The organism is Aureimonas sp. D3, assembly GCF_001463805.1.
Classification (GTDB): domain Bacteria; phylum Pseudomonadota; class Alphaproteobacteria; order Rhizobiales; family Rhizobiaceae; genus Aureimonas; species Aureimonas ureilytica_A.
Map to the genome: position 1 here is coordinate 1 of NZ_BBWM01000024.1, position 57,671 is coordinate 57,671.

Consider the following 57,671-nt stretch of genomic DNA (forward strand, 5'->3'; position numbering starts at 1 on the left):
GGCCCCGCCTCTCCGCGCCTTTACACCCAGTCCGGCGACAAGGTGACGTTGAACCTCGTGGACGTGCCGATCCGCACGGCCGCCAATGCCATCTTCGTGGAAATCCTTGGCGGGACCTTCGCCATGGGCGACAATGTGTCGGGCACGGTGACGCTGCAAACCGCGCGGCCCGTTTCGAAACAGGCGCTGGTCGACAGTTTCCAGTCCGTGCTCGCCGCCAAGGGCCTCGCGATCGCCAAGCAGGGCGACACCTATTCCATCACGTCGGACACCGACGCCATTCACACCGGCAGCGTCGGCATGTCCCGGCCGGGCGATCTTCAGGTCGGCACGGGCGCGCGCATCGTGCCGCTCAAATTCGTCTCCGCGCTCGAAATGGAGCGCATCCTGAAGCCCATTTCGCCCAATGGCGTGATGCGCGCGGACGCGACCCGCAACATCCTGATCCTGAACGGCACCAACGACCAGATCCGCTCCATGCAGGACGCGATCGAACTGTTCGACGTGGACTGGATGCGCAATCAATCCGCCGCGATCTTTCCGCTGTCCGGCGGCGGCGATCCGAACGCCATCGCCAAGCAGCTCGACGCCGTCTACGGCGGCGCGGAAGGACCGGCCCAGGGCACCGTGCGCTTCGTGCCGAGCCGCGAGTTGAACTCGATCCTGGTGATCGCAGCCAACCGGCGGCTTCTCGACCGGGCGCGCGATTACGTCACCAAGTTCGACTACGTGGCCTCGGCCAACGGGCAGCAGACCTTCGTCTACAAGGTCGAGAACCGACCGGCCAAGGAACTCGCGACCATCGTTCAGGGCATGTTGTCGGGCATCGAGTCCTCCGGCGTCGCCAGCGGCATGACGGCGCTGCGCTCCAGCGTCGGGCTTCGCGATTCCGACACCGGCAGCGACGGGGCGGCGGCCGGCGCCATCAGCGGAATCGCGGCAGCCGAAACGCCCGCCTTCGGCGCGGCCAAGATGGCGGTGGTGGCCGACGAGCCCAACAACGCGCTGATCGTGGTGGCCACCAAGGCGCAATACGACCGGCTCCTGCCGATCCTGACCTCGTCCGACCGCATGGCCAATCAGGTGCTGATCGAAGCCGTGATCGCGGAAGTGACGCTGAACGACCAGCTGAAATTCGGCCTGCGCTGGTTCTTCGAGCATGGGGGCGGCGGCAAGGTGAAGCTGTCGGACGCGGCCAGCGGCGCGGTCGCGGCCATCGCGCCGGGCTTCTCCTACATGCTGGCTCAGGCCAATTTCCAGGTCGTGATCAACGCGCTCGCCGCCGTCACGAACGTCAAGGTCATCTCCTCGCCGACGCTGACCGTTCTCGACAACCGCACCGCGCGCCTCCAGATCGGCGATCAGGTGCCGATCGTCACGCAGACGGCGACGGCGACCTCCGCTTCCATCGACGCGCCGATCGTCAACCGCGTCGAGATGAAGGACACGGGCGTGATCCTGTCGGTGACGCCGCGCATCAATTCCAATGGCCATGTGCTGCTCAATATCGAGCAGGAGGTGAGCGACGTCGTGCGCACGACCTCCTCTGGCATCGACTCGCCCACGATCCGCCAGCGCAAGGTCTCGACCACGGTCGCGGTGGACGATGGGCAGAGCATCGCGCTCGGCGGTCTCGTGCAGGACTCGCGCGAAAAGGGCGACGACAAGGTGCCCGTGCTCGGCGACGTGCCGGTGATCGGCGCGGCCTTCCGCAACCGCAGCGACGTGAAGAAGCGCACCGAACTCGTGATCTTCATCCGCCCCCGCGTCATGCGCAATGGCAGCGAGGCCGAGGCCGTGACCCGCGAGTTCCGCGACAATCTCGCCCGGCTCGGGCTGGAGGAAGGCCGGACCAGCACGGTCCAGCGCATCACGCGCTAGAGGCGGCCGTGATCTCGCGGCGTTCCCCGCGCTCCCCCGATACGCCGGGTCGCTCGGTGGCGGGGCGCTCGAGGTTTGTCGGTCTCCTCATGGCCTGCCTTTCGCCGCGGCCCGGAACCTGGACGGACGACGCCGAGGCCAGCGATGGTGAAGCCGGATTCGTTCTTCTGTCGGTGCTTCTGGCGGCGCTCCTGTTCGTCGCGGTTGCGGCGAGCTTCGCCTTGCGCGCCCGCATCCTGACCCTGCAAACCGGCAATCTCAGCGAAATGGCGCGCGCACAGGCCGAGATCGATGGCGTCGCGCTCTATGCGGCCGATGCCTTGCGCCCGCCCAAGGTGGCTGCGCCGAGCGAGGCCGATCTTTTGGCCGCCGCGCTCTCGGGCGGGAAGGTGAAAGCCGCGCCCCTCCCCGCGCTGCCGCTGCCCGTCGATGGCACTTCCCTCACCTGCGTTCGTCCGCAGGGCGGCACGCTTACCGTGCGGGCGGTGGATCAGGGCGCGCTGATCGATCTCAACGGCGCACCCGTGCCCATGCTGCGCGAGTTTCTTCAGGCCGCCGGACTGGATAGCGAAACGGCGCGCCGGCTGGCCGACGAGATCGGCGACTTTCGCGACCCCGACGACGCGCCGCAGGAGAACGGGATCGGCGAGCGCGCGCAATATCGGCAGGCGGGCCTCGCCTGGGGGCCCGCCAACCGGCCCTTCGTGGATGTGGAGGAGATCGCGCGCCTTCCCTCGGCGACGCCGGCCTTGGTGGCACGCCTGCGCCCCCTCTTCACCGTCGCCAATCCGCGCGCCGGGCTGGATCTGTCGCAGACACCGGGCGCAACCGCCGGGCTGCTGACGGCGGACGTGCTGAAACAGCCGGCGCTCGCGCGCTGGCAGGTGGCAAGCCCGCGCACCGACTTCATGGTGGAAGCGGCGCTGCAACGCGCCGATGGCAGCGTGGCGGCCGCGCGCCGCGCCTTCCTGCGCTTCGAAGGGCCGGATGGCGGCGCGTTGCGGATCGTCAGATGGCTGCGCCCGCCCTATGGGGACGGCGCGCCGGGGCGGGCTGAGCCATCGGACGATGCCTTCTGCGCCGGGCTGGCAACGGCCCTTCCGGCCGCGGTCGCCGTCAAGCGATAAGCCGGTCGATCAGAAGCACGAGGCCGAGCGCCCCGGCGAGATGCGGGCCGAAGCGGAGGCGCATTCCGCCAGAAACCTGACGTCCCGCGAGCTTCAGCACCGCCACCATGCCCAGCGCCGAAAGGCAGGCGAGAAGGAGCACGAGCGGCAAGGCGCCGAGCCCCGTCCAGAGCGTCGCGGCCGCCAGAAACTTGACGTCACCCAGCCCCAGCCCGACGCGCCCGCGCCAAAGCCGGTAGGCGGCCCGCAGAAGGAGAAGAACGAGGCCCACCACAACGGCGTCGACAAGGCGTTCGGTGGCCAGGCTCGTGCCGATCTCCAGCGCGGCGAAGAGGCCGAGCGCGGCGATCGCGGCGTTGCAGGCGTTCGGAATGCGGCCCGTGCGCGCGTCCACCCAGGCGACGGTGCCGAGCAGCGGCACAAGAAGCAGCCAGAACCAACCATCCGCCACGTGTCATCCCCCGATCCCCGCTTCGAAGGCGATGCGGCGCGACTGGCTTCTGGCCGCTCGCGCGCGCCGATGCAAGGCGATCCGCGCGCTTCACCAGAGGCGGCCAGGCCAGCGCGGCTCGCGTGACAAAGCGTCGAAGACCGTGTCGGCCGATACGAGCGCCAAACCGGATTGGAGCGCGCTCGCGCCGATCAGCCGATCGAACGGATCGCGATGATCCCACGCGAGGGTGGAGGCGAGGAGCGAGGCCTCGGCCGAGAGCGCCAGAAGCTGCGCGCCCTGCTCGCCGGCCAGATCGATCAGCCGGGGCAAGAAGGGGGCCATCTCCGGCCATTTCCCGAGGCGCACCTTCTGGCCGATCTCGTAAAGGCTGATCGCGCTGACGAAGACGGCCTCCGCCTCCGTCAGGGCCTGCGTGGCCGCATCGCTCAAGCGCGCGTCGCCCGTCAGCGACCAGGCCCAGACGTGGGTGTCCAAGAGGACCGATCTCACGCCTCTCCTTCCCAGAGCGCCAGTTCCTCGGGCGTCATAGGTTCGAAGAAGTCCGGCCCCGAGCCCGCCACCTGCCCGCGAAGCAAGCCGATCGTGAAGGGGCGCTGCGGGATCGGCACGATGCGCGCCACGGGCCGCCGCCCACGCGCGATCACCACGTCCTCGCCGTTCAGCGCGGCTTCGATCAGCTTGGACAAATGGGTCTTGGCCGCATGAACGGTCACTTGCATGGCGCGCTTCCTAGTCAACTTAGCTAAGTATAGCGAGGAGGCCGTGTGATTTCCATGGCGGGCGCGCGTCAGCGCACGGGGCGGGTGGAATCGCGGATCACGAATTCCGGCTCCAGCCTGACGCGCGGCTCGTCCAGCGCGCGGCGGTTGAGACGGGCGAAGAGCATCTCGGTCGCAATCATGCCCTGGCGCACGCCGTCCGTGCGGATCGTGGTGAGCGAGGGCGTCAGCCAGCGCGCGAAGGGCAGATCGTCGAAGCCGACGATCGAGAGATCGCCGGGCACATCGCGGTTCAGCTCGCGCGCGGCGCTGAGCAGGCCGATGGCGATCGTGTCGTTGCCCGCGAAGATCGCGGTGAGGTCGGGGCGGCGGCGCAAGAGCGCCAGCCCGGCCAGATAGCCGCTCTCGGGGCTGAACGCGCCATCCTCGATCGCGTCCTCCTCCAGCGCGAGTCCGTGCTTTCGCAAGCCGGCATCAAGCGCCCGCAGCCGCGCGTCGGCCGCCACGAAGCCGCGCGGGGCGAAGGTGATGGCGCCGATGCGGCGGTGGCCGAGGCCGACCACGTGATCCACCGCCTCACCCAACACGCCGCGCGTCCCGAAGGTCACGGAGACTTCGGCGGGGTGGCGCACCGAGCCGATCAGGACGAGAGGAAAATCGGTTTCGATCAGTGCGATCAAGGCTTCGTCGCCAGCGCGGGGATTGACCACGATCAGCCCGTCGATGCGCCGCGACTCCACGAGATTGTCATAGGTTCCGCCTCGGCCGCCGCTTTCCAGCCCTTCCACCAGAACATGGAAGCCGAGTTCGCGATTGGCCTTCTCGATCCCGTAGAGAACGCGGGTGACGAACTGATCCACCAAAAGAATCGACGGGTCGGAAACCACGAGGCCGATCGTCTCGCTTTGGCCGCTGACCAGCATCCGCGCCGCCGAATTGGGCTTGTAGCCAAGCTCGGCCGCCGCCCTCAAGACGCGCTCGCGCGTCTCGGCGGCGATGGTGACGCTGTCGGAGCGGTTCAGCACGAGCGAAACGGTGGCGCGCGAGACCCCGGCACGGCGAGCGACATCATGGCTGGTCAGGCGTTTCGAAGCCATGCGGCGCTCCCTTTCGGCGATGCGGGGCGGTGTGACGGGAGCGCGCCGAGCAGCCTTCCCCCGCCCGAGTTATAGAGGCTCTTCGAGCGGCTTGACAAGGAAAGCGCAGCGCGGCTATCCATTGCTAACACGTGTTAGCAGTGATGTATCGCCAAGCTAACACGTGTGAATGTCAGGCTGTGCTGGGAGGCGAGCGTGGTGTACGCGTTGGGAGGCATGTCGCGGGCGCGGCGTCGACGCAAGGAAACCCTGACGGGCGTCCTGTTCGTCGCCCCGGCCTTCTTGGGCTTTCTTCTGTTCTATCTCCTGCCGACCATTCGCGCCGTTCAGATCAGCCTGACCGACTGGAACATGATGCGGGCGCCGAAATTCATCGGCCTCGGCAATTACGCCAAGCTTCTGAGCGACGGAAATTTCTGGCATTCGGCGGGCGTCACGCTGGCCTATGTCCTCACCAACATCCCGATCCAGACCACGCTCGGGCTGCTTCTGGCCGTCCTGTCGGATCGCCTCGCGCGCGCCGTCTGGCTGCGCGCCGTGATCATCGCGCCCTATCTCATCTCCAATGTCGTCGCCGCGCTAATCTGGCTCCTGATGCTGGATCCGATCCTCGGCCTCGTGAACGCTTTCCTGGATGTGGTCGGCATCGGACGGCAGGGCTTTCTCGCCTCGCCCGATCAGGCGATGGTCTCGATCGCGGGCATCTCGACCTGGCGGCACACGGGCCTCACCGCGCTTCTCTTCTATGCCGGGCTCCAGGCGATCCCGCGCCATCTCTACGAGGCGGCCAAGCTCGAAGGGGCGGGCGAGTGGACGATGTTCCGTCGCATCACCCTGCCGCTGCTGCGCCCCGTGCTGGCCTTCGTGCTGGTGACGAGCCTCATCGGATCGTTTCAGGTCTTCGACGTGGTGGCCGTCACCACGGCGGGCGGCCCGTCCAACTCGACCCGCGTCCTCCTCTGGTACATCTACGAGAACGCCTTCCGCTTCAACAGGATGGGCTACGCCTCGGCGATCTCGGTCGTGCTCTTCGCGGTGCTGATCCTCGTCACGCTTCTTCAGATGCGCGTTCTGCGCGCCGACCGCTCGGACCTGGACTGAGGAAGGGCCCCATGAAGAAGCTCACACCCCAGGCCGCGCTCGGCTATTTCGTTCTCGCGCTCTTCGTCTTCATCTCTCTGCTGCCGCTCTGGATGGCGCTGAAACTGGCGCTGACCAACCCGGCCGATGTCTATACCAGCGCCGACAGTCTCCTGCCGGGCCGTTTTACCTTCGGCAACTTCCTGCGCGTGATGGGCCTGCCCTCGGATATCGAGCTGGCCGCGTTCCGCGCCTCGCCGATCGATTTCACGCTCGCGCTGCGCAACAGCCTGATCTACACGGCGCTCACCGTGTCGGGGCAGATCTTCTTTTCGGCCATGGCGGGCTATGCCTTCGCGCGGATGAGGTTTCCCGGCCGCGACGCGCTGTTCTTCGCCTTTCTGGCCGCGACCATGATCCCGAGCATGGTGCTCTTCATCCCGAATTTCATTCTGGTGAAGCAGCTCGGCCTATTGAATACATTCGCCGGGCTCGCAGCGCCGACCATCCTGATGACGCCCTTCGCGGTCTTCTTCCTGCGCCAGTTCTTCCTGTCGGCGCCCAAGGAACTGGACGAGGCGGCGCGGCTGGAAGGGGCCTCGCAGTTCCAGATCTTCTGGCGCATCGCCCTGCCGATCCAGAAAGGGCCGATCGCGACGCTCGCGATCCTGCTCTCTGTCAATTCCTGGAACGAGTTCTTCTGGCCGTTCCTGGTCGGGCGCGATCCGAGCGTTCGTGTCATGGCCGTCGCCCTGTCGGATTTCACGAGCCAGACGGGCCAGGGCAATCCGGACTGGAGCGGGCTGATGGCCGCCATCGCGCTCTCGATCCTGCCGATCATCGCGCTTCTCGTCGTCTTCGGACGCCAGATCGTGGAGTCGCTCCAGACGAGTGGCATGAAGTAACCGCGCCGCTCGAGGCGCGGAACGGACAGCTAAAAGGGGAGGATACACGCATGAACCGCTTCTGGACCGGCGCACTCGCCGCCACCACCGCACTGACCCTGATCGGAGCGCCCAACGCACGTGCCGCCGAGGTCACCCTGACCTACGCCATGTGGGACGCCAACCAGGCCCCGGTCTACGGAAAATGCGCGGCGAAGTTCGAGGCCGCCCATCCCGGCATCAAGATCGATATTCAGCAGGACAGCTGGAACAATTACTGGACGACGCTCTCCACCGGCTTCGTGTCAGGCACCGCGCCGGATGTCTTCGTCAACCATGTCAGCCGCTTTCCCGAATTCCTGTCGAACGGCGTCATGATGGACCTGACCGACCGCATCGCGGCCGACAAGCTGGACATGAAGGCCTATATGCCCGGCCTCGCCGAGACCTGGAACAAGGACGGCCAGCAATGGGGCCTGCCCAAGGACTGGGACACGATCGCTCTCGTCTACAACAAGAAAATGCTGGCCGATGCCGGCCTGAAGCCCGAAGACCTTCAGAAACTCGACTGGAACCCCAAGGACGGTGGCTCGCTCCAGAAGGTCATCGCGCATCTGGCGATCGATCAGGCCGGCAAGCGTGGCGACGAGGCGGGCTTCGACAAGTCCAAGGTCGCGACCTATGGCTGGGCCACGACCACAGCGGACGGCTACGGCCAGAACCAGTGGAGCTTCCTTGCGGCCTCCGACGGCTTCCGGCCGATCGACCAGTCCTGGGGCACCCATTACAATTACGACAGCCCGGCGCTCGCCCAGACTCTCACCTGGCTGCGCGATCTCGCCTTGCAGAAAGGCGTCAGCCTCAGCCAGGAGCAGACCGGCAAACTGAACGCCACCGCCATTTTCGCCGCCAACAAGGCCGCGATCGTGCCCGATGGTTCCTGGAACATCGCCGCCTATCGCGACGCCAAGGGCACCGATGTCGGCTTCGCGCCTCTGCCCAAGGGACCGGACGGGCGCAAGTCCATGTTCAATGGCTTGGCCGACAGCATCTATGCCGGCACCAAGCACCCGGACGAAGCCTGGGAATGGGTGAAATATCTCGGCGGCTCGGAATGCCAGACGATCGTGGGCGAGGCCGGCGTCGTCTTCCCCGCACGCCCGGAAGGCACCAAGGCGGCCGAGGCCGCGCATAAGGCCAAGGGGCTCGACGTCTCGGCCTTCGTCGAGGTCGCAACGCCCCAGACGACCTTCCCCTTCCCGATCTCCGAACACGGCTCGGAAATCTTCGCCATCCTGACGGCTGCGGTCGAGAACGTGCTGCTCGGCCGTGGCGATCCGGCGACCGTCCTGAAGGACGCCAATGCGCAGGTGAACGGCCTGTTCTGACGGACGGAGCCGGGGCGCTGCCCCAGCGCCTGTTGCCTTCCGGCCCGGCGACAAAGCGGGCCGGCTGATCTCCCGTTTTGGGCCGGCGCTCCCACCGGCCCGGAGCCGGGCGGGACACGCTCCCGCGCCCGCTCGGCTCCCTTCCCCTTTCCTCCTCCGCGACCCAAGAATTTCAAGGACACGCCATGCGACGCCCCAAGATCACGTTCATCGGAGCCGGCTCCACGGTCTTCATGAAGAACATCATCGGCGATGTCTTGCACCGCCCGGCCTTCAAGGACGCGATCATCGCGCTGATGGACGTCAATGCCGAACGTCTGGCCGAGAGCGAGATCGTCGCGGGCAAGCTGGTGAGGGCGCTCGGCGCGAGCGCCACGATCGAAACCCATAGCGACCGCCGCCGGTCGCTGGAGAAGGCCGATTTCGTGGTGGTCGCCTTCCAGATCGGCGGCTACGAGCCCTGCACGGTCACCGACTTCGAAATCCCCAAAGAGTTCGGGCTGCGACAGACCATCGCCGACACGCTCGGCGTCGGCGGCATCATGCGGGGCCTGCGCACCGTGCCCCATCTCTGGGCCATCTGCGCCGATATGATGGAGGTCTGCCCCGAGGCGATCCTTCTGCAATATGTCAACCCGATGGCGATCAACACCTGGGCCATCGCGGAGAAATTCCCCGCCATCCGGCAGGTCGGGCTTTGCCATTCCGTGCAGCATACGGCGGCCGAGCTGGCGCGCGATCTCGACATTCCCGTTTCCGAGCTGCGCTATCGCGCCGCCGGCATCAACCACATGGCCTTCTATCTGAAGTTCGAGCGCAAGCTGCCGGACGGCTCGTTCCGCGATCTCTATCCCGATCTGCTGGAGGGCTACCGCGCGGGCCGAATCCCGAAGCCCTCCAGCTGGAACGCGCGCTGCCCCAACAAGGTGCGCTACGACATGTTCACGCGGCTGGGCTACTTCGTCACCGAAAGCTCCGAGCATTTCGCCGAGTACACGCCCTGGTTCATCAAGGAGGGGCGCGAGGACCTGATCCGGAAATACGAGATTCCGCTGGACGAATACCCCAAGCGCTGCGTCGAGCAGATCGCCCGATGGAAGGGCGAATCGGCCGCTCTCACCGGCTCCGACACGATTGAGGTGAAGGAGAGCCATGAATATGCCTCCTCCATCATGAACTCGGTCTGGACCGGCGAACCGTCGGTGATCTACGGGAACCTGCGCAACAATGGCTGCATCACCTCGCTGCCTGACAATTGCGCCGCCGAAGTGCCCTGCCTCGTGGACGCCAACGGCATCCAGCCGACCTATATCGGCGAATTGCCGGTGCAGCTCACCGCCCTCATGCGCACCAATATCAACGTGCAGGAGCTGACGGTGAAGGCGCTGATGACGGAGAACCGTCAGCACATCTACCACGCGGCCATGATGGACCCGCACACGGGCGCCGAACTCGACCTCGACCAGATCTGGAGCCTCGTGGACAAGCTGACATCGGCCCATGGCGAGTGGCTGCCCGAATGGGCGCGCGCCTGACACGAGCGGTATGAGCGACCCGGCGGCCCCGCGGCGGCCACCGGGCGGTGACGAAAGCGGCCCCTGCCAGCGAGGCGATAGACCCCATGTCCTTTCTCAAGATCGAACAGGTCCGCAAGCGCTTCGGCGCGGTGGAAACCATCAAGGGCGTGTCCTTCGAGGCGGCGAAGGGCGAGTTCGTGGTGTTCGTCGGCCCGTCCGGCTGCGGCAAGTCCACGCTCCTGCGGATGATCTCGGGACTGGAGGAAACGAGCGACGGGCGCATCCTCATCGACGGCGAAGACCTGACCCATGCCGACCCGGCCGAGCGGCATGTCGCCATGGTGTTCCAGTCCTACGCGCTGTTTCCGCATATGTCGGTCTACGACAACATCGCGTTCGGTATGCAGATCAACAAGGTGCCCAAGGCCGAAATCCAGGCGCGCGTCATGGAGGCCGCGCGTATCCTCCAGATCGAGCCGCTTCTCGCCCGCCGTCCCAAGCAGCTGTCGGGCGGCCAGCGCCAGCGCGTCGCCATCGGCCGCGCCATCGTGAGGAAGCCCAAGCTCTTCCTGTTCGACGAGCCGCTTTCCAATCTCGACGCCGAGCTTCGCACGCAGATGCGCGTCGAGATCGCCAAGCTTCACCGCGAGATCGGCGCGACCATGATCTATGTCACGCATGATCAGGTCGAGGCCATGACGCTCGCCGACCGTATCGTGGTGCTGCGCAATGGCGAGGTCGAGCAGGTCGGCTCGCCCACCGAGCTTTACGACAACCCCGCCAATCTCTTCGTCGCCGGTTTCATCGGCAATCCGCGCATGAGCTTTCTGGATGGGGTCGTGGAATCCGTCTCAGGTGGCGCGGCGCGCATCGCCTCCCCTGCCTTTGCAGCGCCGCAGACGATCTCCGGTCCCTTCGCCCGCGCGCTGGTGGCGGGAGAGAGCGTCACGCTCGGCCTTCGCCCCGAGGCCTTGCGTATCGACGCCCGCGCGTCGGTGCTGACGGCCAAGGTCGAGATCACCGAAAATCTCGGCGGCTCGACCCTGATCCATGCGCGCACGGGCGATGGGCGCGCGCTGACCCTGGCGACGCCTGACCGCGCGGCCGCTCGCGAAGGCAGCCTCCTCCCCCTCGCCTTCGCCGCCGCACCTCATCTGTTCGGTGCGGACGGCAAACGCCTGTCGGCCCCTATCGGCTGACGATCGAGCGACGAGTTCTATGCGTCAGGCGGCAGCGCCGATCGTCCGGCTGTGGTGACGCCAGTCGCGCGGGGTGCAGCCGTAGATGCGGCGGAAGGCGCGGTTGAAATTGCAGACCTGATCGAAGCCGACCGACAGGGCGATTTCGCTGATCAGCCTGACGTCGCCGGGATCGGCGAGGGCAGCGGTCGCCATTTGCAGGCGCACGCGCGTGACATAGGCCGAGATGCCCTCGCCATCCGAAAAGGCGCGGTAGAGCGTGGCGCGGGAGACCTTCGACATGGCCGCAATGCGCGCGACGTCGAGATCGGCCTCGCGGAAACGCTGCTGGATGATCCAGCGGACCTCGGTGCGCAAACGCGAAAGATGGGCTTCCTCGCTGAGCGAAACCGTGCCCGTCGAGTTCAGAAGCGACAGGAAAGCGCCCCTCAGCCCGTCCCCCAGATGGGCGCCGATTTCGTCACCGGCATCGGGAAGCTGCTGGAGAAGCGAGGTGACCTGCCGCACGACGGGCGCGGCGTCCTTGCCCGCCATGACAAGCCCGTGCAGGCCGTCGATATGGGGGACGAGGCGCTGAATGTCCTTCCGGTTGAACACCAGCGTGACGTAATGGGCATTGGTCGAGTTATGCGTGTAGGGGGCGCTGAGATCGCCGAACAGAACAGAGTTGGGGCCGGCCTTGTAGGAGCCGACCGCCGTCTCGCCGTGGACCCGACCCGCCAAGCTGCCCCCCCAAGCTGATGCCATCCATCCCATCCGATCGGATCAGTTGCGACGTCCGCGTGTAGGTCTGGCCCGTCATCCGTGCCTCTTGCAGAACCATGCTGCCGAGTTGGTAGGACCGGATATGGGAATAGAACTCGCCTGATGGCTTGTCGGTCTGCATCATCTTGGCCATGGACGGCCAGGCCCGCTCGCGCCACGCCTCGTAACGCTCCTTGAGCGCCACACGCTGGGTGGTGAACGTCTGGAACCGCATGGAGTCTCTGGCACCGCACTGTCGCGCCCTCGAAAAGGCAAAGCTCTTTCACCTGCCACCGCTCGGCGCGACACTCAAGCCTCGGGGTATCACAAGCGCGCCGTTTCGGCGCGCATCCTTGACGGATGCCATGCGCCGAACCTGCATCCGGCTGACCGATATCGCGGGGTCGCTTGAAACGGCGTGCTTGTTGGCCGGGAACAGGTTGGGGTTGATGCGTGTTGGACTGGCATCATCGATGTTAAGGAGGTCCTGAAATGGCCTATATCGAAGCCAAGGACGGCACACAGCTTCACGTGAAGGACATGGGCCAGGGTCGCCCGGTCGTGCTGATCCACGGCTGGCCGCTGACCGGCGACATGTTCGAGTATCAGACCGTCGCGCTTCTGGAAGCGGGCTTTCGCGTCATCACCTACGACCGGCGCGGCTTCGGCCAGTCGGGCCATCCCGCCACGGGCTATACCTACGACGTCTTCGCCGACGATCTTGCCGCTGTTCTGGACGGGCTCGATCTAAAGGATGTCTCACTGGTCGGCTTCTCCATGGGCGGCGGCGAAATCGCGCGCTATCTCAGCCGCCACGGCGCGTCGCGCATTTCCAAGGCGGTTCTGGTCGCCTCGGTCGCCGGCTATCTCCTGAAGGATGAGAGCAATCCGGACGGCGTGGACGCCAGCGTCTTCGAGGACATGAAGGCCCAGATCCGAAAGGATCGCTTCGCCTTCCTCCAGAGCTTCTCCAAGAGCTTCTACGGCGTCGGGCTTCTGTCCCACCCCGTCAGCCAGGGCATTCTCGACTGGTCCTTCGTGCTCGGCGTGATGGCGAGCCCCAAGGCCACAATCGACTGCGTGGACGCTTTCGGCAAGACCGACTTCCGCCCCGACTTCAAGGCCTTCACCATTCCGACGCTGGTGATCCACGGCACGGGTGACAACACGGTGCCGATCGACCCGACGGGCCGGGCCGCCGCCAAGGCCATTTCGGGCGCGCGTCTGGTGGAGTACGAGGGCGAGCCGCACGGGCTCTTCGCCACCGTGCCGGATCGGCTGAACAAGGATCTGCTGGACTTCCTGCGCTAAGCGCAGATCCCAGGTCGGATCGAGGCGGGTCGCTCGCGGCCCGCCTCTTTGCGTTTGCGCTTCGACCTCACGCCCCGACCATACCTCGCGCCCCAACCACATGGCGCTGAAACGAAAAACGCCCTTGCCGGGGGAGGACCGGCAAGGGCGTCAGGGGTAAGCCGAAAGGTGGGAGGAACCGTTCGGCTTGAACGCCGGGGCCGGGGGAGGACCGGCCAGGGCGAAGCTGAAAAAGTCTTAGCGGGCCGTGCGCCGCTTACTCGACGGAAGGTCGGAGCGCGAAAGGCCGATCTCCGACAGCTCGCGAGCGATGAAGCCGTTCCGTTCGCGGGCCGTGAGGCGGAACTGGGGGCGATCTTCGAAGAGGCGAGCGAGTGTCACGGTCTGGTCCTTGTCTGCCCGGCCTCGTCTGGTTGGCGGCCGGCTCGACGATGTTGTTTGTTGCTCCCTATCTAACCCAGCCGAGCCATGACGAGGAGCGCAAAGCTGGAAAGGGAGAAATGCGTTTGCGCGATAGCGAAGACTTGCAGATCAGTCATGCATTCAGCGCATGGCGAAAGAGCGATGCCCCTCGTTAGAGCCGGGGCGGACCGAGGCCCGCCCCGACTGTCTCAAGCATAATATCCGAGCACGGATTTCGTCTCGAGATATTCTTCCATGCCCTCACGCCCATACTCGCGGCCGTTGCCGGAGCGCTTGTAGCCGCCGAAGGGCGCGTTCGGATCCCAGACCGGCGCGTTCAGATGGACCTGACCGGCGCGGATCTGCCCCGCCACGTCGCGGACCTGATCCATGTTGGTGCCGTGCACATGCGCGCCGAGCCCGTAGATCGTGTCGTTGGCGATCTCGATTGCCTCCTCCACGCTGTCATAGGGCAGGATGGCGAGAACCGGCCCGAAGATTTCCTCGCGCGCGATGGCCATGTCGCTGCGAACCTCGGAGAAGATCGTCGGGCGCGCGAACAAGCCGGCATCGATCCCGTCGGGCCGTCCCGCCCCGCCGGTGACGAGCTTGGCGCCCTCCGCGACGCCGGTCTCGATCATCGTCTGGATGCGCTCGTACTGCGCCCGGTTGGCGATCGGACCATGGGTCGTCGCCTCGCCCAAGGGATCGCCCACCACAAATTCCGCCGCCGTCCTGGCCGCCAGCGCTTCCACCTCGGCCAGCCGCGCGCGCGGCACGATCATGCGCGTCGGCGCGCTGCAGGATTGCCCGAGATTGCGCATGGCGGAGGCGACGCCCAGCGGAACGCAACGCTCCAGATCGGCGTCGGGCAGCACGATATTGGGCGACTTGCCGCCGAGTTCCTGCGCCACGCGCTTGACGGTGGGCGCGGCGGCCTGCGCCACCAGAACGCCGGCACGGGTCGAGCCGGTGATCGACACCATATCGACCTCCGGGTGCGAGGCCATGGCTTCGCCCACCACAGGCCCGCTGCCGTTGACGAGGTTGAACACGCCCGCCGGGCAGCCGGCGTCGTGCATGATCTCGGCAAACAGAAGCGCGCTCAAGGGCGACAGCTCGCTCGGCTTCAACACCACCGTGCAGCCGGCGGCGAGCGCCGGGCCGACCTTGGCGGTGATCTGGTAGAGCGGCCAGTTCCAGGGCGTGATCAGCGCGCAGACGCCGATCGCCTCCTTCAGGATCGCAGTCGTGCCGCGCGGCGCGACGAAAGGGAAACTCGCCAGATTGTCCCGGGCCACCCGGAGATGCTCTGCGGCGAGCGGCACCTGCGCCGCGCGGGCGTAGTTGATCGCCGCGCCCATTTCGGTGCGAAGCGCCTGCGCGATCAGCTCGGCCCGTTCCAGAACGAGCGCATGGACGCGCGAGAGAAGCGCGGCGCGCTCGGCCGGACTCGTACGGGACCACGGGCGAAAGGCGCGGCGCGCGGCGAGGGTCGCGCGCTCGACATCCGCCTCGTTGCCCATCGCGATCTCGGCTACCACCGCTTCGCTCGCCGGGTTCACGACGGCGAAGCGCTCGCGCCCCTCCGGCTCGCGCCACGCGCCGTCGATGTAGAAGCGAAGAAGATGACCGGCCTCGCTGAGATGGCGAACGGGGTCGATCATTGGAAGCGGTCCTTCATGCGATAATAGGCGCCGACGATCGGCAGGAACCAGGGCTTGCCGAAATGGCCGGGAATAGCCGGCCAGTCGAAATCCTTCCAAGGGTTCAGATGGGCCTGCCCGTCCATGACATCGGCCATGACCGTGCCCATCAGCGTCGACATCTGCGTGCCGTGGCCGCTGTATCCCATCGAATAATAGACGCCCTCGCGCTCGCCCGCGCGGGGCAGCCGGTCACGCGTCATGTCCACCATGCCGCCCCAGCAATAGTCGATGCGCGTGTCGCTGAGTTCGGGGAAGACGTCGTTCAGCGCCGCGCGCAGGATCGCGCCGCTCTTCTCGTCGGACGCCGGGTTCGACACGGCAAAGCGCGCGCGCCCGCCGAAGAGCAGCCGGTTGTCGGGGGTCGGGCGGAAATAGTTGACGAGGTTCTTGGTATCGACCGCGTTGCGACGGCGCGGCGTCAGCTTGCGCAGGAGGTCCTGCGGCAGCGGCTCGGTCGCGATCAGGAACGCGCCCACCGGCACCACGCGCCGGCGCACCCAGCCGATGGGGCCAACCTGCGAGATGCCGCTGGCGAGGAGCACCTGTTTGGCCGTGAACTTTCCCTTGGGCGTTTCAACAGCGTGGCCGCCGCTCACGCGCTTCAGACCCATCATCGGCGTGCGCTCATAGATGGCGACGCCGCGCCGCGCGGCGGCTTCCGCCAGGCCCCTGATATAGCGACCCATATGCATGGCCGCGCTCTTGCCGTAGACGAGGCCGCCGTAATAGCGCTCGGTTCCGACCTCGGAGGCGAGGTCGGCGGGGCTCACCATGTGGGTTTCGGGATCGACATGGGCGGCCAGCAGGGCCTGTGCGCGGGCCAGCTTGTCGTAATGCTCGGGCTTGGCGGCGAGCTTCAGCTTGCCGACGCGCGCGAACTGGCAGTCGATGCCCTCTTCGGTGACGAGCCGCTCGACCGTATCGACGCCCGCATCGAAGGCCTTATAGAGTTGATCGGCTTTTTCACGGCCGAGCTTCTCCGACATGGTGGCGTAGTCCTGCGCAAAGCCGTTGTTGCACATGCCGCCATTGCGACCCGACGCGCCATGGCCGATCGTCTCGGCTTCGAGCAGGATGACACGCGCGCCCTTCTTGGCGAGCGTCAGCGCCGCCGTCAGGCCGGTGAAGCCGCCGCCGATCACGGCGACATCGTAGCTGCCCTCGATCGGACCCTGGGCGCCGCCGGTGAAGGGCGGGGCCGTGTCCAGCCAATAGGATGTGAGCTTCATCTCGGCTCCGTGTTCTCGCAAAAGCGCGGGGTTCGCGCAAAAAGGCGGGCGGCGAAGGCGCTCCGGCTCTCAGTTGATGGATTGGTTGGACAGGGCGAAAAGCCGCGCCGGACCGCTCGGCGAAAGCTCGCCGCGCACCATGACGAGCGCGTCGCTCACCTGCGGCAGGCCGATCTCGGCCAGCCACGGGGCCAAACCCGATTTCACCGACGTGTCCATGCGCACGAAGGCCCCTTCGAGGCGCGACAGGGCCGCCGTGGTCAGGAGGCGCGCGTCATCCACATCGGCGGCGATCACCGGGCCGATCACATGGCCGCGCCCGAACAGGCGCGAGACCGCGTATCCGGCGGGCTCGCCGCCGCGCAGGAGCACGAAGACATCGCCGACTTCGGCCAGCCGGCGCAGCAGCGGCCCGCGCTGGAAGCCGGTGGCCTCCTCGTCGAGCCGCACCAGCGCGTCCATATCCTCGGCCCGCATGGGCCGCACGAGGTCTTCGGACGGGGCGTCGTGGCGGCCGGGAAGCCGACCCTGATGCTGACGGATCTCGTCCACCGGCACGAAGCCGCGCCGCTCGTAGAGCGCGCGCCCTTCGGGCGTGGCGTTGAGAAGAATGGTGCGCGAGCCCGCCGCTTCGAGAAGCGTGTTCATCAGGCGCGAACCGTAGCCCCGGCCCTGCGCGGCGTTGGAGACGATGATCATCCCGGCCGTCGCTCCGGTCTCGCCGAACGGAAACAGGATGGCGGTGCCGACGACCTCGCTTCCCCGTTCCAGAACGAAGCCCTGGCCGACCGTCAGCGCAAAGGCCCAGTCCTCGTAGCGAAAGGGCCAGACCAGATCCTGCGACAGTTTCAGCGCGCCGGGCAGATGCGCCTCGGTGAACGGCACGAGCGCGACATCGTCCGGCTTGTCGCTGGCGGTCTGGTGAAGGGCATGGCTCATGATGGGATGGCTTCTCGATCGAAGGAAATCTTGGGGGCGCGGGCGTTGGGCAAGCCGCGCTCAGCTCAAGGCGTGGCCGGCGAGCCCGTAGGTGCCGGGCGAGCCTGATGTGACGGGCGGCAGCGCGCCGCCATGCGTCAGGGTTCGCACCGTATCGAACTGGACCAGGCCCGCCTTGGAGAGAAACTCCCGCAGCGGGCCGGCTGGCTGGCGTGTGTCGAGCCGCACGAACGCGCCGCCCATCCCTTTCAGGAGTTCGGCGACGAGCGAGCGCGCGTCTTCATCGCTCGTTGCCACCAGCGGCCCGATGACATGCCCGCGCCCGAAGGGTCGGCGCATGGCAAAGCCGACGAGTTGGCCGTCGCGGCGAATGCCGCAGGCCTCGGCCGTCTGCGCAAAGAGCGTCAGAAGCTCGGGGCGCGGCGCGCCGAAGGCGGCGGCGTCCAGCGCCGTGATCTCGGCTAGATCATGGAGCGGCAGCGGCTCGACGCCGCCCGTCAGCGACGGATCGACCTCGAAGCCCTCCGGCACGAAGCCCTGGCACTGATAGACGGTGCCCTGCGGCTCGAAGCCGAGCGAGACATAGAGCGGATAGGCGGCGCGGGTGGAGTTGAGCAAGAGCCGGCGCGTGCCGCATTCGGCCAGAATGCGCTCCATGATCCAGCGCCCGCCGCCATGCGTCTGAAGGCGCGGCGAGGTGATCACCATGCCGATGGTCGCGCAGCTCTCGCCATGGGGGAACCACATGCCCGAGCTGAACACGCGGCCGATCTCGTCCAGCGCCACGATGCCATGGCCGAGCGCGCGCAGGACATCCCAGTCGGCCGGACGGTGCGGCCATCGCACGCCCACCGACAGCTCGTGCAGGCGCCCGACATCGACCGTGGCAATGTCCTGACCGGCCAGTTCGTAGGCGTCGAGCCGGATGGTCCGGGGCGTCGTCTGGGGCATCGTCACAGCTCTCGATCCTCCGATCGGACTTCGCTGGAGAAGACGGCAGCGCGCAGCGCCACGAGCGGGACGGCGGTCCCGTCCCTATAAGTCCAGCGTTCGATCCAAAGTGCTCCCGCCGGGACCGAAGTTTGCACTGCATCCCCGCGCCTTTTCAGAACTTTCGGCTGAACCTTCCCGATTTACGGCAGGAACGCCGGGTCGGTTTCTTTACCTTGAGCTGACATCCAGCGGAGACAGATCATGGTCGAGGACATTCTGGCGAAACTCGTCGCCTTCCCTTCCGTGGTCGGCACGCCCAACGCCCCGATCGTCAGCTGGATCGCCGATTATTGCCGCTCACACGGGGCGCGGGTCGAGATCCTGCCCGGCCCCGAGGGCGACCGCGCCAATCTCTTCGCCACGATCGGCCCGGCTGACGCGAGAGGCTATGTGCTCTCGGGTCACACGGATGTCGTGCCGGCCAGCGAGGCGGGCTGGACCGCCGATCCGTTCACGCTACGCGCCGAGGGCGAGCGTCTCTACGGGCGCGGCACGACGGATATGAAGGGCTATCTCGCTTGCGCCCTCGCCGCCCTGCCGGGCCTCGCCCGGCGCGATCTCAAGCATCCCGTGCATCTGGCCTTTTCCTATGACGAGGAAGCCGGCTGCCGCGGCGTGCCGCACATGATCGCGGAACTGCCCAAGCTCTGCGCTACGCCGCTCGGCGTGCTTGTGGGCGAGCCGAGCGGCCTTCAGGCGGTTCTGGCGCACAAGGGCAAGGCGGCGGCGCGCATGGAGGTGTTCGGGCGCTCGGGCCATTCCTCCCGCCCCGATCAGGGCCGCAACGCCATCCACGCCATGGCGGAGGTTCTCTCCAGCGCCATCGCCCATGCGCGCGCTCTGGAAGCCGGCCCCTTCGACACGCGCTTCGAGCCCGCCTATTCCTCGCTCCAGATCGGCACGATCTCCGGCGGGCGCGCGCTCAACGTCATTCCCGATCATTGCGTGGCCGAAATCGAGCTGCGCGCCATCGCCGGCCAATCGCCTCGCGCGCTGCTGGAGCCGGTGCGCGCGGCGCTGGAAGCGCTGAAGACGCAAGGCTTCGAGACACGCTGGGACGAGCTGTCGGCCTATCCCGCGCTGGCGCTCGCGCCCGAAAGCGACCTCGCCGCGCTGATGACGGATCTCACCAAGCTGACGCCGCAGCCCGCCGTCAGCTACGGCACGGAAGCCGGCCTGTTCCAGGATGCGGGGATGGACGCCATCATCTGCGGCCCCGGCGACATCGCGCGCGCCCATCGCCCGGACGAGTTCATCACACGCGGCGAATTAGCGGCCTGCCTGGCCCTGATCGACGCGCTGGGCGACAGGCTGGCGGCATGAGCGCGCCCCCCGTGTTTCTGTGCAACTCCACGGCCGAGCGCGCCACGGTCTTTCGCGCAGCCTTCGCGCGGGCGCTGCCCGAGATCGGCTTCGAGCAGGACGCGGCCGCCGCCAGCGCCGACGACGTGCGCTATCTCCTGACCTGGACCATCCCGCAAGGATTGGAGCGCTTTCGCAATCTCGAAATCGTCTTTTCGGTCGGCGCGGGCGTGGACCAGTTCGACACGAGCCGATTGCCTGGTCATGTGCAGGTCGTGCGCATGGTCGAGGACGGCATCATCCGCATGATGCAGGAATATGTGACGCTGGCCGTCCTGACCCTGCACCGCGACTGGCCGAGCTATCGCGCCCAGCAGGCGCGCTCGCTCTGGCGCGCCCTGCCGCCCCGGCGGGCGAGCGAGCGGCGCATCGGCTTTCTCGGCCTCGGAATGCTGGCGCAGGCGGCGATGGAGCGCCTCCAGCCCTTCGGCTTCCGCCTCGCCGGCTGGAGCCGGTCGCCACGCATGATCGAGGGTGTGGAATGCTTCCACGGCGCGGATCAACTGCCGGAGTTTCTGGCGCGCACGGACATTCTCGTCTGCCTTCTGCCGCTGACGGACGAGACGCGCGGCATCCTCGATGCCGCGCTGTTCGCGCAGCTTCCCGAAGGCGCGGCACTGATTCATGCCGGGCGCGGGCCGCAGCTCGATGCCGACGCGCTTCTGGAAGCGCTCGACAGCGAGCATCTCTCGGCCGCCATTCTGGACGTGACAGAGCCCGAGCCGCTGCCGCCCAGCCATCCGCTCTGGCGCCATCCCAAAGTGATCCTCACACCCCATGTCGCCAGCGTCACACAGGCCGAAACGGCGGCCGAAGCCGTGATCGCCAATATCCGCCGCCACCGTGCGGGCGAGCCGATGGTCGGCCTCGTCGACCGCGCGCGCGGCTACTGAGCCCACCCTTTCCCATTTCGCACCTCAGGAGACCACCATGTCGCTTCTCGTCACGATCGATCCCAACCCGACCTTCACGCCCAAGCCCGCGCTGCCGTTGCCCGAGCGCCTGATCTCCGGCGCGCCGGAGTTCAAGACCTGGGCGCAGGACGATTCCAACGGCGAGAAGGTGAAGACCGGCGTCTGGGAAGCCACCCCGGGCGAGACCCATTCGATCAAGGGCACGACCTTCGAGTTCTGCCACATCCTGTCCGGCCATGTGGAGATCGAGGAGACGGGCGGCGAGACCAAGACCTACAAGGCGGGCGACAGCTTCGTCATGAAGCCCGGCTTCGTCGGCGTCTGGCGCACGATCGAGACCGTGCGCAAGATCTACGTCTGCGTTTACGAGTAATTCGACCAGGGGCGGGGCTTCGGCCCTCGCCCCGTCTCCCCTGCCGATCGCACTCCCCAGGACCCTCGCCATGAAGACTCATTCTATCGCGCTCGTTCCGGGCGACGGCATCGGCCCCGCCGTGATCGACGCGGCCTGGGCGGTGCTCGAACGCGCCGCTTCGAAGCATGGCTTCGCGCTGACCTCGACCCGCTTTCCCTGGTCCTGCGCCTTTTATCGCGAGACCGGCGCAATGATGCCCACTGATGGCATCGAGACGCTGCGCGGCTTCGACGCGGTGTTTCTGGGCGCGGTCGGCTGGCCGGCGGAAGTGCCCGATTCCGTGTCGTTGCACGGGCTGCTTCTGCCGATCCGCAAGGCCTTCACCCAATACGCCAATATCCGCCCGCATCGCCTTCTGCCGGGCGTCGAAGGCCCGCTGCGCGCGGAGGGCTTCGACATTCTCTGCATTCGCGAGAACACCGAAGGCGAATATTCGGGCGCGGGCGGGCGCGTGCATGTCGGCACGCCCGACGAGGTGGCGGTGGAGACGGCGGTCTTCACTCGGCGCGGCGTCGAGCGCATCCTGCGCTTCGGCTTCGAACAGGCGCGCCAGCGTCGCGGCAAGCTCGCCTCCGTCACCAAGAGCAACGCTCAGAAGCACACGATGGTCTTCTGGGACGAGATGACCCAACTCATCGCGGCCGACTATCCCGATGTCGAGGTGACGCCCTATCATATCGACGCCATGGCGGCGCGCATGGTCATGGCCCCCGAAACGCTCGACGTTATTGTCGCCTCCAACCTCTTCGGCGACATCCTCACCGATCTGGGCGCCGCGATCCAGGGCGGCCTCGGCTTCGCGGCTTCCGCCAATATCAACCCGGACCGCACCGCGCCCTCCATGTTCGAGCCCGTGCATGGCTCTGCGCCCGACATCGCCCACTTGAGTATTGCCAATCCGATCGCCACGATCTGGTCGGGGGCGATGATGCTGGAGCATCTGGGCGAGCAGGCCGCCGCCGCAGACGTGATGCGTGCCGTAGAAGCGGCCACCGCGCAAGGCGTCGGCACCCGCCCCGGCCGCGACCGGACGGAGACGATTACGCAGGCCGTTCTGGCGGCTCTCGCCGCGTAAGGAGACAGGGACATGGCATTGAACGACACCACACTTCTGCGCTTCCAGGGCCTCATCGACGGGGCTTGGCAGGATGCGAGGAGCGGCGCGACGGTGGAGGTCATGGACCCCGCCAAGAACGAGGCCATCGGCACCGTGCCCGACATGGGCGAGGCCGAGACGCGCGCCGCCATCCAAGCCGCCGAGCGCGCCTTCAGCCCGTGGAAGCGCAAGACCCATGCCGAGCGCGCCGCGCTTCTGGAAAAGTGGTTCGCGCTTATGGTCGAGCACGAAGAGGATCTGGCGCAGATCCTCACCATGGAACAGGGCAAGCCGCTCGGCGAGGCGCGCGGCGAAATCCGCTATGGCGCGAGCTTCGTCAAATGGTTCGCCGAGGAAGCGCGCCGCATTGGCGGCGCGACGATCCCCTCGCCGACGCCCGACCGGCGCATCCTGGTCCTGAAGGAAGCGGTCGGCGTCTGCGGCATCATCACGCCCTGGAACTTCCCGAACGCGATGATCACGCGCAAGGTCGCGCCTGCGCTCGCCGCCGGCTGCACCGTCGTGATCAAGCCCTCCGAGTTCACGCCCTATTCGGCGCTGGCGCTGGGCGTTCTCGCCGAGCGGGCCGGCATTCCGGCCGGCGTCGTCAACATCGTGACCGGAATGCCGACTGGCATCGGCGGCGAGCTTCTGGCCAACGAGACCGTGCGCAAGATTTCCTTCACGGGCTCGACCCGCGTCGGCGCGCACCTGATGCGCGGCGCGGCCGACTCGATCAAGCGCCTTAGCCTGGAGCTGGGCGGCAACGCGCCTTTCATCGTCTTCGACGACGCGGATCTGGATCTCGCCATCGAGGGCGTCCTGATCTCGAAATTCCGCAATGGCGGCCAGACCTGCGTCTGCGCCAACCGCATCCTCGTCCAGTCCGGCGTCTATGACGCCTTTGCCGAAAAGCTGGCGGAGCGTGTGCGCGCCATGAAGGTCGGGCCGGGCACCGAGGACGGCGTGACCATCGGGCCGATGATCAACGCGGCGGCGATCGAGAAGATCGAGCGCCACGTGGCCGATGCCAAGGCCAAGGGTGGCAAGATCCTGGCCGAAAGCACCGACATCGCCGACGGCGCGCAATATGCTCGCCCCGTCCTGATCGGTGAGGCCAATACCGACATGCTGCTGGCGTCGGAAGAAACCTTCGGCCCGGTCGCGCCGCTCTTCCGCTTCGAGCGCGAGGAGGACGCCATCGCCATCGCCAACGGCACGCCCTTCGGCTTGGCGGCCTATTTCTACACCGAGAGCTTGTCACGCGCATGGCGCGTCGGCGAGGCGCTGGAGTTCGGCATGGTCGGCCTCAACACCGGCCTGATCTCCACGGAAGTCGCTCCCTTCGGCGGCGTCAAGCAGTCCGGTCTCGGCCGCGAGGGCTCGCATCTCGGCATCGAGGAATATCTGGAGGTCAAGACCTTCCACATGGGCGGTCTCCGGTAAGCCTACCCGCGCAAGCATTGTCCGAACAACGGCCGCCCCGCGACACCAGCGGGGCGGCCATTTGCGTTTCAGGCGCCCGCAGCCCTCAACGAAAAAAGGCGGCCCGAGAGCCGCCTGTCCTTGATCATTCCAAAGTTTGGCCGGAAGCGCCCGAAGGCGCCCCGATCAACCGTCGACCTTAAAGGCCGACCACGCCCGCAAGGCCGGAAATGTCCTTGATCTCGGTATAGCCATAATAGGGGTTCGCCGGCTCGTGGCCGCGATTGACCCAGACCTTGTTCTTGATGCCGAGATCGTGCGCGGTCATCAGGTCGTAGCGGAACGAGGAGGAAACGTGAAGAATGTCGTCCGGCGTCGCGTTCAGCTGGTCGAGCATGTATTCGAAGCCCTTCATGCGCGGCTTGTAGGACTGGGCCTGCTCCGCCGTGAAGACGGCGTGGAAGGGCGCGCCGAGCTTCTCGACATTGGACGGGATCTGCGCGTCCATGGCGTTCGACAGGATGACGAGCGGGATTTCCTTGGCGACCTTGGCGAGGCCCTCGGGCACGTCGGCATGGGGACCCCAGGTCGGCACGCGTTCGTAGATGTCGCGCGCGACCGCCGGGTCGAAGGCGATGCCGTTGCGCTTGCAGGTCCGCTCCACGGCGTTGTGCACCACTTCGGCATACGGCTTCCAGTCACCCAGAACTTCGTCGAGGCGATAGGCCGAGAAGTTCGAGACGAACTGCGCCATCTGCGCTTCGCTGAGCTGCGCGCTGTAATGATCGCGCGCGGCATCGGCCATCTGGAAGTTGATGAGAGTGCCGTAGCAATCGAAGGTGATGAATTTCGGCCGGAACTGGCTCATGAGGGGCGATCCTTCTCAACCCGTGTCGACACGGCGTGCCGATCGAGCCCCATCATAGAAAGGCCGAATCCCGCTGACGGACCGCAATGGCCCCGGCGATAGCAGATTGTTGTGAAATGCAAGGCGCGCACGGCACGACTTGCTCGGCTCCCGCCCGCCTGGCTCGCGCCGGGGAGCATAAGATGCGGAACTCGGCCCATCAAAAGCGCAAATGATCGGTCAGGATAGCTGGACGATACGCCTTGCCGGTCGGCGGGCGCTATGCTGGCCTCCAGAGAGTGAGAGCGCGCCCCGTCCGGGATCGCCCCTTCGCCTTCGCATCCGCGCGCTTGGGTTCCGGCCGGCGCGCCCTGTTGGAACTGGAGACCCCATGCTGAGCAATTCGCTGGTCGAACTGGACCGCGCCCATCTGGTGCACCCCGTCGCCTCCTATCGCGGCCATGAGAAGGCGGGCGTGCGCGTCCTGCGCTCGGGCCAGGGCGCGCGCGTTACCGACGCGAGCGGCCACGAGATGGTGGACGGCTTCGCCGGTCTCTGGTGCGTGAACGCGGGCTACGGGCAGAACAGCATCGTGGAGGCGGCGACGCGCCAGATGCAGGAACTGCCCTATGCCACCGGCTATTTCAGCCTGGGCTCCGAGCCCGCGATCCGGCTGGCGGCGGAACTGGCCGAGCGCGCGCCGGGCGATCTCAACCACGTCTACTTCACGCTGGGCGGCTCGGACGCGGTGGACAGCACGATCCGCTTCATCCGCTATTACTACCATTGCCTGGGCAAACCGGAGAAGGACCAGTTCATCTCGGTCGCCAACGGCTATCACGGCTCCTCGACGGTCGGCGCGGGCCTGACCGCGCTGCCGCTCTTCCATGCCGGCTTCGGCCTGCCCTTCGACTGGCAGCACAAGATTCCCTCGCACTACAGCTACCGCAACCCGGTCGGCACCGACCCTCAGGCGATCATCGACGCCTCGGTCGGCGCGCTGCGCGCCAAGGTGGCGGAACTCGGCGCCGGGCGTGTCGCGGCCTTCTATGTCGAGCCGATCCAGGGCTCGGGCGGCGTGCTGGTTCCGCCCGACGGCTGGGTCAAGGCGATGCGCGAGACCTGCCGCGAACTCGACATTCTCTTCATCGCCGACGAGGTCATCACCGGCTTCGGGCGCACCGGGCCGCTCTTTGCCTGCACCACCGAGGACGTGGTGCCCGATCTCATGACCACGGCCAAGGGCCTGACCTCGGGCTATGTGCCGATGGGCGCGGTGTTCCTGTCGGACAAGGTCTACAACACGATTGCCGATGGCGCGGGCGCGGCGGCGATCGGCCATGGCTATACCTATTCGGCCCATCCCGTCAGCGCGGCGGTCGGCCTCGAATGCCTCCGCCTCTATGAGAACGGCCTTCTCGACAACGGCGTGCGCGCCGGCCAGCGCCTGATGGCGGGGCTCCATGCCCTGGCCGACCATCCGCTGGTGGGCGAGGTGCGCGGGCGCGGCATGCTGGCCGCGATCGAACTCGTCACCGACAAGGCGAACAAGACGCCGCTTCCCGCCAGCTCCGAGCCGGCACGCCGCATCTTCGACCGCGCTTGGGACAATGGTCTCGTGATCCGCGCCTTCGCCAACGGCATTCTCGGCTACGCCCCGCCGCTCTGCTGCACGGACGACGACATCGACCGCATCGTGGACTGCACCCGCACGACGCTGGACCAGACGCTCGAAGACCCGGACGTGCGCGCGGCGATGAAGGGCTGATCAAGTCTTCGGCACGATGCGGCGCTGCACAAATTTTGTCAGAGCCGGCAATTCGCAATATTGTGCCGTCCGCTTCGCTGGATTCAGCGCAATCCACGATGCGGGCGGGGCAGACTGAAGGCAGAGGGAAACCTTAACCAGCGCCGCCCCTCGCGGGACACGGCGCTTCCGATCTCAAGCGGTCCGGTCGGACCACTCGCGATCGGATCTGGCGGAACGGGCCCAACAGCTGCCGAAGCACGTCCCACCGGACGTCTCGGCACGAGGGCACCCGGCACCGCCGGTTTCGAACCCGAAGGATCAGGGCGAGTGGCCCGGTCCTTCGAACCCACCCGCCGACAGGGCGTCGTCAATTAAGGGGAATTGCAATGCGCGATAAGATGGCCAACTGGACGTCTCGTGACGACGCCATGGTGGAGGACGCCATTCGGCGGGGCGCCAATCGGCGCGAACTCCTCAAGATGATGCTGATGGGCGGCGTGGCGCTCACCGCCGGCACCGCGATCCTCGGCCGGGCCGGCGCGGCTTTCGCCGCGACGCCCGTCAAGGGCGGTCACCTCAAGGTCGCCGGGTTCTCGGCCTCCACGGCCGATACGCTGGACCCCGCCAAGGCCTCCAACGCGACCGACTATTCGCGGATCTGCGCCCTCTACAATCGCCTGACCTTCATCGACGGCTCCGGCCAGACGGTGATGGAACTCGCCGACAGCATCGAAAGCACGGACGCCAAGGTCTGGACCGTCAAGCTGCGCAAGGGCGTGACCTTCCACGAAGGTCAGAGCCTGACGGCCAAGGACGTCGCCTACTCGCTGATGCGCCATCTCGACCCGGCGGTGGGCTCCAAGGTCAACGCCCTCGCCAAGCAGTTCGAAGGCGTGAAGGCGGTGGACGATCTGACCGCCGAGATCACGCTGGTGGCTCCCAACGCCGACCTGCCGACCATCCTGGCGCTGCATCACTTCATGATCGTGGCCGACGGCACGAGCGACTTCTCGAAGGGCAACGGCACGGGCCCGTTCCTTCTCAAGGAGTTCCAGCCGGGCGTGCGCTCCATCATGACGCGCAACGACAATTACTGGAAGGGCACCGGACCTTACGTCGATACGTTCGAGTTCTTCGCGATCTCGGACGAGTCGGCCCGTCTCAACGCGGTTCTGTCGGGCGACATCCATGTCGGCGCCAACCTGAACCCGCGCTCGATGCGCATCATCGAGGGCAATTCGGCGGTCGCCCCGTTCGTCAGCAAGCTCGGCACCTATACGAACCTGAACATCCGCCTCGACATGGCACCCGGCGACAAGGCGGGCGTGGTCGAAGGCTTCAAGTATCTCGTCAACCGCGAGACCATCCAGAAGTCGGTTCTGCGCGGCCTCGCCGAGATCGCCAATGACCAGCCGGTCCCGTCGTGGAACCCCTATTTCAACGCCGAGCTGAAGCAGCGCGAGTTCGATCCAGAGCGCGCCAAGTCGCTCTTCCAGAAGGCCGGCATTCTGGGTCAGGACATTCACATGGTGGCCTCGGAAGCGGCCAGCAGCTCGCTCGACTACGCAGCCGTCATCCAGCAGGCGGCCGGGAAGATCGGTCTCAACATCGTCATCGACCGCGTTCCCTCGGATGGTTTCTGGTCGAACAACTGGCTGAAGGATGCCGTCGGCTTCGGCAATATCAACGCCCGTCCGACGCCCGACATCATGTTCTCGCTCCTGTACCAGTCGGACGCCGCCTGGAACGAAAGCCGCTTCAAATCGCCCAAGTTCGACGCGATGCTGCTGGAAGCGCGCGGAATGCTGGACCAGGCCAAGCGCAAGGAAATCTACGGCCAGATGCAGGCCATGGTCTCCAACGAGGCCGGTACGGTGATCCCGGCCTTCCAGTCCAATCTCGACGGCGTTTCGCCCAAGCTGAAGGGCCTCGTGGCGAACCCGCTCGGCGGCATGATGGGCTACACCCTGGCCGAACACGTCTGGATCGAAGCCTGAGACTGATCTCTGCCCTCGGGAGCGGCGACGCTCCCGAGGGCCTTCCGCCGTTTTCGCCACCACGCATGGGCCGCTCATGAATTCTCTCATCCTCCGTATGATCGCGGGACGCGTGGTGGTCGCCCTGGTGACGCTGCTGATCGTCGCCGTCGTCATCTTCTTCGCGACCGCTCTTCTGCCGGGGGATGTGGCCCAGATTCTCTTGGGACAGGCGGCAACGCCCGAGGCGGTGGCGGGCCTGCGCACCGCCATGCATCTCGACCAGCCCGCCGCCGTGCGCTTTCTTCTATGGCTGCGCAATCTCGCGACCGGCGATCTCGGCACCTCCTATGTGAACAATCTGCCGGTGTCGCAGCTGATCGGCGGACGCCTCGTCAATTCTCTGAAGCTCGCCGGCATCACGGCCGCCGTCTCGGTTCCGTTCGCTCTGACGATCGGGATCACGGCGGCGATCCTGCGCGGCACGCTCGTTGACCGCATCATCTCCTTCTTCACCATCGCGGTGATCTCGGTGCCCGAATTCATGGTCGCGACGCTCGCGGTCATCATCTTCGCGGTCTATCTCGGCTGGCTGCCGGCGCTGTCCATGACCGGCGACATCACCACGATCTCGGGCCTTCTGAAGGCCTTCGCCATGCCGGTGATCACGCTGAGCTTCGTCATCTCGGCGCAAATGATCCGCATGACGCGCGCCGCCGTGATCGAGACCTTGAGCGCGCCCTATGTCGAGATGGCGCTGTTGAAAGGCGCTTCGCCCAGCCGCATCGTCCTGCGCCATGCCCTGCCCAACGCGCTGGGCCCGATCGTCAATGCTGTCGCCCTGTCGCTGTCCTATCTGCTCGGCGGCGTCATCATCGTCGAGACGATCTTCAACTATCCCGGCATCGCCAAGCTGATGCTGGACGCCGTTTCGACACGCGACCTGCCGCTGATCCAGAGCTGTGCGATGATCTTCTGTCTCGCCTATCTGCTTCTGATCACCATCGCGGACCTCGTCGCCATCATCTCCAATCCGAGGCTGCGCAAAGCATGACGGCTCCCCTCTCCAGCCCGCAGACGGTGCGGCGCTCGCGCCTCGGCTACCGGATGAACCTCGTCGGCGTGATCTCCTTTCTGGTGATCCTCGCCTGGGCGCTGGTCGCGATCTTCGCGCCCCTTCTCGCGCCCCATCCCGTGGGCGAGATCGTGGATTTCGACTATTTCGGTCCGGTCTCCTCGCAATTCCCGCTCGGCACCGACTATCTCGGCCGCGACGTTCTTTCGCGCATCATCTTCGGCGCGCGCTATACGGTCGGCATTTCGCTGGCGGCCGTCTTCATCGCCTGCTTCTGCGGCATCACGCTCGGCATGACGGCGGCGGTGATCGGCGGGTTCTTCGACAGCGCGCTCAGCCGTCTTCTGGATGCGCTGACCTCGATCCCCAGCAAGATCCTGGCTCTGGTTCTGGTGGCCGCCGTCGGCTCCTCGATCCCGATCCTGATCCTGACGCTCGCCTTCATCTACATTCCCGGCTGCTATCGCTTCGCACGCGCGCTCGCCGTCAATGTCAACGCGATGGACTATGTGGTCGTGGCGCGGGCGCGCGGCGAGCGGCTCGGCTATCTCATCCGCGCCGAGATCCTGCCGGGCATCATCGGGCCGGTGCTCGCCGATTTCGGCCTGCGCTTCGTCTTCATCGTGCTGCTTCTCTCCAGCCTGTCCTTTCTCGGGCTCGGCGTGCAGCCGCCGGACGCCGACTGGGGCGCGCTGGTGAAGGAAAATATTGGTGGCCTGTCCTTCGCCGCGCCTGCCGTGCTCTTTCCTTCCATCGCGATCGCCAGCCTCACGATCAGCGTGAACCTCCTGATCGACAACCTGCCCCAGAAAATCCGCGACCGGAGCGAACAGGCATGAGCCGTCTTGTCGAAGTCCGCGACCTGAAGATCGAGGCACGCACCGATTCCGGGCGCCGGGTGGAGATCATCCGGGGTGTTTCCTTCGACATAGACGAGGGCGAGATCGTCGCGCTGATCGGCGAAAGCGGCTCGGGCAAGACCACGATCGCGCTCGACCTCATGGGCCATACCCGTCCCGGCTGCCGCGTCACCTCGGGAACGGTTCATCTGGACGGCGTGGAGATGGGCGCCCTCTCCGAGCGCCGGCGCGCCGAGATGCGCGGCTCGCTCGTGTCCTACGTGCCGCAGAGCGCGGCGGCCGCCTTCAACCCCTCGCACAAGATCATGGATCAGGTGGTCGAAGTCACGCGCATCCACGGCTCGATGCCCGAGGCCGAGGCGCGGCGCAAAGCGGTCGATCTCTTCCGCGCGCTGGCCCTGCCAAACCCCGAGACGATCGGCGAGCGCTATCCGCATCAGGTCTCGGGCGGCCAGTTGCAGCGCCTCTCGGCGGCCATGGCCCTGATCGGCGACCCCAAGCTCGTGATCTTCGACGAGCCGACCACCGCGCTCGACGTGACGACGCAGGTCGAGGTTCTCCGAGCCTTCAAGTCGGTCATGCGCAAGGGCCGCATCGCGGGCGTCTATGTCTCGCACGATCTCGCCGTCGTCGCGCAGATCGCCGACCGCATCGTCGTGCTGCGCCATGGCGAGATTCAGGAACAGGGCGCGACTTCAGATATTCTGGAGCGCCCACAGCACCCCTATACGCAGGAACTTCTGGCGGCTTTCCGGCCGAGCGCCGCGCCGCGCCCGCCGGCCCCCGCAGAGACCGGCGACGCACCGCTTCTGGTGGCCCGAAACATCACCGCCGGCTACGGCAAGCTCGACGCGGACGGCATTCCCTCCTTGCGGGTCCTGAGCGATGTCAGCATCGAGCTGAAGCGCGGTCGCAATCTCGGCATCGTCGGCGAATCCGGCTGCGGAAAATCGACGCTGGCTCGCGTCATCTCGGGCATTCTGCCGGCCGCCAAGGGCGAGGTGCTCTTCGAGGGCCGCCGTCTCGCGCCCGATCTGCGCCAGCGCACGCGCGAGGAGCTGCGCCAGCTCCAGATCGTGTTCCAGTTCGCCGACACCTCGCTCAACCCCGCCAAATCCATCGGCGAAATCCTGGCCCGTCCCCTGATCTTCTACCATGGCATGGGCGGGCGGGCGCGCGAGACGCGGATCGACCAGTTGCTGGATATGGTGCATCTGCCGCGCGCCCTGCGCCATCGCCGACCCGGCGAATTGTCGGGCGGCCAGAAGCAGCGCATCAATCTGGCCCGCGCGCTGGCGGCCGATGCCAAGGTGATCCTGTGCGACGAGATCACCTCCGCGCTGGACACGGTGGTCGCGGCCGCAATTATCGACCTTCTGAAGGAACTCCAGCGCGAGCTGTCGCTGTCCTATCTCTTCATCAGCCACGATCTTGAAACCGTTCGCGCGATCTGCGACGAGGTGGTGGTGATGTACAAGGGCGAGAATATCGAGCAGCTTCGCCCCGAGATCGACGGCGGCCACCCGACCCATCCCTACACCAAGCTCCTCTTCTCCTCCGTCCCGCAGCTGCGCACCGGCTGGCTGGACGGGCTGGCGCAGGACCCCGAGCTTCTGAAGAGCTTCGCGCAGAGATAAGGAGGATGGGGCGCGCCGCGCCCCGTCACACGCGGAACATCGAATCCAGCGGCAGGTAAGTGCGCACGATCGGCGACTTCAGCACCACGAAGCTGAAATATTTCTCGATGCCGATATCGAGGTCGAGCAGGCGCTCCATCGTGCTCTGATATTCGCCGATATCGGGCGTCACGAACTTGATCAGATAGTCGTAACCACCCGAAATCAGATGACATTCCATCACCGCCTCGACCTTCTCGATGGCGGCGAGGAAGCGGGCGAAGTCGATCTGCCGGTGGTTCTTGAGCGTGATCTCGGTGAAGACGGTCAGCGTCTGGCCCAGCTTCGACACGTCGATCTGTGCGGAATAATTGGTGATATAGCCTTCGCTCTGGAGCTTCTTGACCCGCATCAGGCAGGGGCTCGGCGAAAGATTCACGAGTTCGGCCAGTTCGACATTCGTGATGCGTCCGTTTTTCTGGAGCTCCGAAAGGATCTTCAGGTCGATACGGTCGAGCTTCATGGCGGCCTTGTCTGGTCTTTCGGTCTGGCGCGGACTATCGCCGCTTTCGCCCCCGCTCGCAATCGAATGCGCGCTCGGCCCCTCGGCACAATCGCCTCCCCCGCGCTCACCCAACGGCAGGAACTGCCGCAGGACCGGCGCCAAGCAGCGCCGCGGTCGACCCGGCCTTGGTTATGCTGCGGCGCGCGCCAAGGAGAAACCATGTCCCAACCCCTGTTGCGAATCGAGAGCAGCCCCGATCTTCCCGCCGAGGCCGATGTCGTGGTGATCGGCGGCGGCGTGGCCGGCGTATTCTCGGCCTATTACCTCTCGCGGCGCGGCCTGAAGGTCGCGCTGGTCGAGAAGGGTCTGGTCGGCGCGGAACAGTCCAGCCGGAATTGGGGCTGGTGCCGCCAGCAAAACCGAGACGCGCGCGAGCTTCCGATCTCCACCAAGAGCCTCGACCTTTGGGACAAGCTGGCCGAGGAAACCGGCGAGGAAACCGGCTTTCGCCGCTGCGGCCTCTTCTATCTCTCGCAGAACGAGGCGGAACTGGCCGGCTGGGCCAAATGGGGCGAGTTCGCCCGCACGGTCGGCGTCACCACCTATATGCTGAATGCGGCTCAGGCCGCAGAGCGCGGCCAAGCCACCGGGCGCGGCTGGAAAGGCGGCGTCTTCTCCCCCAGCGACGGCACGGCCGACCCCTCGCGCGCCGTGCCGGTGATCGCGCGCGCCATCATCCGAAACGGTGGCACGGTTCATCAGAATTGCGCGGCGCGTGGGCTGGAACTCTCGGGCGGGCGCGTTAGCGCGGTCGTCACGGAAAAAGGCACGATCCGCACCAAGGTCGCCGTGATGGCGGGCGGAGCCTGGGCCTCCTCCTTCTGCCGCCAGCTCGGCCTGCGCTTTCCGCAAGCCTCGGTGCGCTCGTCCATTCTGGCGGTGTCGCCCGGCGCCAACGATCTGCCCGACACGCTGCACACGGCGGGCGTTTCCGTCACCCGGCGCGGCAATGGCGGCTATACGCTGGCGATCAGCGGCCGGGCGCGCGTCGATCCCACACCGCAGCAGCTCCGCTTCGCGCGCGAGTTCGTGCCCATGTTCGCGCGGCGCTGGCGCAGCCTCGCGCCCGGCGGGGTGGAAGGCTGGCGCAGCGGCCACGAGACGCTGGCCCGATGGACGCTGGATGAGGTGACGCCGATGGAGCGCGTGCGCATTCTCGATCCCAAGCCCGATCGGGGCCAGATCAGCGAGACCCACAAGCGCGCGCTGGAGCTTCTGCCGGGGCTGCGGCAGACGACGATCACCCATAGCTGGGCCGGCTATATCGATTCCACGCCGGACGGCGTGCCGGCGATCGGCGAGATCGAAGCCGTTCCGGGCTTCATCCTGGCGGCCGGTTTCAGCGGCCATGGCTTCGGCATCGGTCCCGGCGCGGGCCATCTCGTCGCCGATCTCGTCACCGGGCAGACGCCCATCGTCGACCCGCGCCCCTATAACCCGAAGCGCCTCAACGACGCGGCCTGGGGCAAGGTCGCCGAGTTCTGACGGGACCTCGCGCCAGAGCTTTTAGCGCGGCCCCGGCTCTTGGCCTGCCGGCGCGATCCGTGGGAAGATCGGGGTTGAAACGAGCGCGCCGCTTGGGGAGACGCCTATGAACATCACGCGCAATGGTTCGACCCCTTCGGGTCGCGGGCCGTCGGACTGGTTCACCGGGTCGGTGCGGGTCGATCCGCTCTTCTCGCCCAACGAAGCGAGGCGTGCCGCAGCGGCCAGCGTGACCTTCGAGCCCGGCGCGCGCACGGCCTGGCACACCCATCCGCTCGGCCAGACGCTGATCGTCACCGCCGGGCTCGGCCTTGCGCAGCGCGAGGGCGGCCCGGTGGAAGAAATCCGGCCGGGCGACGTGGTCTGGTTCGAGCCAGGCGAAAAGCACTGGCACGGCGCATCGCCCACCACGGGCATGACCCATATCGCCATTCAGGAGCAGAAGGACGGCAAGGTCGTGGACTGGCTGGAGCCGGTGTCCGACGCGGATTATGGAGATTCGACAGCGGGCTGAGACAGCGGCCGACCTCCTACGTCGGTGCGAAGTCGGTGGAGACAGCGGCGGGCGACAGTCGCCCTCGACGCGTAAAACCCTTGCCCGCTCTAGAAGCAGCCATCGCTTCGCCGCCTATGCGAAGCCGACCGATAGCCTTGCTGCCGATATCGTCCGCCCGGCGTTCGAATGAGACCGGCGTGTCGGCCTTTCAACCCGGCTCGTGCTGGAGAATGTTCACCAAACGCGCCAAGGGATCGCGCACGAAGAAGCGCCGGACGCCCCAGGGCTCCGTCGCGGGGCCGTATTCGATGGCGCTGCCCGCGTGCAGTAGTCGTTCGTAGACGGCATCGAGATCGTCCACCTCGATCGAGAGATCGGGGACTGGCGTGCCGGACCCGCCCTCCCGTGCGAAGCTTATCTGCGGCGCGGTGGCTCCCGCCCCGACGAAGGTCACGATCCAGCCGTGATCCATGCCGACCTCCAGCCCCAGAAGCTCGCCGTAGAAGCGTCGGGCCTCATCCAAGCGATCGGTCGCGATATTGGGGACGATGCGGAGCACAGCCATGGCTTCTTCCTCGATTATCCCCGCCCGATCAGACCAGCCCCTGTTTGCGGTAGCGGTGGATCGTGCTGCGGTGAAGGCCGAGCTGGCGGGCGGCCTTGCTGACATTGCCGCCATGGGCGGAAAGCGCTGCACGGATCGCCGCCACCTCGCGCTCCTCGCGCGTCATGGCCGGGCGCGGCTCCACCGGGCGCGCCACGAGGTCGAGATCGCTCCCACGTGCGGCGGCATGGTCCGTATTCCACTGGCCGACCGCATAGGCCCCGGAGGACAGGCGCAGGAGAAGTCCGTCTCGGCTGGGCTCCTCGACGGAGAGGATCGTCTCGAACGAGGCGTCGTCCAGCGCGTCCCACGAGAGGCCGGCGAGCGACAGGCCGCGCCGGTTGCCGGCCACGAGGCCTTCTTCGCGAAACACCAGGATGCCCTCCCGGCTGGTTCCGAGCATGGCCGGGTCGCTGTGGAAGCGTAAGAGTCGGCAGTCCTGAAAATGCCGGCGAAACAGGCGATGCTCGATCTGATCCACCGCCAACCGGATCAGGCCGAGCGCGTGGCCATGGCCGTGGGTGGAGGGGCCGGTGAGGTCGAGCGCGCCGATCAGAGCGCCACGCGGATCGATGATGGGTGTCGCCGCGCAGCTGAGAACGCGGTGATCGGGAAAGAAATGCTCCGAGCCGTTGACCGCGATGGCGCGCCGCTCGGCGAGCGCCGTGCCGATCGCGTTGGTGCCCGTGCTCGCTTCCTTCCAGGAGACGCCGGGGCGCAGCGCCACCTCGGCCGCGCGCGAGGCAAAACCCGCATCGCCGATCGTATCGAGGATCATGCCGTCGCCGTCGGCCAGAACCACGACGCTCATCGTGTCGCGCGCCTCGCCCGCCAGCATTTCCAGCTCCGGGCGACACAAGCGTCGCAGCGCGTCGTGCCGCTGATGCAGGAGGCGAAGCTCGCTGTCCGTCAGTGGCTGAAGCGCGGGCGGGCGCTGTTCGGCCAGCCCCAGATCGCTGCATCGCAACCAAGACCGCAAGACGGGCTGTCGCACCGCAGCACTCGGCAACTGTCCTTCATGGAAGAACGCCTGTCGCGCCGAGATCATGTCATTGGTTTCCATGACGGTTCGACCTCCCCCAACTGTCGCAATCTGCGACACCGGCTTGTTCTACTGTCGCGCGCCGCATCGAATGCTCACGGACACATCAGAAAGTTCATCACATCCCGGCGCCCCGGTCCATCCACTGCTTGCGACTTCCCGACGCGAGGAGGAACCTCGCCTGGCTCATCGCGAGGAATGAGGAGGTTCCATGACGATCCAGCTACCCATCACCACCCGCTCGGCTCCGTTCAAGAGCCGCTACGGCAACTTCATCGGCGGCCGTTTCGTGGACGCCGCCGATGGGCGGACCTTCGAGAACCGCTCGCCCGTCGACGGGCGTTTGCTCTGCGAAGTGGCGCGCAGCGGAGCGGAAGACATCGAGCGCGCGCTCGACGCCGCCCATGCCGCCGCGGACGCCTGGGGCCGCACCAGCCCGGCCGACCGCTCGCTGCTGCTTCTGCGGATCTCCGACCGGATGGAGGAGAATCTCGAGCTTCTGGCGACCGTCGAGACCTGGGACAATGGCAAGCCGATCCGCGAAACGCGCGCCGCCGACGTGCCGCTCGCGATCGACCATTTCCGCTATTTCGCCGGCTGCCTACGCTCGCAGGAAGGCGCGCTGTCGGAGATCGACAACGACACGGTCGCCTATCACTATCACGAGCCGCTCGGCGTCGTCGGCCAGATCATTCCGTGGAACTTCCCGCTCCTGATGGCCGTGTGGAAGCTCGCCCCCGCGCTTGCCGCCGGCAATTGCGTGGTGCTGAAACCCGCCGAGCAGACGCCGGCCTCGATCCTTGTGCTGATGGAGCTGATCGCCGATCTCCTGCCGGCGGGCGTCGTCAATGTCGTGAACGGCTATGGCCTGGAAGCGGGCAAGCCGCTGGCGCAGTCCAAGCGTATCGCCAAGATCGCCTTCACCGGCGAGACGTCCACCGGCCGTCTCATCATGCAATATGCCTCCGAGAACCTGATCCCGGTGACGCTGGAGCTGGGCGGCAAGAGCCCCAACATCTTCTTCGGGGATGTCGCGGCCGAGGATGACGACTATTTCGACAAGGCGCTGGAAGGCTTCGCCATGTTCGCGCTGAACCAGGGCGAGGTCTGCACCTGCCCGAGCCGCGCGCTTGTGCATGAATCCATCTACGATCGCTTCATGGAGCGCGCGGTGAAGCGCGTGGAATCCATGATCCAGGGCGATCCGCTAGACGGCGCGACGATGGTGGGCGCGCAGGCCTCCCAAGAGCAGATGGAGAAGATCCTCTCCTATTTCGACATCGGCCGCGAGGAAGGCGCGAAGGTGCTGACGGGCGGCGAGCGCGCCCGTCCGGATGGGCTCGACGGCTACTACGTGAAGCCGACCGTGCTTCAGGGCAACAACCGGATGCGCATCTTCCAGGAGGAAATCTTCGGGCCGGTGGTCTCGGTCACGACGTTCAAGGACGATGCCGAAGCGCTCGCCATCGCCAATGACACGCTCTATGGCCTGGGTGCCGGCGTCTGGACGCGGGACGGCACGCGGGCCTACCGCATGGGCCGCGCCATCAAGGCGGGCCGCGTCTGGACCAATTGCTACCACGCCTATCCCGCCCACGCGGCCTTCGGCGGCTACAAGCAATCCGGCATCGGGCGCGAGACCCACAAGATGATGCTCGACCACTATCAGCAGACCAAGAACATGCTGGTCAGCTATTCCCCCAAGAAGCTCGGCTTCTTCTGAATCCAGGCTCGAGCCGTCCGGGCCTGCGCCCGGACCGCTCCGCCGGACCCGTCGTCGATTTCCCAAAAGACCACCATCGGGGGGACCTCACATGGCCAAGACCATGCGTGCGGCTGTTGTGCGCGAATTCGGCAAACCGCTTTCCATCGAGGAGGCCGCGATCCCGGAGCCCGGCCCAGGCTTCATCCAGGTCGCGATCCAGGCTTCGGGCGTATGCCACACCGACCTGCACGCCGCCGAGGGCGACTGGCCGGTCAAGCCCAACCCGCCCTTCGTGCCCGGCCATGAGGGCGTCGGCTATGTTTCGGCGGTGGGCGCGGGCGTGCGCAACGTCAAGGAAGGGGACAGGGTGGGCGTGCCGTGGCTCTACTCGGCCTGCGGCTGCTGCCGGCACTGTCTGGGCGGCTGGGAAACCCTGTGCGAAAGCCAGGAGAACACCGGCTATTCCGTCAATGGCGGGTTTGCCGATTATGTGATCGCCAACCCGAACTATGTCGGCCATCTGCCCAAGGACATCTCCTTCGTGGACATCGCGCCGGTGCTCTGCGCGGGCGTCACGGTCTACAAGGGCCTCAAGATGACCGACACCAAGCCGGGGGACTGGGTGGCGATCTCGGGCATCGGCGGCCTCGGCCATATGGCCGTGCAATATGCCAAGGCCATGGGCCTCAACGTGGCGGCGGTGGACGTGGACGACGCCAAGCTCGATCTCGCCCGCAGGCTCGGCGCGACGCTGACGGTGAACGCCCGCCACGAGGACCCTGCCACCACCATCAAGCGAGAGACGGGTGGCGGCGTTCAGGGCGCGCTGGTGACGGCGGTCAGCGAAAAGGCGTTCGAGCAGGCGGTCGGCCTCATGGCGCGGGGCGGCACGCTGGCGCTGAACGGCCTGCCGCCCGGCGATTTCCCGCTCAATATTTTCGGCCTCGTCCTCAACGGCATCACCGTGCGCGGCTCGATCGTCGGCACGCGGCTCGACCTTCAGGAGTCGCTGGACTTCGCGGCCGAAGGCAAGGTCAAGGCCACCGTTTCCACCGCCGGCCTCGAACAGGTCAATGACGTGTTCGACCGGATGAAGAAAGGCCAGATCGAGGGCCGCATCGTCCTCGATCTGGCCGCCTGACATCGGGCGAGCCGGCCCGGCTTCAAGCCGGGATCAGGACACGTCCACCGGCTTCGAGCGCAGCCGGTTCGCCGTCGCCGGGTCGGCGCGCCGGCAAAGCTGCGGCGGCAGGCCGCGCATGACGAGTTCGGCGTCGGCCACGGCCATGGCGCCGATTTCGTAGAAGGCGTCCCGCGTGCCACCCGTGCGGTGAGCCGACAGGATGAGGCCGGGCAGCTGGCGCACCGGATCGTCCGCCGGCACGGGCTCCACCGGGAAGACATCGGTCGCGGCGCGAATATGCCCGGAGCGCACGGCGTCCAGCATGGCCGGAAAATCCACCACGGCGGCGCGGCTCATCAGAAGAAAGGCCGCGCCCTTCGGCATCCGCGCAAACTCGCGCGCGCCGATGAAGCCTTCGTTCTCGGCCGTCACGCTGGCGAAGACGAACACGACCTGCGAGGTTTCCAGCAATTCGTCCAGCCCGGCGGGGCGGCAGTCCAGCCGCTCGATCGAAGCTGCCGGCAGCCAAGGGTCGAAGACGCGCACCTCGTTTCGGAAGGGCCGGATCAGTTCGCGCAGCGAGCGGCCGAGATCGCCGAGGCCGATAATGCCGACCGGCGCGCCGGCAAAGCGGAACGTCTCCTCGTTGCCGGCCACCCCATAGGCTTCCTCGCCGGCGCGAAAGGCGCGATCGGCCGCGGTGATGCCGCGCGCCAGATCCAGCGCCAGCCCGAGCGCGGCTTCCGCCACCGGCGCGGCGAAGGCGGAGGCCGGCGTCAGCACGGGAATGCCGCGCTCGTTGCAGGCCTGATAGTCGATGTTGGGCAGGAAATTCGTCTCGACATTGACGATGGCGCGAAGGCGCGGCGCGCGGTCCAGCCGCTCGCGCGGCATGGCCGTCTGGCCGAAGATCAGAACCGTGTCGGGCAGAAGCGCATCGACCTCGGCGTCGGGCATCGGCCTGTCCTCCGACAGGACGACCTCGCCCAAAGCCTCCAGGCGGGCGCGCACGTCCGGCGTCATGATGAGGTCCAGCGTGCGCGGCAGCGGATCGACGAGAATGATGTTGCGGCTCAAAACGGCGGTCTCCCTGAGTGGCGCGCATCTTCGCCGCTTCGCTGCGCGATCTCTACGCTATGTCCGGCGTGATGCAGGCGAGGCGAAGCCTTGCACACAGGTTTCTGCGCGCCCGCCCGCCCCTACGCTATCCGCTGCACGAAATGCCCCGGCGCGACTTCGTCATAGATGCGCGACGGCGCGACATAATCGAGCGGTCTGAGAGGGCTCTTCAACTCCTCGGACAGTTTGGGCGGCAGCGACCCGCGACGGGTCGGATCGGGCAGCGGCACCGCTTCGATCAGGCGTTTCGTATAGGGATGACCCGGCGCGCCAAACACCGAGGCGCGCGGGCCGATCTCCACGATCTCGCCGAGATACATCACCGCGACGCGATGGCTGATGCGCTCCACCACGGCCATGTCGTGCGAGATGAAGAGATAGGCGAGGCCCATCGCCTCCTGAAGGTCGAGCATCAGATTGGCGACCTGCGCCTTCACGGACACGTCCAGCGCCGAGACCGCCTCGTCCGCGACGATGAGCTTGGGCGACAGAGCCAAGGCGCGGGCGATCGAGATGCGCTGGCGCTGGCCGCCGGAGAATTCGTGCGGATAGCGCGAGGCGACCGAGGGCGACAGGCCGACCTTATCGAGAAGCTCGGCCGCGCGCTCGCGCGCCGCCGCCCTGTTCATCAGCCCGTGCGAGAGAATGGGCTCGGCAATCGCCGCGCCGATCGTGATGCGCGGGTTGAGCGAGGCGAACGGGTCCTGAAAGATCATTTGCGCGGTGCGGCGCATCTGCCGCAGGCCCGCGCGCCCGGCCGAAAGAACGTCCTTGCCGTCGATGCGCACCGCGCCCTCGCTCGGCTTCACGAGCCCGAGGATGGTGCGTCCCGTGGTGGACTTGCCGCAGCCGGACTCGCCGACCAGCGCCAGCGTTTCGCCGGGCCGAATGGCGAAGGACACGTTCTCGACCGCATGGATGCGCCCGTTCGGCAGGTCGAAGCGGGTCGAGAGACCGGCGACATCCAGAACCGGAGCCTGTGCGCTATCGGGCACGCTCGCCGGCGCGCCATCGTCGGCAAGGCCGGTCGCGGCATCGACCCTCGGGAAGCGCCGGGGCGCGGGCGAAGCGCCCATCGTGCCGAGGCGCGGGATCGCGGCCAGAAGCGCCTTCGTATAGGGATCGCGCGGGGCGGCGAAGATCGCCTCGGTGCGCCCGGTTTCCACCATGTCGCCGCGCAGCATCACGACGGTGCGGTCCGCCACTTCGGCCACCACGCCCATATCGTGCGTGATGAAGAGAACGGCCATGGTCTCCTCGCGCTGCAATTCGCGAATAATGTGCAGGATTTCGGCCTGGATGGTGACGTCGAGCGCGGTGGTCGGCTCGTCCGCGATCAAGAGCTTGGGCCGGCAGGCGAGCGCCATGGCGATCATCACGCGCTGGCGCATCCCGCCTGAGAAGCGATGCGGATATTCGTTGAGGCGCGAGCGCGCGGCGGGAATGCGCACGCGCTCCATCATGCGCAGCGCCTCGGCCTCGGCCTGCGCCCACGAAAGGTCGCGGTGCAGGACCAGCGCTTCGGCCAGTTGGTTGCCGACCGTGAAGACCGGGTTCAGCGAGGTCATCGGTTCCTGAAAGATCATGCCGATGCGCCCGCCGCGCACCGCGCGCATCTCCTTTTCGGGCAGCGTCAGAAGATCGCGCCCTTCAAGGCGCACATGGCCGCTCACCCGCGAGGTGGCGGGCGGCAGAAGGCGCATGGCCGATAGCGCGGTGACGCTCTTGCCGGAGCCGGATTCGCCGACGATGGCAACGGTTTCACCGGCATCGACCGTGAAGGAAATGTCGCGGATCACCGCGCGCCATTCCCCTCCGGCGCGAAAGGCGGTGGTCAGCTTTTCGACGGACAGGACGGGGCTCGCCTCGCTCATCGGATCAAGCCTCCTTGGCCAGGCGCGGATCGACGAGATCGCGCAAGCCATCGCCCACGAGTTGCAGCGACAGAACGGCGAAGACGATGGCAAGGCCGGGAAACAGCATGAGCCAGGGCGCCTTGTTCATATATTCGCGGCCCGAGGCCAGCATGGTGCCCCAGGTCGGCATGTCGGAGGACGCGCCGACGCCGAGGAACGAGAGACTGGCTTCCGCCAGCATCGCGGCGGCGAAGATGAAGGTCGCCTGCACCAGAATGGGCGAGGCGAGGTTCAGAAGGACATGCCGCAAGAGGATCTGCCAGGTCGGCAGGCCGAGCGCCACGGCGGCCTCGATATAGGGCAGCTCGCGCAGGACCAGCGTCGAGCCTCGGACGATGCGGGCCAGACGCGGCGCATAGGTGATCCCCAGCGCCAGCACGACATTGACCAGCGAAGGCCCGAGCGCGGCCACCAGCGCGATGGCGAGGAGAATGTCGGGAAAGGACATCATCGCATCCAGAAGGCGCGAGATCGGCGCGTCGAGCGGGCGGAAATAGCCCGCGATCAGGCCAAGAAACACGCCGAGAACCGTGGCGATCGCCACGACCCCCAGCGACACGCCGAGCGAGACGCGGCCAGCATAGATGGCGCGGGAGAAGATGTCGCGGCCGAACTCGTCCGTGCCGAAGAGATGCGATGAAGACGGCGGCTGGAGCCGGCTGACGATGGAAAGCTTGTTGGGCGCATAGGGCGCGACGAGAGGCGCGAAGGCGGCGAGCACCACCACCAGCGTCAGGATCACGACGCCGATGAGAATGGCGCGGTTGCCCACGAAGCGGCGCAGGCCCTTGGCGAAGGGGGACGAGAAGGCGAGAAGCGTCACGTGCGCACCCTCGGATCGACCGCGAGATAGAGCATGTCCACCGCGAAATTGATGAGAACGTAGATCGCCGCGACGACGAGCAGCGCGCCCTGGATCACCGGATAATCGCGCCGCAGCACCGCCTGCACCACGAGATTGCCGACGCCCGGCAGGCCGAACACGGTTTCCGTCACCACCGCGCCGGCGACCAGCAGCGCGATCGACAGGCCGATCACGGTGATGATCGGGATCAGCGCGTTCTTCAGCGCGTGTTTGAGCACGACGCGCCCCGGCCCCGCCCCTTTGGCGCGCGCGGTGCGCACGTAATCTTCGCCCAGGACATCGAGCATGGCGGCGCGGGTGAAGCGGGTGATCAGAGCGGAATTGACGACGCCGAGCGCCACCGCCGGCAGGACGAGATGGTGCAGACGCTCCAGGAAGGGCGTGCCCGGCCCGCCATAGCCGGAGGCCGGAAACCAGCCGAGCGACACGGCGAAGGTCTGGATCAGGATCAGGCCGAGCCAGAAGCTCGGCACGCTCGCCGCGATCATCGCGACGCCGACGACGATCTGGTCGAAGGCCGTTCCGCGTTTGACCGCCGAGAGAATGCCGACCGGCAGAGCGATGGCGACCGCGATCAGGATCGAGAAGAGCGTGAGGAAGAACGTTGGCTCGGCGCGCGCGGCGAGCGCGGTCGTCACCGGCTGGCCGAGAAAGATCGACTGGCCGAGATCGCCGCGCGCCACGTCGAAGACGAAACGTCCATATTGTTCGAGGAGGGGCGCGTTGAGCCCCAGCCTCTCGCGCAGGGCGGCGATGTCCTCGGGCGTCGCGTCCGAACCCAGCATCACGGCGGCAGGGTCGCCGGGCGTCACCCGGACGATCACGAAGACGACGGTGACGACCAGCGCCAGCACCACCACCATGCCGCCCGCCCGCTTCAGAAGGGCTGAGAGCACTCGGGACATCGCGTTTCTCCTATCCTCTGTGAAAGGTCAGCTCTTGGGCGTGACGTTCCAGAAGCGGGGCCAATAGGCCGCCTGATAGCCCGACACGCCGTTGGCCAAGCCGCCCAGCGCATTGAAATTGCCGACCTTCACCAGCGGGGCGTCGTCATAGATCGTGGTCTGGATCGTCTTCCAGGCGGCCAGTCGATCGTCGTTCGACACCGCGTTCAGGAAGGTGCCGACGGCTTTCGTCTTGGCGTCGGACGTGTACCAGCCGGGATAGGTGTCGGTGATCGTGTTCAGCGTCGTCGGGTCGCCCGGGAAGTTGGAATGGGTGATGAAGATGTCCCACTGGCCCTTGTCGGCGCGCCGGGTGGTCAGCGTTGCCCAGTCCACGACCTGCAGATCGACCTTGAAGCCCGCCGCCTCCAGATAGGCTTTCGCGACCTCGCCGGTCTTGTAGTGGAACTCGTATTGGCGGCTGGTCAGGATGCGGATCGGCTTGCCGTCGTAGCCGGCCTCCTTCATGAGCTTGGCGGCCGCTTCCGGGTCGCCCTCGCCATAGCGTGTCACGCCGTCTTCCGTGTGCCAGAAGAAGCCCTCGGGATAGAACGCGCCATCCACGGAGAAGAAGCGCTCGTCCGAAAAAGCGGCGAGCATCATGTCGCTCGGGTTCAGCGCGGTCTGCACGGCCTGGCGCAGCGGCTTGGAGGTGAGCGGCCCTTCCGCCATGTTCATGTTCAGCGAGGTCCAGCCGGCATTCTCGAAGATCACCGGCTTGACGTTGGACGCGCTCTCGACGCGCTCATAGGCGCTGACCGGCAGGGCGTCGGCATAATCGTACTGGCCCGACAGAAGCCCCTCGACGCGGGTATTGGCATCAGGCACCGGCACGAAGCGCACTTCGCCGGCAATGGCCTCGCGGCGGCCGGCATAGTTGGACGGCTCGCCCTCGGGCGACTTGTAGCCGTCGAAACGCACGAGCTGGGTATACTGGTCTGGCCGGCGCTCCTGCAACTTGTAGGGGCCGGTGCCGATGAACTCCTTCAGCTCGCCGCCGAGCTTTTCGGAGGGGAAGATCGGTGCCCAGCCCTGGCTCAGCGTCGCCAGAAGCGGCGAATAGCGCGACTTCAGCTTGATCACCACGGTCTGATCGCCGTCGGCCGCGACGGATTCGATCACCTGCGCGACCTGCCGGCCCTTGGAGTTGATCTCCATCCAGCGTTTGAGCGAGGCGACCACATCGGCGGAATCGAAGGCCGATCCGTCATGGAAGGTCACACCCTGCCGCAGCGGGATGCGATAGGTCAGGCCGTCCTGCGAGATCTCGGGCATGGCAGCGGCCAGAAGCGGGCTTGGCTGCCACTTGTCGTCATAGGTATAGAGCGTCTCGAACATATGCTGGGTGATGGTCAGCACGATGTCGGTCGGCGTCTGCATGGCGTCGAGCGTCGGCGGCTCGCCGATGGTCGCGACGGTCAAGACGCCCTTGCCGGACTGCGCAAGGGCGACACCGCTCGTTCCCGCCATGAGGGCGGCGAGGCCGGCGGCAAGAAGCACTTTCGTCATGGCTGGGCTCCTGTCGTGCTGGGTTCGGGGGTCAATGGGCGCGCTCAGGCGTCGAGGCCGAGCGGATCGGGCACGCGCGGCCAGAGGCCGTGGCTCGCCTTGCGATAGGGCGTGGTGGCGGGATCGGTCGGATAGCTGGTCGGGGCCGCGACATAGAGGATCTCGGAAGCCACCGGTACGAAGCCCGCATGGAAATGATTGGTGGACTTCACGAGAAGGATGTCCTTCCCCGCGAAATCGACGCCCATATTGGAGAAGATCGTGGGTTCGTAGGTCTGTGTCCGGCTGGTGATCAGCACGATGTCGATCTCGGTCCCGACGATCCGGATCACCGCCGCGCGGCCGAGCGTGACGCGGCTATTGCGGAAGCTCTGCCAGCCCGAGGTTTCGACGCGAAGGACGCGCACCCGCGCATCCAGCGGCTCGCCGCCATGGTGGGAGGACTTGCCGCCGAAGCGCAGCTCGATCTCGGCCCCCTCCCCCGCCGCATGGCAGAAGGATACGGCCACCGGGTCCCAGATCGTGGCGAGCGCCACCCGGTCGATCCCGCGCTCCAGAATGCGGCGCAGGATGGAGGTGGAATCGCCCGCGACGCCGCCGCCCGGATTGTCCCAGACATCGGCGATGACGACGGGCTTGTCGGGGCGCGCGGCGCGGATGGCGAGCGCGCGGTCGAGACCGGCTTCCGTGTCCAGCATCGGCATCGCGGCGTCACGGCGCAGCGCGTAGAGTTCGTGTCCGAGCTTTTCGGCCAGCCGGTCGCCCGCCTCGCGCCTGTCATCGGTCACCACCACGATGCGCGTGCCCATATCCGGCACATCGCCGGCCATGAAGCCGTGGATAACCGAGACGGACAGAACCCCGTCCACGCCTTCCAGCGTCTTCAGGCGATCGACGAAGGAGCGCATCGGCTCGCGGCTGGTCGGATAGATCGTGATCATCCGGCAGTCGAAGGTCGAGATGACGGGCTTGATCTCGCCGCGGATCGTGCGCAGCGCGAGGTCCACGACATGCTCGCCGCGCTCCTCGAAATCCGTATGCGGGAATTCGAGGAAGGCCGCCATGAGGTCGAGTTGCGCAACCCGCAACGCGGTGAGATGCGAATGCGGGTCGAACTCGGCGGCGACCACCACATCCTCGCCGACCAGCGCGCGCACGCGGGACAGGAAATCGCCTTCGGGGTCGTCATAGCCCTGCGCCACCATCGCGCCATGCAGGCCGAGCACCACGCCGTCCACCGGCAGCGCGGCTTGCAGCTCGGCCAGGATCGTATCGCGCAGCGTCTCGTAGGTCTGGCGCTGGATCAGGCCGGCGGGCTCGGCCCAGCAGGACGTGCCCTCGATCACGGTGAAGCCTTCCGCCCGGCCGCGCCGCCGAAGGATCGGCACCGGCGAGGAGCAGAGCGTCGGGGTGTCGGGATGCTCGCCCGGCCCGGCGTAGAAGGCGGCCTTGAAGGAATCCAGATCGGTCGGCACCGGCGAAAACGTGTTGGTTTCCGTGGCGAGCGAGGCGGTGAAGATGCGCATGATCTATCGACTCTCGGCGAAATGGGGGGCGAGCGCGCGGGCCGCGCCCTTGAGACTGTCCAGATAGGCGGCATGGTTGCGGCGCGCGTCCTCGCGCGGGGCGACGATGCAGAGCGTGGCTGTGGCCTTGCCGTCCGGCTGGCGAACCGGCACGGCGAAGCAATGGGTGTAGCTGTCGAGCGCGCTGTCGAAGGTGAAATGGCCTGCCGCGCGCGCGCCCTCGACCTCGGCCAGGAAGCGCTCGGCGTCGATCGGGACGCCGTTCGGCAGGGTGAAATCGCCCTCGGCCAGAAAGGCCAGAATCTCGTCGCGCGAGAGATGGTCCACCAGAAGGCGGCCCGAAGCCGTCCAGGTCAGCGGCACGCGCTCGCCGATATCGGTGGAGATGCGGAACGGGCGCGAGCCCTCGCGCTGCGCGCCGACATAATAGCGATTGCCGTCCAGACGGCAAAACTGCGCGGTTTCGCCCGTCCCGTCCACGATGCGCTTGAGCGCGGCCTGAACCGCGACCTGACGGCCCGACACGGCGGAATAGGCCGAGCCCAGAAGGTAGAGCTTTTCGCCGAGGAAGAGCCGGCCATCCTCGGCGTTTTCGAGAAAGCCGCGCTTGAGAAGCAGCGCGGTCAGCTCGTAGACGGAGGAGCGCGGCGCGCCGAGAAGGATCGCGATCTCGCCCGCCCGCAAGGGCCGGCGGGCGCTAGCGAGCGCGTCGAGAATATCGAGCGCGCGGTCCAGCCCGCGCGAGCGCGCTCCGGTCTTGGCCTCGTCCTCCGCGAGCTTGTCCACCGGCCTCTACTTCTTCTTGTAGGCGATGCAGTCGATCTCGACCTTGCAATCCACCATCATGGAGGACTGGACGCAGGCGCGGGCCGGCGGATGATCCTTGAAATACTGGGCGTAGACGCCGTTGAAGCTCCAGAAGTCGCGGGGATCGTCCAGCCAGACGCCGACGCGCACGACATCCTCCAGCCCGTACCCGGCCTCGGTCAGGATGGCGATCACGTTCGCCATGGTCTTGTGGGTCTGATCCACGATGCCGCCCGGCACGATCTCGCCGTTCTCCATGGCGACCTGGCCGGAGACGTAAAGCCAGCCATCGGCTTCCACTGCCCGCGCGAAGGGCAGCGGCTGTCCGCCCGCGCCCTTGCCGCCGCCGCCATAGCGAGTGAGGCTCATCAGTTCTGTCCCCTTATTTGTCCGTTATATCGGACACTAGTCTGAAATTTCGGATTGACCCATAGGGTGACATGGGGCACGACTTGTCAATCGGCTTTCCCCGGGAGACTTTCACATGACCGTGTCGCCGCTCGACGCCCTCGAAACGCCTGCCGTCGTCGTGGATCTCGCGATTGCGCGGGCTAATATCGCCCGCTTCCAGGCCCATGCCGATGCAGCCGGCCTCGCGGCGCGCCCACACATCAAGACGCACAAGCTGCCGCAGTTCGCCCGCCTTCAGATCGAACAAGGCGCGGTCGGCATCACCTGCCAGAAGGTGAGCGAGGCGGAGGCGATGGTCGCGGGCGATCCGACCATTCGCGATGTGCTGATCACCTACAACATCGTCGGCGCGGCCAAGGTCGCCCGCCTGCGCGCACTGGCCGGGCGCGTGCGCGTCGCCGTGGTGGCCGACAGCGAGTCGGTGGTGTCCGGTCTCTCGGCCGGCTTCGCGGATGCGGCCGAGCCGCTTGATGTGCTGGTGGAATGCGACACGGGCGGTCAGCGCTGCGGCGTCGCCTCGCCGGAAGCCGCGCGCGATCTGGCCCGGCGGATCGCCGCCTCTCCGGGCCTCGTGTTCGAGGGGCTGATGACCTACCCCGCCGCCGGCAAGGCGGGCGAAGCGGCCGAGTTCCTGCGCGCCGCGAAAGCGCTGATCGAGGCCGAAGGCATGACGGTGGCGCGCGTCACCTCCGGCGGCTCGCCCGACATCTGGCAGGCGCGCACCGATGGCGTTCTCACCGAGTACCGGCCGGGAACCTATGTCTACAACGACCGCTCGCTGGTGGCGCGCGGCGTCGCGACCCTGGACGATTGCGCGCTGACGGTGCTCGCGACCGTGGTGTCGGTGCCGACCCCCAACCGGGCGATCATCGATGCGGGCTCCAAGGTTCTGACATCCGATCTTCTCGGCCTGACCGGGCACGGCGCGGTGCTCGGCCGGCCCGATCTGGCGATCGACCAATTGTCGGAGGAGCATGGCCGCGTGGTCTCGGACGGGCCGATCGGGCTCGCGGTCGGCGATCGCCTGCGGATCGTCCCCAACCATGTCTGCGTCGTCACCAACATGGTGGATGCGGTTCATGTCAAACTGGAGGATGGCCGGATCGAAAGCTGGCCGGTCGCCGCACGCGGCAAGGTCGTCTGACGGGACAGGCGGCCAGCGCCCATTTGCCCGGCAGGCGGGATTTCGATAGCGCTGCATCGAGGGCGGCATCAGGCGGCCGGCGATGCGGAAAGGCAGACCCATGAGAACGATCCGGGCAAGGGTTCACGCTGCCGGGCTGGCTTTCGTGGCGCTCCTTTTCCTCGGCCATGCCGCGAGAGCCGAACCCTGCCAGCGGGACAGTTTCGAGGGGCGGGACGCCATCGTCTGCACCATCGACCCCGCGACATCAGACCTGCGCCTGTTCTGGCGGGACGCGTCGGGCGCGCCCTATGGTCGCTTCGACGCTTTGGCGCGCGCGCTGGACGCGAATGGCCAAAAGCTCGCCTTCGCCATCAATGCCGGCATGTACGACACCGACTATGCGCCGGTCGGCCTCCATATCGAGGAGGGCGCGGAACTGCATCCCGCCGACACGGTCACGATGGATCGCCCGCCGGGCGAAGTCCCGAATTTCTACAAACAGCCCAATGGCGTCTTTTATCTCAGCAAGGCTGGGGCGGGCATTCTGCCGACGGCGGAGTTTCTGAAAGCACGGCCGAAGGCGCGTTTCGCCACCCAGTCCGGCCCGATGCTGGTGATCGACGGTCGGTTGCACCCGGCCTTCATCCCGAACTCGGATTCGCGGACGCGGCGCAGCGGGGTCGGCGTCTGCGAGAAGGGGCAGGTTCGCTTCGCGATCAGCGAGACGGACGTCAATTTCGACGAATTCGCGCGCCTGTTCCGCGACCACCTCGCCTGCCACAACGCCTTGTTTCTCGATGGCGGTCGCGGCTCGGGTCTTTATGCGCGGGCCCTCGGGCGGAACGACGTTTCGGGGCATGGCGGATACGGCCCCATTCTCGGGCTGGTCGAGTAAGAGGGCTTCCCCCCGAAGCCCGTCCCTTCCTATCCAAGATTTAATGCGAGGGCGCGGCTCCCGCCGGATGTCCCGTCACCTTCCTCTGTTTAGGAGGAGCCATCGCGAGTCTGCGCGTGGGGTTGGGGCGGTGCGGCCATGGGCGCAGGCGGAAAGTTCGTTGTTGTCGCAGGTCTGATCGCGGCCGGCGCGGGGGCCTATGCCGAGCGCGCGGTCTGGCTGCCGCAAGCGCTGGCGCTCCTGCCGGCGCAGTTCGGCGGCCATGGGCAAGGTCCGAACGCAGAGGTCTTGCGCGACCGCTCCGTGCCGGTGGTCGCCGCGCCCGTCACGCGGGCCGACGTACCGGTCTACGTCACCGGCGTCGGAACGGCCAAGCCGCTGAACTCCGTGACCGTGCGCGCGCAGGTCTCCGGCAAGCTCACCGAGATCGACTTCCGCGAGGGCCAGGACCTGAAGAAGGGCGACCCGATCGCCCGGCTGGACGACGCGCTCTACAAGGCCCAGCGCGATCAGGCGCTCGCCAAGAAGGCGCAGGATCAGGCCGTTCTGGTCAATGCCGAGCTGGAATTGCAGCGCGACGAGAGGCTGGTGCATTCGGGCGCGATGACCGACCAGCTCCTGGGCAACCAGCGCGCGCTGGTGGAGCAGAACCGCGCGCAGGTCGCCGCCGACGCGGCGGCGGTGGAGGCGGCGGAAGCGCAACTCTCCTACACCGTGATCACCGCGCCGATCGACGGGCGCACCGGCCTTCGCGCGGTCGATGTCGGCAATATCGTCTCTAGCGGCGATGCGAGCGGCATCGTCACGCTGTCGCAGATCCGGCCGATCGCCGTCGTCTTCTCCGTGCCGCAGCAGGACCTCGCCCGCGTCAACGCCGCGCGCAACGCCGCCCCGCTCGGCGTCGAGGCCCTGTCGGGCGAAGGCCAGGTGGTGGCCGAAGGCGAACTCACCGTGGTGGACAATCAGGTGGACCCGACGACCGGCACGGTGCGCCTCAAGGCCGAATTTCCCAACGACACGCTGGCGCTCTGGCCGGGAGCCTTCGTGGATACGAGGCTGCTGGTGGAAACCCAGCGAAACGTTCTGACCGTGCCGAGCGCCGCCGTGCAGCACGGGCCGGCGGGGGCCTATGCCTATGTCGTGTCGGACGGCGCAAAGGTTCATCTGCGCCCCCTCACAATCGGGTTTCAGGACGACAAGCGCGCTGTCGTCGCTGGGGGAGTGGAGGAGGGCGAAAGCGTCGTCACCTCCGGCTTCTCGCGCCTTCAGGACGGGGCGAGCGTGAAAGTCTCCTCGCCCGAAGAGGCCGACCCCGCCAAGCTCGCCGTGCCAATGACCGAGGGTGGTTCGAAGGGCGGCAAGCACCACAAGAGCAAGCATGGCGCGAAGCCGGCAGCTGCGCCGGCTCGTCCAGGCGGATCCGAACCTGCCGCGCCCCAGACTTCCGAGCGAAGCGCGCCGGCAACGGATGGCGGCGAGGAGGCAAAGCCGGCCGATACCACCCCCGCAGGCCCGGGGACGGTGGAGAACCAGCCCGCCGAAAACCGGCGCGCTGCCGCTGAGGGCCGGGAACAGACCCCTTCGACCCAGAGCGATCCAAGCATTGTGTCTGCCGTCGAAGCGCCGGACGCAGACCATGCATCGCAGGGACGAGCACCGGCCGCGACGTCCGGCGCGAGCCCGACCCGCTCGGCCGACCTGAAGGAGTCCGCCCCCGGTTCTCAGGCCGCGAACGCGCCATGAGCCTGTCCACGCCCTTCATCCAACGGCCGATCGCCACCACGCTTCTCGCCATCGCCGTCCTGATCGCGGGCTGTCTCGGCTTCGCCTCGCTGCCCGTCGCGCCCCTGCCCCAAGTCGAGTTTCCGACGATCCGCGTGACGACGCAGTTGCCCGGCGCGGACCCCGATACGATGGCGGCGCTCGTCACCGCGCCGCTGGAGCGCCCGCTCGGGCAGATTCCAGCGCTCGCCGCCATGACCTCCTCCAGCGCCTTCGGCATCAGCCAGATCACGCTTCAGTTTCAGCTCGGCCGCGACATCGACGGCGCGGCGCAGGATGTGCAGGCCGCGATCAACACGGCGGCCGGCGGGTTGCCGCGCACGCTGCCCTACCCGCCGACCTATGCGAAGGTGAACCCGGCGGCGACGCCGATCATGACGCTGGCGCTCCATTCCGACACCTACCCCTTGCGCGATCTCAGCGACTTCGCCGACACGGTGATGGGCCAGCGCCTCGCCGAGGTCTCGGGCGTCGGCGACGTGCGGATTCAGGGCGGGGTGAAACCGGCAATCCGGGTCGAGGCCGATCTCTCGCGCCTCGCTTCCTATGGGCTGGCGCTCGAAGACCTGCGCACGGCGATTTCCAACGCCAATGTCTCGGGCGCGAAGGGCGTGGTGGACGGGGCCAGCCAGTCCTTTTCGCTTTCGGCCAACGACCAGATCCACGACGCGGCGACCTATCGCGCCATCACGGTGGCGACACGCAACGGCGCGCCGGTGCATCTCAGCGATGTGGCCGACGTGGTGGAAGGGTTGGAGAACAGCCGCGTCGGGGCCTTCTACCAAGGCCGCCCGGCCGTGGTGGTGGACATCATGCGCCAGCCCGGCGCGAACGTCATCGAAACCGTCGCCGAGATCGAGCGCACGCTGCCACGCCTTCGCGCCGCGCTCCCCGCCGGGGCCTCGCTCGATGTGGTGAGCGACCGCACGGATACGATCCGTGCCTCGATCCGGGATGTGCAATGGACGCTGGCGCTCAGCGTCGCGCTGGTCGTGCTCGTCGTGTTCCTGTTCCTGCGCACGGTCTCGGCCACGCTGATCGCGGGCGTCGCGCTGCCCTTGTCGCTGATCGCGAGCTTTGCCGTCATGTGGGCCTGCGGCTTCAGCCTCGACAATCTGTCGCTGATGGCGCTCACCATCGGCACAGGCTTCGTGGTGGACGACGCCATCGTCATGATCGAGAACATCGCCCGGCATATCGAAGAGGGCGAGAAGCCCATGGCGGCGGCGCTCAAAGGCGCGGGCGAGATCGGCTTCACCATCGTCTCGCTCACCGCCTCGCTGATCGCCGTCTTCATTCCGCTTCTTTTCATGAGCGGGCTGGTCGGGCGCATGTTCCGCGAATTCGCGCTGACGCTCACCATTGCCGTCGTGGTCTCGGCCCTCGTCTCGCTGACGCTGACGCCCATGATGTGCGCGCGCATTCTGCGAGCGCCCCAACATACGTCCAGCGGCCTCACCGGGTTTCTCGACCGCGCCATGGATGGGCTGAACGAAGCCTATCGACGCTCGGTGACGATCGCTGTCCGCCATCCCGCGCTGATGCTCCTTCTGACCGGGGCGACGCTGGCGCTCACGGTGGCGCTTTATGTGACCATCCCCAAGGGCTTCCTGCCCGATCAGGACACGGGCCTCGTCAGCGCCGTGGTGGAGGCCGAGCCGACCACCTCCTTCGAGGCGATGCGAACCATCGAGGCGGATGTCGGCGCGCGGCTGCGGGCGGACCCGGCGGTGCAAAGCGTCACCGACTCGATCGGCACAAGCGCCGCCAATCTCACGATGAACCGGGCCGTTTATTCCCTCGTGCTCAAGCCCCGCGACGACCGGAGCGGCGGCGCGCAGGCCGTGATCGCGCGCCTGCGCCAAAGCCTGACGGACCTGCCCAGCATCCGCGCCACGTTCCAGAGCCAGCGCGACATCGCGATTTCGACGCGCGCCAGCCGAGGCGCCTATCAATACACGCTGACGGGCGCGGATGCGGGCGAGGTGTCGGGCTGGGCGGAGAAACTGTCGCGACGCCTCGCCGACGACCCGGCGCTGATCGATGTCGCCTCCGACACGGAGCTGGGCGGCGGGCGACTTGCCATCGACGTGGACCGTGAAGCCGCCGCACGGCTCGGCGTCACCATGCAGGAGATCAGCGACACGCTCTACGACGCGTTCGGCCAGCGCCAGATCAGTACGATCTACGGGCAGGCCAACCAGTACCGCGTCATTCTGGAAGCCGCGCCGCGCTATCAGAGCGACCCCGCCGCACTGGCCCAGGTCTATCTGCCGGGCACGGGCGGCGCCATGGTGCCGCTGGGAGCCATCGCCCATGTCGCCTTCGCCTCCGGCCCGCTGGTGGTCAGCCGCGACGAGCAGTTCCCTTCCGCCACGATCAGCTTCGACCTCGCCCCCGGCGCATCGCTCGGCACGGCGCTGGAGGCCGTGGCGGCGGCCGAGCGCGCCATCGGCCTGCCCGATACGATCGGCCGGCGCACCAGCGGCGACACGGAGGAATTCGCGCGCTCGGCGGCCAACGAGCCCTGGCTGATCCTCGCCGCCATCGTCACGATCTATATCGTGCTCGGGCTTCTCTACGAGAGCGCCGTGCATCCGATCACGATCCTTTCCACCTTGCCATCCGCCGGCGTCGGCGCGCTTCTGGCGCTGATGCTGACGGGACAAGACCTCTCATTGATCGCGCTGATCGGCATCGTGCTTCTCATGGGCATCGTGAAGAAGAACGCGATCATGATGATCGACTTCGCCCTAGAGGCCGAACGCGGCGAAGGGCTCGCCCCGCGCGAGGCGATCCTGAAGGCCGCGACCATGCGCTTCCGCCCGATCATGATGACGACGCTGGCCGCCCTTTTCGGCGCGGTGCCGCTGGCTTTGGCGCAAGGCGCGGGCTCGGAGCTGCGCGTGCCGCTCGGCATTTCCATCATCGGCGGCCTCGTCCTCAGCCAGCTTCTGACGCTCTACACGACCCCGGTCATCTATCTCGCGCTGGACGGGCTGAAGCGCCGCTTCGCCCCGCGCGGCGCGGCGGTCGAGGGCGAGCCGGCGTGAGACTGTCCGACCCGTTCATCGATCGGCCGATCGGCACGACGCTTCTGGCGCTCGGCCTGATCCTGGTCGGGCTCGTCGCCTACCACGTCCTGCCCGTGGCGAGCCTGCCGGCGGTGGACCTGCCGACCATCCGCGTCAGCGCCAGCAGGCCCGGGGCGGACCCCGAAAGCATGGCGGAAAGCGTCGCGGCCCCGCTGGAGCGGCATCTGGGCGCCATCGCGGGCGTCACCGAGATGACCTCCACCAGCGCGCTCGGCGCCACCGGCATCACGCTTCAGTTCGATCTGTCGCGCAGCGTCGACGGCGCGGCGCGGGACGTGCAGGCCGCGATCAACGCCGCCATCGCGGACCTGCCGAGCGACATGCCGGGCCTGCCCTCGATCCGCAAGGCCAACCCGGCCGCCGCGCCGATCCTGACCCTCGCGCTCACCTCCGACACGATGAAGGCGAGCGATGTGTTCGATGTCGCCGACAGCATTCTCGTGCAGCGCATCGCGCAGGTGGACGGCGTCGGCGATGTCTCGGTCAGCGGCGCGGACCAGCCGGCGGTGCGCGTGCGCGTCGACCCCCAGCGCCTCGCAGCTCTGGGCCTGTCGGCCAACGATGTGCGCAACGCCATCGTCAACGCCAACACGCTGGGCCCGATCGGCTCGATCGACGGACCGGGCTCGGGCTATGCTCTGACCATCAACGCGCAGCTCACGACGCCCGAGGATTATGGTGCGATCCTCTTGCGCGCCGCCGACGGCACGGCGCTGCGCCTGTCGGACATTGCCACGGTCGAGCCCGGCGTGCGCAATCGCCGCTCGGAAGCCTGGTTCAACGGCAAGCCCGCCGTGATCCTCAACCTGACCAAGGCGGCGGACGCCAATGTGGTGCAGACGGTGGACGCGGTGAAGGCGCTGATCCCTGAGTTGCACGATCTCCTGCCCGCCGGCATCGACATCGCCGTGTTGCACGACCGCACGCTCACCATCCATGCCAGCGTCGAGGATATGGAGCGCACGCTGCTCGTCACCGTCGCTCTGGTCATGCTCGTGGTCTTCGCCTTTCTGCGCTCGCTCGTGCCGACGCTGGCGGCGGGCGTCACCGTGCCGCTCGCCTTTTCCGGGGCCTTCGCGGCCATGTTCCTGTCGGGTCTGGCGCTCGACAATCTCTCGCTGATGGCGCTGGCGGTGGCGAGCGGCTTCGTGGTGGACGATGCCATCGTCATGATCGAGAACATCCATGCCCGGCTGGAACAAGGGCTCTCGCCCATGCAGGCGGCGCGCAAGGGCGCGCGGCAGATCGGCTTCACCGTGATCGCCATCAGCGTCTCGCTCATGGCGGCCTTCATCCCGCTCTTCTTCATGGGCGGCGTCACCGGGCGCTTTCTCGTCACCTTCTCGCTGACGCTCGCCTTCACCATCGCCGTCTCCACGCTCGTCTCGCTGACGCTGACGCCGATGATCTGCGCCCACCATATGCGCCGCGCGCCGGAGGGCCATCGGCCGGGACCTCTGTCGCGTCTGGTGGAACGGGGGCTGGAGCGCATGGGGGGCTTCTATGCGCGCACGCTCAAAAGCGTTCTGCATCACCGCTTTCTGGCGGTCGTCAGCACGCTCGGTTGCATCGGGCTTACCGTGCTCCTGTATGCCCATGTGCCCAAGGGCTTCGTGCCGCGCGAGGACACGGGCTTTCTGGTCGCCAGCACGCAAGGGGCGAGCGACATTTCCTTTCCCGCCATGGCGGCGCTGGAGCGCCGGGCCGTGTCCGTGGTGGATGCCGACCCGGCGGTGGAGAATGTCGGGGCCTCGGTCGGCGGCGGCACGTTCGGCACGGCCAATCGCGGCTCCATGCAGATTTCGTTGAAGCCCGCCGGGGAGCGCGACCCGACGGAGATCGTCGTCAACCGGCTGCGTCAGGCGCTGGGTGCCATTCCGGGGCTGGAGAACTCGGTCTATGCGCCGAGCGATATCCGCATCGGCGCGCGCAGTTCGGACTCGGAATATCAGTTCACGCTGTTCGACGCCGACTTCGCGGAGCTAACCGCCTGGGCCCCGCGCATTCAGGAGCGCTTGCGCGCCGAGCCACTCCTCGCCGATGTCAGCAGCGACCGCCAGCCGAACGGCTTGCAGGCGAGCGTCGAGGTGGACCGGGCGCAAGCGGCCAATCTCGGCGTCGCCATGACGGCCGTGGATTCGGCCCTCAACAACGCCTTCGCGCAGCGCCAGATCACCACGATCTATGGCGACCGGAACCAGTATCGCGTCATTCTGGAAGCCGGCGCGGATTTCGCGACCGACCCGGAGGATGTCCTGAAGATCCAGGTGCCGGGCCTTCACGGCGCGCCCGTGCCGCTCTCGGCCTTCGCCCATATCAAGCGCGAGGAAGCGCCGATGGGGGTGAACCATCAGGGGCAGTTTCCCGCCGTCACGATCTCCTTCGATCTGGCTGACGGCGCGACGCTGGAGGCCGCCAACGCGGCGGTGCGCGCGGCCGTCGCCGGCATGAACCTGCCCGACACGCTTCATGCCGAATTTGCGGGCGATGCGGCCGTCTCGAACGCCGGCGCGAGCCAGCCGCTCCTGATCCTGGTGGCGCTTCTTTCGGTCTATGTCGTGCTCGGCATCCTCTACGAGAGCCTCGTCCATCCGCTGACGATCCTCTCCACCCTGCCCTCGGCCGGGCTCGGCGCGCTTCTGGCGCT

The 57,671-nt window shown here is 67.0% G+C and carries 49 protein-coding genes (1 of these 49 running past the window's edge); 27 read left to right on the plus strand and 22 right to left on the minus strand.

Going from position 1 to position 57,671, the window contains the following annotated elements; all coding sequences use genetic code 11:
• On the plus strand, positions 1–1,881 hold a 1,881-nt coding region (gene gspD, locus AUL36_RS06275; RefSeq protein ID WP_062219038.1), incomplete at its 5' end, for a type II secretion system secretin GspD.
• An 89-nt stretch (positions 1,882–1,970) separates the two neighbouring features.
• Positions 1,971–3,008, plus strand: coding sequence for a general secretion pathway protein GspK (locus AUL36_RS06280; protein ID WP_062219040.1), 1,038 nt, complete (start codon positions 1,971–1,973; stop codon positions 3,006–3,008).
• Here AUL36_RS06280 and AUL36_RS06285 read toward each other — a convergent pair.
• From AUL36_RS06285 to AUL36_RS06300, 4 genes are all read right to left on the minus strand, one after another.
• On the minus strand, positions 2,998–3,459 hold the full coding sequence (locus AUL36_RS06285; protein WP_062219042.1) for a prepilin peptidase: 462 nt from the start codon (positions 3,457–3,459) through the stop codon (positions 2,998–3,000). The genes AUL36_RS06280 and AUL36_RS06285 overlap by 11 nt on opposite strands.
• Before the next feature lie 90 nt (positions 3,460–3,549).
• Positions 3,550–3,951 carry a type II toxin-antitoxin system VapC family toxin gene (locus AUL36_RS06290; protein ID WP_062219044.1) on the minus strand — a complete coding sequence of 134 codons (402 nt, stop codon included), beginning with the start codon at positions 3,949–3,951 and terminating at the stop codon, positions 3,550–3,552.
• Positions 3,948–4,181 carry a type II toxin-antitoxin system Phd/YefM family antitoxin gene (locus tag AUL36_RS06295; protein WP_058598749.1) on the minus strand — a complete coding sequence of 78 codons (234 nt, stop codon included), beginning with the start codon at positions 4,179–4,181 and terminating at the stop codon, positions 3,948–3,950. Before AUL36_RS06295 ends, AUL36_RS06290 begins: the two co-directional genes overlap by 4 nt.
• A gap of 68 nt (positions 4,182–4,249) precedes the next feature.
• Positions 4,250–5,278, minus strand: coding sequence for a LacI family DNA-binding transcriptional regulator (locus AUL36_RS06300; RefSeq protein ID WP_062219046.1), 1,029 nt, complete (start codon positions 5,276–5,278; stop codon positions 4,250–4,252).
• Between the two features lie 198 nt (positions 5,279–5,476).
• Between AUL36_RS06300 and AUL36_RS06305 the strand changes: the two genes are divergently transcribed.
• The 5 genes from AUL36_RS06305 (at position 5,477) to AUL36_RS06325 (ending at position 11,346) form a co-directional block, all read left to right on the plus strand.
• Entirely contained in the window at positions 5,477–6,379 is a 903-nt protein-coding gene (locus AUL36_RS06305) for a carbohydrate ABC transporter permease (RefSeq protein WP_244497054.1), read from the plus strand.
• 11 nt (positions 6,380–6,390) lie between these two features.
• Positions 6,391–7,263, plus strand: a complete 873-nt coding sequence (locus tag AUL36_RS06310) for a carbohydrate ABC transporter permease (protein ID WP_062219050.1) — start codon at positions 6,391–6,393, stop codon at positions 7,261–7,263.
• Between the two features lie 50 nt (positions 7,264–7,313).
• Positions 7,314–8,630, plus strand: a complete 1,317-nt coding sequence (locus AUL36_RS06315; RefSeq protein WP_062219053.1) for an ABC transporter substrate-binding protein — start codon at positions 7,314–7,316, stop codon at positions 8,628–8,630.
• Between the two features lie 185 nt (positions 8,631–8,815).
• The gene (locus AUL36_RS06320; RefSeq protein ID WP_062219055.1) at positions 8,816–10,165 is read left to right on the plus strand and encodes an alpha-glucosidase/alpha-galactosidase; all 1,350 of its coding nucleotides are present in this window, start codon (positions 8,816–8,818) and stop codon (positions 10,163–10,165) included.
• An 86-nt stretch (positions 10,166–10,251) separates the two neighbouring features.
• Complete coding sequence (locus AUL36_RS06325) at positions 10,252–11,346, plus strand: ABC transporter ATP-binding protein (protein ID WP_062219057.1); 1,095 nt, start codon at positions 10,252–10,254, stop codon at positions 11,344–11,346.
• Between the two features lie 24 nt (positions 11,347–11,370).
• On the opposite strand, the gene AUL36_RS06330 is transcribed toward AUL36_RS06325, so the two are convergent.
• The gene (locus AUL36_RS06330; protein ID WP_244497055.1) at positions 11,371–12,093 is read right to left on the minus strand and encodes an AraC family transcriptional regulator; all 723 of its coding nucleotides are present in this window, start codon (positions 12,091–12,093) and stop codon (positions 11,371–11,373) included.
• Positions 12,094–12,582: 489 nt separating this feature from the next.
• Here AUL36_RS06330 and AUL36_RS06335 point away from each other — a divergent pair, with 489 nt between their 5' ends.
• Positions 12,583–13,401: an alpha/beta fold hydrolase gene (locus AUL36_RS06335; RefSeq protein ID WP_058635771.1), complete on the plus strand. Its 819-nt coding sequence runs from the start codon at positions 12,583–12,585 to the stop codon at positions 13,399–13,401.
• Positions 13,402–13,638: 237 nt separating this feature from the next.
• Here the strand turns inward: AUL36_RS06335 and AUL36_RS24180 are convergent, their stop codons facing one another.
• From AUL36_RS24180 to AUL36_RS06355, 5 genes are all read right to left on the minus strand, one after another.
• Positions 13,639–13,782 (minus strand): DUF1127 domain-containing protein, encoded by a 144-nt coding sequence (locus AUL36_RS24180; protein WP_153003625.1) that lies wholly within the window; start codon positions 13,780–13,782, stop codon positions 13,639–13,641.
• A 230-nt stretch (positions 13,783–14,012) separates the two neighbouring features.
• The gene (locus AUL36_RS06340; RefSeq protein WP_062219060.1) at positions 14,013–15,470 is read right to left on the minus strand and encodes an aldehyde dehydrogenase family protein; all 1,458 of its coding nucleotides are present in this window, start codon (positions 15,468–15,470) and stop codon (positions 14,013–14,015) included.
• The gene (locus AUL36_RS06345; protein ID WP_062219062.1) at positions 15,467–16,741 is read right to left on the minus strand and encodes an NAD(P)/FAD-dependent oxidoreductase; all 1,275 of its coding nucleotides are present in this window, start codon (positions 16,739–16,741) and stop codon (positions 15,467–15,469) included. Before AUL36_RS06345 ends, AUL36_RS06340 begins: the two co-directional genes overlap by 4 nt.
• A gap of 69 nt (positions 16,742–16,810) precedes the next feature.
• The gene (locus AUL36_RS06350; RefSeq protein WP_062219063.1) at positions 16,811–17,680 is read right to left on the minus strand and encodes a GNAT family N-acetyltransferase; all 870 of its coding nucleotides are present in this window, start codon (positions 17,678–17,680) and stop codon (positions 16,811–16,813) included.
• 60 nt (positions 17,681–17,740) lie between these two features.
• Positions 17,741–18,631, minus strand: coding sequence for a GNAT family N-acetyltransferase (locus AUL36_RS06355; RefSeq protein ID WP_062219065.1), 891 nt, complete (start codon positions 18,629–18,631; stop codon positions 17,741–17,743).
• Between the two features lie 240 nt (positions 18,632–18,871).
• Between AUL36_RS06355 and argE the strand changes: the two genes are divergently transcribed.
• From argE to AUL36_RS06380, 5 genes are all read left to right on the plus strand, one after another.
• Positions 18,872–19,996, plus strand: coding sequence for an acetylornithine deacetylase (gene argE / locus AUL36_RS06360; protein ID WP_156418289.1), 1,125 nt, complete (start codon positions 18,872–18,874; stop codon positions 19,994–19,996).
• Complete coding sequence (locus AUL36_RS06365) at positions 19,993–20,928, plus strand: 2-hydroxyacid dehydrogenase (RefSeq protein WP_062219069.1); 936 nt, start codon at positions 19,993–19,995, stop codon at positions 20,926–20,928. Before argE ends, AUL36_RS06365 begins: the two co-directional genes overlap by 4 nt.
• A gap of 37 nt (positions 20,929–20,965) precedes the next feature.
• A complete protein-coding gene (locus AUL36_RS06370) occupies positions 20,966–21,322 on the plus strand; it encodes a cupin domain-containing protein (protein WP_058598734.1) in 357 nt (118 codons plus the stop codon).
• A 70-nt stretch (positions 21,323–21,392) separates the two neighbouring features.
• Positions 21,393–22,439 carry a tartrate dehydrogenase gene (locus AUL36_RS06375; protein ID WP_062219071.1) on the plus strand — a complete coding sequence of 349 codons (1,047 nt, stop codon included), beginning with the start codon at positions 21,393–21,395 and terminating at the stop codon, positions 22,437–22,439.
• A 12-nt stretch (positions 22,440–22,451) separates the two neighbouring features.
• Positions 22,452–23,906, plus strand: a complete 1,455-nt coding sequence (locus AUL36_RS06380; protein WP_062219074.1) for an NAD-dependent succinate-semialdehyde dehydrogenase — start codon at positions 22,452–22,454, stop codon at positions 23,904–23,906.
• Positions 23,907–24,084: 178 nt separating this feature from the next.
• Here the strand turns inward: AUL36_RS06380 and AUL36_RS06385 are convergent, their stop codons facing one another.
• Entirely contained in the window at positions 24,085–24,753 is a 669-nt protein-coding gene (locus AUL36_RS06385) for a haloacid dehalogenase type II (protein WP_062219081.1), read from the minus strand.
• 370 nt (positions 24,754–25,123) lie between these two features.
• Here AUL36_RS06385 and AUL36_RS06390 point away from each other — a divergent pair, with 370 nt between their 5' ends.
• The 5 genes from AUL36_RS06390 to AUL36_RS06410 all read left to right on the plus strand — a co-directional run bounded on the left by AUL36_RS06390 (position 25,124) and on the right by AUL36_RS06410 (position 32,030).
• The gene (locus AUL36_RS06390) at positions 25,124–26,500 is read left to right on the plus strand and encodes an aspartate aminotransferase family protein (RefSeq protein ID WP_062219083.1); all 1,377 of its coding nucleotides are present in this window, start codon (positions 25,124–25,126) and stop codon (positions 26,498–26,500) included.
• Positions 26,501–26,868: 368 nt separating this feature from the next.
• Positions 26,869–28,479 carry an ABC transporter substrate-binding protein gene (locus AUL36_RS06395; RefSeq protein WP_062219085.1) on the plus strand — a complete coding sequence of 537 codons (1,611 nt, stop codon included), beginning with the start codon at positions 26,869–26,871 and terminating at the stop codon, positions 28,477–28,479.
• Between the two features lie 76 nt (positions 28,480–28,555).
• Positions 28,556–29,512: an ABC transporter permease gene (locus AUL36_RS06400; RefSeq protein ID WP_062219087.1), complete on the plus strand. Its 957-nt coding sequence runs from the start codon at positions 28,556–28,558 to the stop codon at positions 29,510–29,512.
• Positions 29,509–30,372: an ABC transporter permease gene (locus AUL36_RS06405; RefSeq protein ID WP_058598728.1), complete on the plus strand. Its 864-nt coding sequence runs from the start codon at positions 29,509–29,511 to the stop codon at positions 30,370–30,372. The genes AUL36_RS06400 and AUL36_RS06405 overlap by 4 nt, the downstream gene beginning before the upstream one ends.
• Complete coding sequence (locus AUL36_RS06410) at positions 30,369–32,030, plus strand: ABC transporter ATP-binding protein (RefSeq protein WP_062219089.1); 1,662 nt, start codon at positions 30,369–30,371, stop codon at positions 32,028–32,030. Before AUL36_RS06405 ends, AUL36_RS06410 begins: the two co-directional genes overlap by 4 nt.
• 25 nt (positions 32,031–32,055) lie before the next feature.
• Here AUL36_RS06410 and AUL36_RS06415 read toward each other — a convergent pair whose 3' ends face one another.
• Positions 32,056–32,532: an Lrp/AsnC family transcriptional regulator gene (locus AUL36_RS06415; RefSeq protein ID WP_058598726.1), complete on the minus strand. Its 477-nt coding sequence runs from the start codon at positions 32,530–32,532 to the stop codon at positions 32,056–32,058.
• Positions 32,533–32,733: 201 nt separating this feature from the next.
• On the opposite strand from AUL36_RS06415, the gene AUL36_RS06420 reads away from it, so the two are divergent.
• Positions 32,734–34,059, plus strand: coding sequence for an NAD(P)/FAD-dependent oxidoreductase (locus AUL36_RS06420; protein ID WP_062219091.1), 1,326 nt, complete (start codon positions 32,734–32,736; stop codon positions 34,057–34,059).
• 106 nt (positions 34,060–34,165) lie between these two features.
• A complete protein-coding gene (locus AUL36_RS06425) occupies positions 34,166–34,573 on the plus strand; it encodes a (R)-mandelonitrile lyase (protein ID WP_062219093.1) in 408 nt (135 codons plus the stop codon).
• A 190-nt stretch (positions 34,574–34,763) separates the two neighbouring features.
• Here the strand turns inward: AUL36_RS06425 and AUL36_RS06430 are convergent, their stop codons facing one another.
• Entirely contained in the window at positions 34,764–35,120 is a 357-nt protein-coding gene (locus tag AUL36_RS06430) for a VOC family protein (RefSeq protein ID WP_062219095.1), read from the minus strand.
• A gap of 28 nt (positions 35,121–35,148) precedes the next feature.
• Complete coding sequence (locus AUL36_RS06435) at positions 35,149–36,138, minus strand: GAF domain-containing protein (protein ID WP_244497056.1); 990 nt, start codon at positions 36,136–36,138, stop codon at positions 35,149–35,151.
• Positions 36,139–36,412: 274 nt separating this feature from the next.
• On the opposite strand from AUL36_RS06435, the gene adh reads away from it, so the two are divergent.
• On the plus strand, positions 36,413–37,924 hold the full coding sequence (gene adh / locus AUL36_RS06440) for an aldehyde dehydrogenase (protein ID WP_062219099.1): 1,512 nt from the start codon (positions 36,413–36,415) through the stop codon (positions 37,922–37,924).
• A 91-nt stretch (positions 37,925–38,015) separates the two neighbouring features.
• Positions 38,016–39,047, plus strand: coding sequence for an alcohol dehydrogenase AdhP (gene adhP / locus AUL36_RS06445; RefSeq protein WP_062219101.1), 1,032 nt, complete (start codon positions 38,016–38,018; stop codon positions 39,045–39,047).
• A gap of 33 nt (positions 39,048–39,080) precedes the next feature.
• On the opposite strand, the gene AUL36_RS06450 is transcribed toward adhP, so the two are convergent.
• The 8 genes from AUL36_RS06450 to AUL36_RS06485 form a co-directional block, all read right to left on the minus strand.
• A complete protein-coding gene (locus AUL36_RS06450) occupies positions 39,081–40,106 on the minus strand; it encodes a hydroxyacid dehydrogenase (protein ID WP_062219103.1) in 1,026 nt (341 codons plus the stop codon).
• Between the two features lie 122 nt (positions 40,107–40,228).
• Positions 40,229–42,022: an ABC transporter ATP-binding protein gene (locus tag AUL36_RS06455; protein ID WP_062219105.1), complete on the minus strand. Its 1,794-nt coding sequence runs from the start codon at positions 42,020–42,022 to the stop codon at positions 40,229–40,231.
• 4 nt (positions 42,023–42,026) lie between these two features.
• On the minus strand, positions 42,027–42,887 hold the full coding sequence (locus AUL36_RS06460) for an ABC transporter permease (protein ID WP_062219107.1): 861 nt from the start codon (positions 42,885–42,887) through the stop codon (positions 42,027–42,029).
• Positions 42,884–43,825, minus strand: coding sequence for an ABC transporter permease (locus tag AUL36_RS06465; RefSeq protein ID WP_062219126.1), 942 nt, complete (start codon positions 43,823–43,825; stop codon positions 42,884–42,886). The genes AUL36_RS06460 and AUL36_RS06465 overlap by 4 nt, the downstream gene beginning before the upstream one ends.
• A 36-nt stretch (positions 43,826–43,861) precedes the next feature.
• Entirely contained in the window at positions 43,862–45,382 is a 1,521-nt protein-coding gene (locus AUL36_RS06470) for an ABC transporter substrate-binding protein (protein WP_062219109.1), read from the minus strand.
• Positions 45,383–45,426: 44 nt separating this feature from the next.
• The gene (locus AUL36_RS06475) at positions 45,427–46,908 is read right to left on the minus strand and encodes a M81 family metallopeptidase (protein WP_062219111.1); all 1,482 of its coding nucleotides are present in this window, start codon (positions 46,906–46,908) and stop codon (positions 45,427–45,429) included.
• Positions 46,909–46,911: 3 nt separating this feature from the next.
• Positions 46,912–47,694: an IclR family transcriptional regulator gene (locus AUL36_RS06480; RefSeq protein WP_062219113.1), complete on the minus strand. Its 783-nt coding sequence runs from the start codon at positions 47,692–47,694 to the stop codon at positions 46,912–46,914.
• 6 nt (positions 47,695–47,700) lie between these two features.
• Positions 47,701–48,084 (minus strand): RidA family protein, encoded by a 384-nt coding sequence (locus AUL36_RS06485; RefSeq protein WP_062219115.1) that lies wholly within the window; start codon positions 48,082–48,084, stop codon positions 47,701–47,703.
• A 115-nt stretch (positions 48,085–48,199) separates the two neighbouring features.
• On the opposite strand from AUL36_RS06485, the gene AUL36_RS06490 reads away from it, so the two are divergent.
• From AUL36_RS06490 to AUL36_RS06510, 5 genes are all read left to right on the plus strand, one after another.
• A complete protein-coding gene (locus tag AUL36_RS06490; protein WP_062219117.1) occupies positions 48,200–49,270 on the plus strand; it encodes an alanine racemase in 1,071 nt (356 codons plus the stop codon).
• Positions 49,271–49,370: 100 nt separating this feature from the next.
• Complete coding sequence (locus tag AUL36_RS06495) at positions 49,371–50,147, plus strand: phosphodiester glycosidase family protein (RefSeq protein ID WP_062219118.1); 777 nt, start codon at positions 49,371–49,373, stop codon at positions 50,145–50,147.
• Positions 50,148–50,285: 138 nt separating this feature from the next.
• Positions 50,286–51,890, plus strand: a complete 1,605-nt coding sequence (locus tag AUL36_RS06500) for an efflux RND transporter periplasmic adaptor subunit (protein WP_082655657.1) — start codon at positions 50,286–50,288, stop codon at positions 51,888–51,890.
• On the plus strand, positions 51,887–54,982 hold the full coding sequence (locus tag AUL36_RS06505; protein WP_062219120.1) for an efflux RND transporter permease subunit: 3,096 nt from the start codon (positions 51,887–51,889) through the stop codon (positions 54,980–54,982). The genes AUL36_RS06500 and AUL36_RS06505 overlap by 4 nt, the downstream gene beginning before the upstream one ends.
• A protein-coding gene (locus AUL36_RS06510) for an efflux RND transporter permease subunit (protein ID WP_062219122.1) crosses the window boundary here: on the plus strand, positions 54,979–57,671 show its 5' portion. Its footprint extends 397 nt past the window's final position; 2,693 of the gene's 3,090 nt are visible here — the first part of the coding sequence; it begins with the start codon at positions 54,979–54,981; the stop codon falls past the right edge of the window. The genes AUL36_RS06505 and AUL36_RS06510 overlap by 4 nt, the downstream gene beginning before the upstream one ends.

What these genes read in the sequence shown, in the direction of transcription:
- AUL36_RS06280 (WP_062219040.1), top strand. Translation starts at nt 1,971, where the DNA reads ATGGCCTGCCTTTCGCCGCGGCCCGGAACCTGGACGGACGACGCCGAG.
- AUL36_RS06295 (WP_058598749.1), bottom strand. Translation starts at nt 4,181, where the DNA reads ATGCAAGTGACCGTTCATGCGGCCAAGACCCATTTGTCCAAGCTGATC.
- AUL36_RS06300 (WP_062219046.1), bottom strand. Translation starts at nt 5,278, where the DNA reads ATGGCTTCGAAACGCCTGACCAGCCATGATGTCGCTCGCCGTGCCGGG.
- AUL36_RS06310 (WP_062219050.1), top strand. Translation starts at nt 6,391, where the DNA reads ATGAAGAAGCTCACACCCCAGGCCGCGCTCGGCTATTTCGTTCTCGCG.
- AUL36_RS06315 (WP_062219053.1), top strand. Translation starts at nt 7,314, where the DNA reads ATGAACCGCTTCTGGACCGGCGCACTCGCCGCCACCACCGCACTGACC.
- AUL36_RS06320 (WP_062219055.1), top strand. Translation starts at nt 8,816, where the DNA reads ATGCGACGCCCCAAGATCACGTTCATCGGAGCCGGCTCCACGGTCTTC.
- AUL36_RS06325 (WP_062219057.1), top strand. Translation starts at nt 10,252, where the DNA reads ATGTCCTTTCTCAAGATCGAACAGGTCCGCAAGCGCTTCGGCGCGGTG.
- AUL36_RS06330 (WP_244497055.1), bottom strand. Translation starts at nt 12,093, where the DNA reads ATGGCATCAGCTTGGGGGGGCAGCTTGGCGGGTCGGGTCCACGGCGAG.
- AUL36_RS06335 (WP_058635771.1), top strand. Translation starts at nt 12,583, where the DNA reads ATGGCCTATATCGAAGCCAAGGACGGCACACAGCTTCACGTGAAGGAC.
- AUL36_RS06340 (WP_062219060.1), bottom strand. Translation starts at nt 15,470, where the DNA reads ATGATCGACCCCGTTCGCCATCTCAGCGAGGCCGGTCATCTTCTTCGC.
- AUL36_RS06345 (WP_062219062.1), bottom strand. Translation starts at nt 16,741, where the DNA reads ATGAAGCTCACATCCTATTGGCTGGACACGGCCCCGCCCTTCACCGGC.
- AUL36_RS06350 (WP_062219063.1), bottom strand. Translation starts at nt 17,680, where the DNA reads ATGAGCCATGCCCTTCACCAGACCGCCAGCGACAAGCCGGACGATGTC.
- AUL36_RS06355 (WP_062219065.1), bottom strand. Translation starts at nt 18,631, where the DNA reads ATGCCCCAGACGACGCCCCGGACCATCCGGCTCGACGCCTACGAACTG.
- AUL36_RS06365 (WP_062219069.1), top strand. Translation starts at nt 19,993, where the DNA reads ATGAGCGCGCCCCCCGTGTTTCTGTGCAACTCCACGGCCGAGCGCGCC.
- AUL36_RS06370 (WP_058598734.1), top strand. Translation starts at nt 20,966, where the DNA reads ATGTCGCTTCTCGTCACGATCGATCCCAACCCGACCTTCACGCCCAAG.
- AUL36_RS06375 (WP_062219071.1), top strand. Translation starts at nt 21,393, where the DNA reads ATGAAGACTCATTCTATCGCGCTCGTTCCGGGCGACGGCATCGGCCCC.
- AUL36_RS06380 (WP_062219074.1), top strand. Translation starts at nt 22,452, where the DNA reads ATGGCATTGAACGACACCACACTTCTGCGCTTCCAGGGCCTCATCGAC.
- AUL36_RS06385 (WP_062219081.1), bottom strand. Translation starts at nt 24,753, where the DNA reads ATGAGCCAGTTCCGGCCGAAATTCATCACCTTCGATTGCTACGGCACT.
- AUL36_RS06390 (WP_062219083.1), top strand. Translation starts at nt 25,124, where the DNA reads ATGCTGAGCAATTCGCTGGTCGAACTGGACCGCGCCCATCTGGTGCAC.
- AUL36_RS06395 (WP_062219085.1), top strand. Translation starts at nt 26,869, where the DNA reads ATGCGCGATAAGATGGCCAACTGGACGTCTCGTGACGACGCCATGGTG.
- AUL36_RS06400 (WP_062219087.1), top strand. Translation starts at nt 28,556, where the DNA reads ATGAATTCTCTCATCCTCCGTATGATCGCGGGACGCGTGGTGGTCGCC.
- AUL36_RS06405 (WP_058598728.1), top strand. Translation starts at nt 29,509, where the DNA reads ATGACGGCTCCCCTCTCCAGCCCGCAGACGGTGCGGCGCTCGCGCCTC.
- AUL36_RS06410 (WP_062219089.1), top strand. Translation starts at nt 30,369, where the DNA reads ATGAGCCGTCTTGTCGAAGTCCGCGACCTGAAGATCGAGGCACGCACC.
- AUL36_RS06415 (WP_058598726.1), bottom strand. Translation starts at nt 32,532, where the DNA reads ATGAAGCTCGACCGTATCGACCTGAAGATCCTTTCGGAGCTCCAGAAA.
- AUL36_RS06420 (WP_062219091.1), top strand. Translation starts at nt 32,734, where the DNA reads ATGTCCCAACCCCTGTTGCGAATCGAGAGCAGCCCCGATCTTCCCGCC.
- AUL36_RS06425 (WP_062219093.1), top strand. Translation starts at nt 34,166, where the DNA reads ATGAACATCACGCGCAATGGTTCGACCCCTTCGGGTCGCGGGCCGTCG.
- AUL36_RS06430 (WP_062219095.1), bottom strand. Translation starts at nt 35,120, where the DNA reads ATGGCTGTGCTCCGCATCGTCCCCAATATCGCGACCGATCGCTTGGAT.
- adh (WP_062219099.1), top strand. Translation starts at nt 36,413, where the DNA reads ATGACGATCCAGCTACCCATCACCACCCGCTCGGCTCCGTTCAAGAGC.
- adhP (WP_062219101.1), top strand. Translation starts at nt 38,016, where the DNA reads ATGGCCAAGACCATGCGTGCGGCTGTTGTGCGCGAATTCGGCAAACCG.
- AUL36_RS06455 (WP_062219105.1), bottom strand. Translation starts at nt 42,022, where the DNA reads ATGAGCGAGGCGAGCCCCGTCCTGTCCGTCGAAAAGCTGACCACCGCC.
- AUL36_RS06470 (WP_062219109.1), bottom strand. Translation starts at nt 45,382, where the DNA reads ATGACGAAAGTGCTTCTTGCCGCCGGCCTCGCCGCCCTCATGGCGGGA.
- AUL36_RS06475 (WP_062219111.1), bottom strand. Translation starts at nt 46,908, where the DNA reads ATGCGCATCTTCACCGCCTCGCTCGCCACGGAAACCAACACGTTTTCG.
- AUL36_RS06485 (WP_062219115.1), bottom strand. Translation starts at nt 48,084, where the DNA reads ATGAGCCTCACTCGCTATGGCGGCGGCGGCAAGGGCGCGGGCGGACAG.
- AUL36_RS06490 (WP_062219117.1), top strand. Translation starts at nt 48,200, where the DNA reads ATGACCGTGTCGCCGCTCGACGCCCTCGAAACGCCTGCCGTCGTCGTG.
- AUL36_RS06495 (WP_062219118.1), top strand. Translation starts at nt 49,371, where the DNA reads ATGAGAACGATCCGGGCAAGGGTTCACGCTGCCGGGCTGGCTTTCGTG.
- AUL36_RS06500 (WP_082655657.1), top strand. Translation starts at nt 50,286, where the DNA reads ATGGGCGCAGGCGGAAAGTTCGTTGTTGTCGCAGGTCTGATCGCGGCC.
- AUL36_RS06505 (WP_062219120.1), top strand. Translation starts at nt 51,887, where the DNA reads ATGAGCCTGTCCACGCCCTTCATCCAACGGCCGATCGCCACCACGCTT.